The organism is Halorubrum sp. SP9, assembly GCF_005435015.1.
Lineage (GTDB): Archaea > Halobacteriota > Halobacteria > Halobacteriales > Haloferacaceae > Halorubrum > Halorubrum sodomense.
The window spans coordinates 1-53,507 of record NZ_SGXU01000019.1; the positions used below are offsets into that span (position 1 = coordinate 1).

The 53,507-nt window shown below is 68.8% G+C and carries 45 protein-coding genes and 1 pseudogene; 27 read left to right on the forward strand and 19 right to left on the reverse strand.

The annotated features are described in order from the left end of the window. Nucleotides 1–19: 19 nt before the first annotated feature. From EXE45_RS11400 to EXE45_RS11410, 3 genes are all read right to left on the reverse strand, one after another. Entirely contained in the window at nt 20–1,522 is a 1,503-nt protein-coding gene (locus tag EXE45_RS11400) for a GTPase (RefSeq protein ID WP_137694417.1), read from the reverse strand. 254 nt (nt 1,523–1,776) lie between these two features. Further along, complete coding sequence (locus EXE45_RS11405) at nt 1,777–2,520, reverse strand: fumarylacetoacetate hydrolase family protein (protein ID WP_092922262.1); 744 nt, start codon at nt 2,518–2,520, stop codon at nt 1,777–1,779. A gap of 78 nt (nt 2,521–2,598) precedes the next feature. After that, nucleotides 2,599–3,714: a zinc ribbon domain-containing protein gene (locus tag EXE45_RS11410; RefSeq protein ID WP_137694418.1), complete on the reverse strand. Its 1,116-nt coding sequence runs from the start codon at nt 3,712–3,714 to the stop codon at nt 2,599–2,601. A gap of 105 nt (nt 3,715–3,819) precedes the next feature. Between EXE45_RS11410 and EXE45_RS11415 the strand changes: the two genes are divergently transcribed. Together EXE45_RS11415 and EXE45_RS11420 are read left to right on the forward strand one after the other, a co-directional pair. After that, entirely contained in the window at nt 3,820–4,542 is a 723-nt protein-coding gene (locus EXE45_RS11415; RefSeq protein ID WP_092922256.1) for a metal-dependent hydrolase, read from the forward strand. 132 nt (nt 4,543–4,674) lie between these two features. Continuing rightward, the gene (locus EXE45_RS11420) at nt 4,675–5,073 is read left to right on the forward strand and encodes an OsmC family protein (protein ID WP_092922253.1); all 399 of its coding nucleotides are present in this window, start codon (nt 4,675–4,677) and stop codon (nt 5,071–5,073) included. 79 nt (nt 5,074–5,152) lie between these two features. On the opposite strand, the gene EXE45_RS11425 is transcribed toward EXE45_RS11420, so the two are convergent. Continuing rightward, nucleotides 5,153–7,819 (reverse strand): PAS domain S-box protein, encoded by a 2,667-nt coding sequence (locus EXE45_RS11425; RefSeq protein ID WP_137694419.1) that lies wholly within the window; start codon nt 7,817–7,819, stop codon nt 5,153–5,155. A gap of 46 nt (nt 7,820–7,865) precedes the next feature. Beyond that, entirely contained in the window at nt 7,866–8,531 is a 666-nt protein-coding gene (locus EXE45_RS11430; protein WP_137694420.1) for an O-methyltransferase, read from the reverse strand. Between the two features lie 119 nt (nt 8,532–8,650). Here EXE45_RS11430 and EXE45_RS11435 point away from each other — a divergent pair, with 119 nt between their 5' ends. Beyond that, complete coding sequence (locus EXE45_RS11435; protein ID WP_137694421.1) at nt 8,651–10,324, forward strand: methylmalonyl-CoA mutase; 1,674 nt, start codon at nt 8,651–8,653, stop codon at nt 10,322–10,324. Nucleotides 10,325–10,373: 49 nt separating this feature from the next. Here the strand turns inward: EXE45_RS11435 and EXE45_RS11440 are convergent, their stop codons facing one another. Next, complete coding sequence (locus tag EXE45_RS11440; RefSeq protein ID WP_092922241.1) at nt 10,374–11,177, reverse strand: formate/nitrite transporter family protein; 804 nt, start codon at nt 11,175–11,177, stop codon at nt 10,374–10,376. Between the two features lie 118 nt (nt 11,178–11,295). Here EXE45_RS11440 and mce point away from each other — a divergent pair, with 118 nt between their 5' ends. Next, nucleotides 11,296–11,682: a methylmalonyl-CoA epimerase gene (gene mce / locus EXE45_RS11445; protein ID WP_092922238.1), complete on the forward strand. Its 387-nt coding sequence runs from the start codon at nt 11,296–11,298 to the stop codon at nt 11,680–11,682. A 63-nt stretch (nt 11,683–11,745) separates the two neighbouring features. Here the strand turns inward: mce and EXE45_RS11450 are convergent, their stop codons facing one another. Then, nucleotides 11,746–13,881 (reverse strand): S9 family peptidase, encoded by a 2,136-nt coding sequence (locus tag EXE45_RS11450; protein WP_137694422.1) that lies wholly within the window; start codon nt 13,879–13,881, stop codon nt 11,746–11,748. Nucleotides 13,882–14,038: 157 nt separating this feature from the next. Between EXE45_RS11450 and EXE45_RS11455 the strand changes: the two genes are divergently transcribed. The 9 genes from EXE45_RS11455 (at nt 14,039) to EXE45_RS11495 (ending at nt 21,897) form a co-directional block, all read left to right on the forward strand. Continuing rightward, a complete protein-coding gene (locus EXE45_RS11455; protein WP_199233618.1) occupies nt 14,039–14,713 on the forward strand; it encodes a cyclase family protein in 675 nt (224 codons plus the stop codon). A gap of 119 nt (nt 14,714–14,832) precedes the next feature. Continuing rightward, nucleotides 14,833–15,114 (forward strand): 50S ribosomal protein L44e, encoded by a 282-nt coding sequence (locus EXE45_RS11460; RefSeq protein ID WP_092922229.1) that lies wholly within the window; start codon nt 14,833–14,835, stop codon nt 15,112–15,114. 2 nt (nt 15,115–15,116) lie between these two features. After that, the gene (locus EXE45_RS11465; RefSeq protein ID WP_004595868.1) at nt 15,117–15,290 is read left to right on the forward strand and encodes a 30S ribosomal protein S27e; all 174 of its coding nucleotides are present in this window, start codon (nt 15,117–15,119) and stop codon (nt 15,288–15,290) included. 18 nt (nt 15,291–15,308) lie between these two features. Continuing rightward, on the forward strand, nt 15,309–16,109 hold the full coding sequence (locus EXE45_RS11470) for a translation initiation factor IF-2 subunit alpha (protein ID WP_092922226.1): 801 nt from the start codon (nt 15,309–15,311) through the stop codon (nt 16,107–16,109). Between the two features lie 36 nt (nt 16,110–16,145). Continuing rightward, complete coding sequence (locus tag EXE45_RS11475) at nt 16,146–16,328, forward strand: RNA-protein complex protein Nop10 (protein WP_137694424.1); 183 nt, start codon at nt 16,146–16,148, stop codon at nt 16,326–16,328. A 97-nt stretch (nt 16,329–16,425) separates the two neighbouring features. Next, entirely contained in the window at nt 16,426–17,178 is a 753-nt protein-coding gene (locus EXE45_RS11480) for a proteasome assembly chaperone family protein (protein WP_137694425.1), read from the forward strand. A gap of 118 nt (nt 17,179–17,296) precedes the next feature. Further along, entirely contained in the window at nt 17,297–18,463 is a 1,167-nt protein-coding gene (locus tag EXE45_RS11485) for a thiolase domain-containing protein (protein ID WP_092922217.1), read from the forward strand. After that, nucleotides 18,460–18,921, forward strand: a complete 462-nt coding sequence (locus tag EXE45_RS11490; protein ID WP_137694426.1) for a Zn-ribbon domain-containing OB-fold protein — start codon at nt 18,460–18,462, stop codon at nt 18,919–18,921. Before EXE45_RS11485 ends, EXE45_RS11490 begins: the two co-directional genes overlap by 4 nt. Before the next feature lie 129 nt (nt 18,922–19,050). Continuing rightward, nucleotides 19,051–21,897: a PAS domain S-box protein gene (locus tag EXE45_RS11495; RefSeq protein WP_137694427.1), complete on the forward strand. Its 2,847-nt coding sequence runs from the start codon at nt 19,051–19,053 to the stop codon at nt 21,895–21,897. 33 nt (nt 21,898–21,930) lie between these two features. On the opposite strand, the gene EXE45_RS11500 is transcribed toward EXE45_RS11495, so the two are convergent. Beyond that, nucleotides 21,931–22,698 (reverse strand): VOC family protein, encoded by a 768-nt coding sequence (locus tag EXE45_RS11500; protein ID WP_137694428.1) that lies wholly within the window; start codon nt 22,696–22,698, stop codon nt 21,931–21,933. 178 nt (nt 22,699–22,876) lie between these two features. On the opposite strand from EXE45_RS11500, the gene EXE45_RS11505 reads away from it, so the two are divergent. The 4 genes from EXE45_RS11505 (at nt 22,877) to EXE45_RS11520 (ending at nt 27,846) form a co-directional block, all read left to right on the forward strand. Continuing rightward, nucleotides 22,877–23,842: a hypothetical protein gene (locus EXE45_RS11505; protein WP_137694429.1), complete on the forward strand. Its 966-nt coding sequence runs from the start codon at nt 22,877–22,879 to the stop codon at nt 23,840–23,842. Nucleotides 23,843–23,941: 99 nt separating this feature from the next. Further along, nucleotides 23,942–25,732: a histidine kinase N-terminal 7TM domain-containing protein gene (locus tag EXE45_RS11510; RefSeq protein ID WP_137694430.1), complete on the forward strand. Its 1,791-nt coding sequence runs from the start codon at nt 23,942–23,944 to the stop codon at nt 25,730–25,732. Nucleotides 25,733–25,762: 30 nt separating this feature from the next. After that, nucleotides 25,763–26,203, forward strand: a complete 441-nt coding sequence (locus EXE45_RS11515) for an EamA family transporter (RefSeq protein WP_137694431.1) — start codon at nt 25,763–25,765, stop codon at nt 26,201–26,203. Nucleotides 26,204–26,301: 98 nt separating this feature from the next. Then, a complete protein-coding gene (locus EXE45_RS11520; protein WP_137694432.1) occupies nt 26,302–27,846 on the forward strand; it encodes an MATE family efflux transporter in 1,545 nt (514 codons plus the stop codon). Nucleotides 27,847–27,921: 75 nt separating this feature from the next. Here EXE45_RS11520 and EXE45_RS11525 read toward each other — a convergent pair whose 3' ends face one another. Beyond that, entirely contained in the window at nt 27,922–28,563 is a 642-nt protein-coding gene (locus tag EXE45_RS11525; protein WP_092922195.1) for a type 1 glutamine amidotransferase, read from the reverse strand. A gap of 40 nt (nt 28,564–28,603) precedes the next feature. Here EXE45_RS11525 and EXE45_RS11530 point away from each other — a divergent pair, with 40 nt between their 5' ends. After that, nucleotides 28,604–30,214 (forward strand): SufS family cysteine desulfurase, encoded by a 1,611-nt coding sequence (locus EXE45_RS11530; protein ID WP_092922193.1) that lies wholly within the window; start codon nt 28,604–28,606, stop codon nt 30,212–30,214. Between the two features lie 31 nt (nt 30,215–30,245). Here EXE45_RS11530 and arcS read toward each other — a convergent pair whose 3' ends face one another. Further along, the gene (gene arcS, locus EXE45_RS11535; RefSeq protein ID WP_137694433.1) at nt 30,246–32,087 is read right to left on the reverse strand and encodes an archaeosine synthase subunit alpha; all 1,842 of its coding nucleotides are present in this window, start codon (nt 32,085–32,087) and stop codon (nt 30,246–30,248) included. Between the two features lie 116 nt (nt 32,088–32,203). Here arcS and EXE45_RS11540 point away from each other — a divergent pair, with 116 nt between their 5' ends. Next, a complete protein-coding gene (locus tag EXE45_RS11540) occupies nt 32,204–32,728 on the forward strand; it encodes a pyridoxamine 5'-phosphate oxidase (RefSeq protein ID WP_092922189.1) in 525 nt (174 codons plus the stop codon). Nucleotides 32,729–32,910: 182 nt separating this feature from the next. Here EXE45_RS11540 and EXE45_RS11545 read toward each other — a convergent pair. Both EXE45_RS11545 and EXE45_RS11550 read right to left on the reverse strand, forming a co-directional pair. Further along, nucleotides 32,911–33,404: pseudogene (locus tag EXE45_RS11545) on the reverse strand (hypothetical protein); the annotation flags it as partial. A gap of 35 nt (nt 33,405–33,439) precedes the next feature. Then, nucleotides 33,440–34,186 carry a helix-turn-helix domain-containing protein gene (locus tag EXE45_RS11550; RefSeq protein ID WP_137694434.1) on the reverse strand — a complete coding sequence of 249 codons (747 nt, stop codon included), beginning with the start codon at nt 34,184–34,186 and terminating at the stop codon, nt 33,440–33,442. A 334-nt stretch (nt 34,187–34,520) separates the two neighbouring features. On the opposite strand from EXE45_RS11550, the gene EXE45_RS11555 reads away from it, so the two are divergent. The 7 genes from EXE45_RS11555 (at nt 34,521) to EXE45_RS11585 (ending at nt 43,333) form a co-directional block, all read left to right on the forward strand. Beyond that, nucleotides 34,521–36,083, forward strand: a complete 1,563-nt coding sequence (locus EXE45_RS11555; RefSeq protein WP_158293695.1) for an ABC transporter substrate-binding protein — start codon at nt 34,521–34,523, stop codon at nt 36,081–36,083. A 66-nt stretch (nt 36,084–36,149) separates the two neighbouring features. Continuing rightward, the gene (locus EXE45_RS11560; protein WP_092923237.1) at nt 36,150–37,103 is read left to right on the forward strand and encodes an ABC transporter permease; all 954 of its coding nucleotides are present in this window, start codon (nt 36,150–36,152) and stop codon (nt 37,101–37,103) included. Next, complete coding sequence (locus EXE45_RS11565) at nt 37,103–38,023, forward strand: ABC transporter permease (RefSeq protein ID WP_092922183.1); 921 nt, start codon at nt 37,103–37,105, stop codon at nt 38,021–38,023. The genes EXE45_RS11560 and EXE45_RS11565 overlap by 1 nt, the downstream gene beginning before the upstream one ends. Next, the gene (locus EXE45_RS11570; RefSeq protein WP_137694435.1) at nt 38,020–39,231 is read left to right on the forward strand and encodes an ABC transporter ATP-binding protein; all 1,212 of its coding nucleotides are present in this window, start codon (nt 38,020–38,022) and stop codon (nt 39,229–39,231) included. The genes EXE45_RS11565 and EXE45_RS11570 overlap by 4 nt, the downstream gene beginning before the upstream one ends. After that, nucleotides 39,228–40,343, forward strand: a complete 1,116-nt coding sequence (locus EXE45_RS11575; protein WP_092922179.1) for an ABC transporter ATP-binding protein — start codon at nt 39,228–39,230, stop codon at nt 40,341–40,343. Before EXE45_RS11570 ends, EXE45_RS11575 begins: the two co-directional genes overlap by 4 nt. Beyond that, nucleotides 40,330–41,658 (forward strand): OFA family MFS transporter, encoded by a 1,329-nt coding sequence (locus tag EXE45_RS11580; RefSeq protein ID WP_092922177.1) that lies wholly within the window; start codon nt 40,330–40,332, stop codon nt 41,656–41,658. Before EXE45_RS11575 ends, EXE45_RS11580 begins: the two co-directional genes overlap by 14 nt. A gap of 394 nt (nt 41,659–42,052) precedes the next feature. Beyond that, nucleotides 42,053–43,333: an amidohydrolase gene (locus EXE45_RS11585; RefSeq protein ID WP_092922175.1), complete on the forward strand. Its 1,281-nt coding sequence runs from the start codon at nt 42,053–42,055 to the stop codon at nt 43,331–43,333. Between the two features lie 517 nt (nt 43,334–43,850). On the opposite strand, the gene EXE45_RS11595 is transcribed toward EXE45_RS11585, so the two are convergent. Together EXE45_RS11595 and EXE45_RS11600 are read right to left on the reverse strand one after the other, a co-directional pair. Further along, nucleotides 43,851–44,300 (reverse strand): Rieske 2Fe-2S domain-containing protein, encoded by a 450-nt coding sequence (locus EXE45_RS11595; protein WP_092922173.1) that lies wholly within the window; start codon nt 44,298–44,300, stop codon nt 43,851–43,853. Between the two features lie 3 nt (nt 44,301–44,303). Continuing rightward, nucleotides 44,304–45,674, reverse strand: a complete 1,371-nt coding sequence (locus EXE45_RS11600; protein ID WP_092922171.1) for a geranylgeranyl reductase family protein — start codon at nt 45,672–45,674, stop codon at nt 44,304–44,306. Nucleotides 45,675–45,832: 158 nt separating this feature from the next. On the opposite strand from EXE45_RS11600, the gene fer reads away from it, so the two are divergent. Next, entirely contained in the window at nt 45,833–46,633 is an 801-nt protein-coding gene (fer, locus tag EXE45_RS21710) for a ferredoxin Fer (RefSeq protein ID WP_092922169.1), read from the forward strand. Nucleotides 46,634–46,674: 41 nt separating this feature from the next. Here the strand turns inward: fer and EXE45_RS11610 are convergent, their stop codons facing one another. The 5 genes from EXE45_RS11610 to EXE45_RS11630 form a co-directional block, all read right to left on the reverse strand. Beyond that, the gene (locus tag EXE45_RS11610; RefSeq protein ID WP_092922167.1) at nt 46,675–47,727 is read right to left on the reverse strand and encodes an ABC transporter permease; all 1,053 of its coding nucleotides are present in this window, start codon (nt 47,725–47,727) and stop codon (nt 46,675–46,677) included. Next, nucleotides 47,720–49,024 (reverse strand): ABC transporter permease, encoded by a 1,305-nt coding sequence (locus EXE45_RS11615; protein ID WP_092922165.1) that lies wholly within the window; start codon nt 49,022–49,024, stop codon nt 47,720–47,722. The genes EXE45_RS11610 and EXE45_RS11615 overlap by 8 nt, the downstream gene beginning before the upstream one ends. Then, complete coding sequence (locus EXE45_RS11620; RefSeq protein ID WP_092922163.1) at nt 49,021–50,697, reverse strand: ABC transporter ATP-binding protein; 1,677 nt, start codon at nt 50,695–50,697, stop codon at nt 49,021–49,023. Before EXE45_RS11620 ends, EXE45_RS11615 begins: the two co-directional genes overlap by 4 nt. Before the next feature lie 178 nt (nt 50,698–50,875). Beyond that, on the reverse strand, nt 50,876–52,006 hold the full coding sequence (locus tag EXE45_RS11625) for a BMP family protein (protein WP_137694437.1): 1,131 nt from the start codon (nt 52,004–52,006) through the stop codon (nt 50,876–50,878). Nucleotides 52,007–52,217: 211 nt separating this feature from the next. Next, on the reverse strand, nt 52,218–53,507 hold a 1,290-nt coding region (locus EXE45_RS11630), incomplete at its 5' end, for a phosphomannomutase (protein WP_137694438.1).

Genomic DNA, 53,507 nt, shown 5'->3' on the forward strand with positions numbered 1-53,507 from the left:
GATCCCCCGGCGAGCGGTACTACGCCGGCCCGCCCTCGCCGCGGTCCCTCTCGCCCCCCGCTAGCCGCCGCTCCGCCTCGGCGACGACGGCGGGGCGGCCCGCGAGCTCGACGGCGATGGTCTCGCTCCCGTAGCCGACGTCCGCGACGACGCCGCGGTCGTACGCCCACGAGAGCGCGGCCTGCGCGGCGCCGCCGTTCGGGGCCTCGACGGACGCCGTCGCGGTCGGGAGCGCGTCCGCGACCGCGTCGGCGAGGTCGCCGAGCCCCGTCCCGTCGCGGACGCTGACCGGAATCGGCGACCGGAGGGCGTTGACGACGGGGGCGCCCCGCGGGTCCAAGTCGGCGACCGCGCCCTCGTAGGCCGCCACCGCGGCCGCGAGCCCGTCGGGTCCGACCTCGTCGGCCTTCGACAGCACGGGGATCACCGGCCCCTCGGTCGCCTCGATCGCGGACAGCGACGCGCGGAGCTTCCGGCGGAGGTCCGCGGGGTCGTCGCTCGCGTCGGCGACGAGCAGCGCGCAGTCGGCCGCTCGGATCGCGTCGATGGTCGTCCGGAACGAGCGCACCGCCTCGTGGGGGAGCCCGTCGAGGAAGCCGACGGTGTCGGTGACGAGGGCGCGTCGCCCGCCGACCGTCGCCCGCCGCGTCGTCGTGGCGAGCGTCTCGAACGGGCGGTCCGCGACCGCGAGCGCTCCGTCCCCGTCCGCCGGGCCTCCCTCGCTGGCGTCGGTGAGGTCGGCGTCGCGAGGCGCGGCTTCGTCCCCGAACTCGGGGTCGTCCGACTCGTCGGCGAGCCGGCGCGCGAGCGCCGACTTCCCGGCGTTGGTGTACCCCGCCAGCGCGACGAGGTCGAACCCGGCGTCGCGGCGCTCCGCCCGCCGGCCGGCGCGGTCGTCGGCGATCTCGTCGAGCGCGCGCTCGGCGGACTCGATCCGCTTCTCGACGTCAAGGACGCGGCTGTCGCCCTCCGGCCGGAGGCGCACGTCCTCGCCGGAGTCGCGGGCGATCGCCTCCCGGAGCCGGGGCAGCTCGTAGCGCAGGCGCGCCAGCTCCAGCTGGCGGTTGGCCGCCCGGGAGTCGGCGGCGTCGGCGAACAGCTCCAAGACGAGCCGAGGGCGGTCGATCACCGCGGTCCCGGTCGGGAGCAGGTCGCCGAGCGAGAACGTCTGTCCCGGCGAGAGGCTCCCGTCGTAGACCACGGCCTCGGCGTCGGTCTCGGCCGCGAGCCGCATCAGATCCTCTGCCTTCCCGCGGCCGAGGTCGTAGGTCGGGTCCTCGCGGCGCCGCTGGGTCACTTCGCCGACCACCGCGTAGCCGGCCGCGGCGGCGAGGTCCCGGATCTCGGCCGTGTCCGGGAGGTCGTCGTCGGCCCGCGCCGCGACGACGGCGGGGGACGCGTCCGGAGCGGCGGACTCGAGGACGGAGGAGCCGGAGTCGTCTGTGTGCGCGTCGTCGTCCGCGTGAGCGTCGGTTTCGATCGATTCGGCGGTCTCGTTCGTCGTAGCGTCGTCTCGTGACATTCGGTCGGGCGCTCGCGTCGGCCCGGAGAGGGGAGCGTCTCGCGCTCCGGTCGCGGCTCTGCGGCGCGGGCGACGGGCTCCGCCTCGCGAAGCGGGGCGGCCGCGTCGCGCCGCGGCGGTACCGTCACGAACCGGCGACGAACGAACAGGTCTCCATACCTCCGACTCTGGGGGCTGCCACATAAGCGTTCACCGGAAACGAGGTGTGGTACCGAGCCGCAACAACTGGGAGTCCTCCGAACGGCGAGCGGTGCTCAGGGGATCCGAACGTCGTGTTCGAGGGTGCCGACGCCCTCGATTTCGACCTCGACGGTGTCGCCGTCGGAGAGCGCGCCGACCCCCTCGGGCGTCCCCGTCGCGATGACGTCGCCCGGCTCGAGCGTGAGGTACGTCGTGATCTCCTCGATCAGCGTCGGCACGTCGAAGATCATGTGCTCGCGGTCGCTCGACTGCTTCGTCTCGCCGTTGACGCGGAGCTCGACGCCCGCGTCGTCCGGCACCTCGTCCGGCGTGGCGAGGACGGGGCCCAGCGGCGCGGCGCCGTCGAACGCCTTCCCGCGCACCCAGTTCTGCTCGCGGTTCTGGTCGTCGCGGTTCGACACGTCGTTCATACAGGTGAACCCGGCGACGACGTCCATCGCGTCGGCGGCGTCGACCGCCTTACACTGCTCGCCGATCACGACCGCGAACTCCGCCTCCCAGTCGATCCGCTCTTTGCCGGCGGGGACGGTCACGGTGTCGCCGTGGCTCGCCACCGCGTTCGGCGGCTTCAGGAAGAGCAGCGGGCGGTCCGGCACGTCGTTGCCGAGTTCGGCGGCGTGGTCGGCGTAGTTGCGCCCGATACAGACGATCTTGGAGGGGTCGGTCGGGGCGAGCACGTCGACGTCGGGGTCGGAAAACGCGTACTCGTCGCCGCCGAAGGCGACGGTGTCCGTCGCCGGGTCGTACTCTCCCTCGCGGATCGATCCGGCCGGGTCGCGGAACCGTGCGCGGTACATACGCGAGCGAACGGGCGGCCGCCCGAAAAGCGTTCCCGGAGAGGCAAGCGACGACCGCGACGGGTGGATCCCGCCGAGTCACTCCGCCGAGTCGCTCGTCTCCGCGGCTTTCTCGTCGTCCGGGGTGTCGCCCTCCACGACGTCGTCGTCCGGGGTGTCGCCCTCCGCGACATCGAAGTCGCTTAGGCGTCCGTCACCGATCGCGAGGTCGTCGAGCGGCGGTGCCCCGCCGTCCCCGCCGAACACCTCCGACCGCGCGCAGTCGACGCAGTAGTGGTTGTGGCGGATCGAGTGGGTGCGAACCGGAACGCCCGCGGCGACCGTCTCGTCGCGGCGCCGCCTGACGAGGCCGCGCTCGAACGCCTCGCCGCAGACGACGCAGGGCTCGTCGACGGACTCGGGCGGCCGGACGATCCGGTGGTCGACCGTCTTCTGCCGGCCGAACGCCGTGATTCCGTGGCGACGGTCGAGGCGCCGGCGGACCGGCGGGGCGACGCCGAGGCCGAGACCGGCGAACGCGAGTCCGACCAGCGCGGCGGGCGGGGAACCGCTCGTCGCGGCGAAGTAGCCGATCAGGCCGCCGATAAGCAACAGCAGCCCGGTCAGGACGTAGGCGGTAGCCGCCTCCGTCCGCCCCGCGTCCTCGACGCTCGACGGGGCGAGCGCCGGCGCCTCGTCGCCGCGGACGAGCCGGCGCCGCTCCGCCAGCTTCGAGTAGTGCCACCAGCCGTACAGCACGTTCCCGATACCGCTAGTGAAGATGAACAGCAGGACATGGACGCCGACGGAGCCGATACCGCGGTCGACGAGGACGACGCGGTCGCCGTCGTCCCGCTCGATCTCCCACCCGGCGTCGAGGTGGTCCTGAACCCGACGGCGGAAGGCGCGCTCGCTCTCGACCGGGGTCGACGCCGAGCGCGACGTGGACGAGTTCGGCCCGTCCGACTCCTCGGGCGTGCGGCCCGTCGGCTCGGACGCGAGGCGTTCACCGCCGGACCGCGACGCGCCGCAGTTCGAACAGAACCGGTCGCCGTCGTCGAACGCCTCGCCGCACGCGGAACAGTACGCGGGGTCGTCCGGGTCGCCGAGGTCGGCACCGCAGTCGGGGCAGAAACTCGCCCCGGCCGGCACCGCCTCGCCGCAGGCGGGGCAGGCGGCCGGCGGGTCGCCTGGGTCGCTGGTCTCGGAGGGCATCTGATCGGCGTTCGCGTTCGTCCCTGTTAATTGCTTTCGCCGGCGGGCGACGAGTTCCGCGGCGTCGAATTTTATTACGCCGCGCCGAGATGTACCGAACGTACCATGGAACTCACCTGGCACGGCCACTCCACGTGGCACGTCGTCGTCGAGGACACGGAGCTGCTCATCGACCCGTTCTTCGACAACCCGAAGACCGACGTCGACCCCGCGGACATCGACCCCGATTACCTCCTCCTGACTCACGGGCACGCGGACCATATCTCGGACGCGGCCGAGTTCGAGGACGCCACCGTGGTCGCGACCCCGGAGCTGACCGCGTACGTCCAGGAGAACTTCGGCCTCGAACACGCCCTCCCGGCCGGCGGGATGAACATCGGCGGCACCGTCGAGTGCGGCGACGCGTGGGTGACGATGGTCCGCGCGGACCACTCGAACGGGATCGAGAACGACCCCGACTACTCGGCCGGCATGCCGACCGGGTTCGTGATCGGCGACAAGAAGCCGACCCAGGAGTCCGACCCGGACTGTACCACGTTCTATCACGCCGGCGACACCGGACTCATGTCCGAGATGGTCGACGTGATCGCGCCGTACCTCGAACCGGACGCGGCCGCTCTGCCCGCCGGCGACCACTTCACGATGGGGCCCGCGGGCGCCGGCATCGCTGCCGACTGGGTAGGCGCCGACGTCGTCTTCCCGATGCACTACGACTCGTTCGGGCCGATCGAGATCGAGACCCGCGAGTTCGTCAACGAGGTGAAGGCCGCGGGCGCCGCCGCCGAACCCGTCGTGCTCGACGGCGACGAGACGTACACGCTGGACTGACGGGCCCGGCGTCGACGGTCCGACTCGGCGGTTCTCCGACTTTCGTCCGACGATGTCGACCGCTCTCCTCGCCGGCAGCGACGCCCCGTGTCGGCAGCCTTTAGCGGCGGGGGGACTAATCGACACTCGACTATGGCAGACATCGAGACGTCCACGGTTTCCGAAGCGGGGTACGCCAGTACCAGTCAGGTCGGCGAGTTCGACCTCCGGATCGACGCGACGGACGAGACGGGGCCGAACCCGAACGCGGCGCTCGTCGCGACGTACGCTTCCTGTTATCTCCCCGCGCTCCGCGTCGGCGGAAGCCAGCGCGGCGAGGAGGAACTCGGGAAGGTCCAGATCGACGCGAGCGCCGAACTCGACGAGGACGACGACCTCGAATCGATCGCGTTCGACGTCCACGTCGAGGCCGACCTCGACGACGAGACCGCCGCCGACATCGCCGAGCGCGCCGAGGGCATCTGTCACGTCCACAGCGCGCTCCGCGAGGGGCTCCACGCCGACGTGAGCGTCTACCCCGGCGCGTTCTGAGTCGGTCCTCACCCTCTCCGGTACTTCGCTTTTCGCGCTCGTTCGTCGCCGCACACGGTCGTATCCGCGCTCCGGCCGGTCAGTCCTGCGACCCCGCCTCCTCCGCGGACCGGCCGGACGCGTCGGCCGGCGGCTCCGTCTCCTCGGCGCCCGGCGGCTCCGTCTCCTCGGCGCTCGATTCAGGCCGGTCGACTCCGGTGAATTCGAACCGGGCGCCGCCGCGTTCGCCCGCCGTGACCTCGACCGCCCAGCCGTGCGCCTCGACGATGCGCTGGACGATGGCGAGCCCGAAGCCGGTGCCCGTCTCGGAGGTGGTGTAGCCGCTCTCGAACACCGTGTCCCGTTCGTCCGGGTCGATCCCGGGCCCGTCGTCCGCGACGTAGAAGCCGTCGGAGAGGTCGCCGACGACGACGCGCTCGCCGCCGTGTTCGGCGGCGTTCCGGAACAAGTTCCCGAAGAGCTGCCGGACCCGGCCGGGGTCGGCGCAGATCTCGCCGTCGGCCTCCACCGCGACCTCGATCGGCGCGGTCTCCGCTCCGCCGCCGCCCGCGTCGCCGCCGAACGGGTCCTCGCCGTCGGTCGATCCGAACGCGTCGTCGCCGTAGCGGGCGGCCAGTTCGCCGAGGTGGACGCGCTCGAACGAGCCGACCGCTTCGCCCTGCCTGGCGAGCGCGAGCACGTCCTCGATGAGCCCCTCCATCTCGTCGAGCGCGCGCTCGCAGCGGTCGAAGTAGGAGTCGGTCCCCGTCTCACGGGCGAGCCGGAGGTACCCAGAGAGGACGTTGAGGGGGTTCCGGAGGTCGTGGGAGACGATCGAGGCGAACTCGTCGAGCCGCTCGTTCTCCCGCTCGATGCGGCGCTCGTACGCCCTGCGCTCGGAGATGTCGCGGCTGCTCGCCAGGAACCGGTCCTCGCCCTGGACGTCGATGCGCCGCACGTGGACCTCGGCCGGGAACGTCGAGCCGTCGGCGCGGGCGAACGTCGTCTCCAGCCGGACCGTCTCGTCCATTTCCAGGTCCTCCCAGAGCCGCACGCCCTCCTCCGGCTCGAGCTCGGCGTCGACCTCCCAGACGTCCATCCCGACGAGCTCCTCGCGGTCGTAGCTGAGCGCCTCCGTCATCGCCCGGTTGGCGTCGACGATCTCCCCGGACTCGTCGTGGATGTCGACCATGTCCGGCGAGCGCTCGAACAGCGCCTCCAGCCGCGCCGAGGTGCGTTCGAGCCGCCGCTGCCGCCGACGCTCCTCCGTCACGTCGCGAGAGATGCCGAGCACGCCGTCGAACTCCCCGTCGATGACGAGCCGGGTCAGCCCGTAGTCGACGATCGCCCCGGACTGCCTCGGCAGGTCGACCTCGACCGTCCCGGTCATCGACTTGCGGTCGCCGTCGACGAGCGCGTCGTACCGGTCGCCGTCGCCCGCGGCTCGAATGCGGTCGACGAGCCGGCTCTCGCGGCCGACGAGCGCCTCCGGATCGGCCTCGAGCACGTCGCCGGTGTGGTCGTTCGCGAGCGCGATGCGGCCGTCGGCGTCGTAGATACACACGGACTCCGGCAGTTCGTCGACGATGCGACGGTACCGCTCGAGGTCGCGCTGGCGGGCCTTCTCCTCGGTGACGTCGATGTGGATGCCGACGGCCCGGAGCGGCTCGCCGTCGTCCGTCCGCTCGACGACCCGACCCCGGTCCCGGATCCACTTCCAGTCGCCCGACTTCGTCCGCATCCGGAAGTCGCACTGATAGAGGTCCGTCTCGCCGACGAAGTGGGCCTCGATGGCGTCCCAGGCGTCGCCGATGTCGTCGGGGTGGACGCGGTCCTCCCACGTCGACAGGTCGAAGTCGATCTCGTCGGTGTCGTGGCCGAGCATCGCGGCCCACCGGTCGTCGAACCGCACCTCGTCGGTCCGTACGTTCCAGTCCCAGACGCCGAGGTCGGCCCCCTCGACGGCCAGCTGAAGCCGCTCGGAGAGCTCCCGGAGCTCCCGTTCGCGCTCCCGGCGCTCCGTCACGTCCCGGAAGTACAGCGCCAGGCCGTCGGCGGTCGGGTACGCGTTCACGACGAGGTCGGCGCCGAGGCGGTCGACGTGGTGTTCCAGCCGGTTCGCCTCACCGGTCTCGGCGACCTCGCGGAGCGCCGCCTCGGCCTCGGTGCCGACGACCTCCGGGAACAGCTCCCAGATCCGCTCGCCGAGCACCGTCTCCGCGTCGCGCTCCAGGAACCTCGCCGCCCGCTCGTTGAGGTAGGTCAGCCGCCACTCCGAGTCGACCTGACAGAACGCGTCGGTGGTGCGCTCCAGGTGCGCGGCCAGGCGGCGGTCGCCGCGCGCCTGCGAGACCACGCCCTCGACCGCGCTCGCGAGCTGCGCGTACGGGTCGGCCGGCTCCGCTCGGCGGACGTACTCATCGACGCCGGCGGAGATCGCCTCGCTGGCGACCGCCTCCGACCCAGACCCGGTGAACAGCACGAACGGCACGTCGCCGTGTCGGTCGCGGACGGTCTCCAGCAGCCCGACGCCGTCGGCCTCGGCCAGTTCGTAGCCGGACACCACGCAGTCGAACGAGGCCGACGACAGCGCGTCCAGCGCCGCCTCGGCGCCCTCGACCGCCACCACCTCGGTCCGGTCGTCGCGCGCCTCGAGGCGCGAGGCCGCCGCGTCGGCGAACCCCGACTCGTCGTTGACGGCGAGGACGCGCACGATCGACGCCGCTCGCGGTCCCTCGCCGTCGTCGGTTCCGTCCAATCCTTCCATCCGAGTTGATGTTTTCAATTCGACATGATAACCGTTTCGTTCGGTTTCACCGGACGACCGTCGAAACGGCGATGCCGGAGCCGACCGGGAGGACCGCGGTCTCCACCGCGTCGTCCGAGCGGACGGTGCCGAGGTACTCGCCGATGCCGCGGGTCTCGGCGTCCACGGCCGCGTCCGGGAGCGGCTCGCCCGCCTCGAAGTGCGCGACGAGGGCCTCGAAGTCGATGGGGCCGCGGGTGACGTTGTCGGCGACGATCACGCCCCCGGTCCGGACCTTCGGGAGGACCGCCCGGTAGGCGTCGGCGTACCGCCCCTTCTGGTGGTCGATCAGGACCACGTCGAAGGGGCCCTCGTAGCGGTCTATCGTCTCCATCGCGTCGCCGACCTCGAAGGTGACGCGGTCCGCGTAGCCGTAATCGGCGGCGAACGCCACGCCCCGCTCGGCCTCGTCGGCGTCGAACTCGGCACAGATCACGCGCTCGGCGCCGCCGCGGAGGAACCACGTGGCGGAGTAGCCGAACCCGGACCCGAACTCGAAGACGCGTTCCGCGTCCGTCAGCCGCGCGAGCAGGCGGAGGACCGCCCCCGCCTCGGGGCCGATGATCGGGAATCCCCACTCGGCGGCGAGGTCGGCCATCTCCGACTGGATCCGGGTGTGCTCCGGCGCCGTCGCGGTCAGAAACCGGCGCGCGGGATCTGTGAGCACGTCCATGCCCGCGCCTCGGACGCGCGACACTTAAATCGGGTCGGCGGGGAAGCGGCGCGGTGACCCGCGGTCGACCGGGTCCGCCCTGAAAAGCGTTAAGTCCCGTTCGGTCGACCGATTCAGTAATGTACGACCCTGAGGAACTCGCCGCGATCCGGGAGGCCAAGGAGTCGTGGGAGGACGGAACCTACGGCGAGACGGTCGACCGGTTCGGGGAGCGCGAGGAGACGTTCACCACCGACACCGGCGGGCAGGAGGTCGACCCCCTCTACACCCCCGCCGACGTGGAGACCGACTACCGCGAGGACCTCGGCTACCCCGGCGAGGAGCCGTACACCCGCGGCGTCTACTCGACGATGCACCGCGGGCGCCTGTGGACGATGCGCCAGTACGCCGGAATGGGCACCGCCGCGGAGACCAACGAGCGCTTCCAGTACCTCATCGACGAGGGCTCGTCGGGCCTCTCGATGGCGTTCGACCTCCCGACGCAGATGGGATACGACTCCGACGCCGCGATGGCCGAGGGCGAGGTCGGCCGCTCGGGCGTCGCCATCGACACGCTCGACGACTTCGAGACCGTCTTCGACGGCATCCCGCTCGACGAGGTGTCCACGTCGATGACGATCAACGCGCCCGCCGCCGTCCTCCTCGCGATGTACGTCGCGATGGGCGACGAGCAGGGGGTCCCGCGGGAGCAGCTCCGCGGGACGATCCAGAACGACATCATGAAGGAGTACATCGCGCGGAACCTCTACATCTATCCGCCGAAGCAGTCGATGCGGCTGATCACGGACATCTTCGAGTTCTGCGCGGCCGAGACGCCGAACTTCAACACCATCTCCATCTCGGGGTACCACATCCGCGAGGCGGGCTCGACCGCGGCCCAGGAGATCGCCTTCACCCTCGGTGACGGCATCGAGTACGTCGAGGCGGCCCTCGACGCCGGGCTCGACGTCGACGAGTTCGCCCCCCAGCTCTCCTTCTTCTTCAACGCCCACAACAACATCTTCGAGGAGGCCGCGAAGTTCCGCGCCGCCCGCCGGATGTGGGCCCAGATCATGGAGGAGCGGTTCGGCGCCGAGAACCCCAAGTCGAAACAGCTCAAGTTCCACACCCAGACCGGCGGCTCGACGCTCACCGCCCAGCAGATCGAGAACAACGTCGTCCGCGTCTCCTATCAGGCGCTCGCGGCCGTCCTCGGCGGCACCCAGAGCCTCCACACGAACGGGAAAGACGAGGCGCTCGCGCTCCCGACCGAGAAGTCCGTCCGCACCGCGCTCCGCACCCAGCAGATCCTCGCTCACGAGTCGGGCGCGGCCGACACGATCGACCCGCTCGCGGGGTCGTACTACGTCGAGAGCCTCACCGACGGGATCGAGGAGGACGCCTTCGAGATCATCGAGGAGGTGGACCGCCGCGGCGGGATGCTGGAGGCCGTCGAGAGCGGCTGGGTCCAGCGGCAGATCCAGGACGTCGCCTTCGAGCGCCAGCGGGAGATCGAGGCGGGCGAGCGGATCATCGTCGGCGTCAACGAGTTCGAGGTGGACGAGGAGCCGGAGATGGACCTCGAAGAGGTCGACCCCGACCAGGAGCAGAACCAGCGCGACCGGCTGAACGAGGTAAAAGCCGACCGCGACGGCGACGCGGTCGACGACGCGCTCGCCGGCCTCCGCGAGGCGGCGCAGGGGACCGAGAACGTGATGCCACACGTCGTCGACGCGGTGAAGTCGTACGCGACGGTTCAGGAGATCTCCGACGTGCTCCGCGACGAGTTCGGGGAGTACAAGCCGGGGCGGTGAATCCGGGAGGGGATCGGCTCGCGGGGCGAACTCGTCCCGCGGAGCGCGCTCACTCCGCGCCGCGGACGACGTGGCCGTACTTCAGCAGCGCGACGAACACCGCGCCGCCGAAGGCGTTACCGATCGTCGACAACACGAGGAACCCGACGTAGTCGACGACCGTGATCGCGGGCGAGGAGAACAGCCCGAACAGCACCTCGACGTTGCCCGCGATCGAGTGCGGGAGGTGGAGGAGCCCGATCGTTCCGGTGACGATCAACACGAGGAGGATCCGGGATGTCGTGTCCTTCGCCGCGGTCACGAGCCACGCCAGCAGCCCCATCAGCCACCCGGCGAACACGCCGCCGACGAACAGCCACGGGAGGCTGTGGTCGACGAGCTTCAGGGCGATCGTCTCGAACGACTGAGGGTCGACGACGCTGAGCTCCGGCAGCAACAGCGTCACGAGCAGCGTGAACAGGAGGCCGCCGACCAGGTTCCCGACGTACACCAGGCCCCAGAGCCGGCCCAACTGTCGGGCCGAGGCCTGCCGGTCGAGCACCGGTATCACGGCCAGCGTCGTGTGCTCCGTGAACAGCTCCGAGCGGCCCAAGATAACGAACATGAAGCCGATGGAGTAGACGCTCGCCAGCAGCAGTTCGGTCGTGAGGTCGCCGAACGTCCCCGGCGAGAGGGTCAACACGACCGCCATCATCAGCGGGCCGAAGCCGATGTCGAGCCCCGCCGACACCCCCGAGAGGAGGAGTCCGGACCGCTCTCGGTTCATCTCGTGGAGGCCGCTATCGAGCAGCGATCCGAGGATGTTCCGCGACGTCATCTGCTCCGTCGAAGCGTCGGACTGTGAGTCGCTCACTAATGGGGGCCTACGATCGGTACTCCCGGATCGCACCCAAGCCTTTGGATCCCGGCGAGGCGAGTGGTGTTCCACTTCGCTCGCTCATTATAAGTCGCGGGCGCCCGATCCGGTTCGTATGCGCTTCGATCACGTCGGCGTCGCGACCCGCGACGCCACCGCCCTCGCCGACCTGTTCGGCGGCCTGCTCGACGCTCCGGTCGCCCACGAGGAGACGTTCGACGGGATGCGGATCGTCTTCCTCGAACTCGACGGCGGCGGCTACTTCGAACTGCTCGAACCGGACGCCGGCGGGACGATCGCGGACTACCTCGACCGGGAGGGCCCCGGCGTCCACCACGTCGCGCTCGCGGTCGACGACCTCCCGGCCGCGCTCGACGAGGCGCGCGACCTCGGCATCGACCTCGTCGACGAGGAGCCGCGCCCCGGCGCGTGGGGCCACGAGGTCGCGTTCTGCCATCCGCGCTCGACGGGCGGCGTGCTCGTGGAGTTCGTCGAGCGCTGAGGCGGGGTCGCGCCGACCGCGACCGTCACCGTCCGACCGCGACCGTCACCGACCGGTCGTGGCTCAGTCCGCGGACTCGGCCTCGACCGCCGGGTCGTGCGTCTCGTACCAGTCGAGGATCTTCGCTAACCGGTGGATCGCTCGGTCGGGGTCGCCGATGTTGTGGTGCTCGTCCGGGTAGACGACCAGCTCGGCGTCGATTCCCCGCTTCCGGGCGGCGACGTACAGCTGCTCCGACTGCGAGGAGGGGCACCGCCAGTCCTCGCCGCCGGCCATCACCAGCAGCGGGGTCTCGATGTTCCCGGCGTCCAGCACCGCCGTCGACGCGTCGTACGCCTCGGGGTTCTCCCACGGGAGCCCGAACTCGGCCTCCAGCCAGACGTGGGTGTCGTCCGTGCCGAACGCCGAGCGGAGGTCGTAGATGCCGTGCTCGGGCGCCGCCGCGGTGAACAGGTCCGGCTCCTGCGTGACGAGGAATCCCTGCGCGATCCCCCCGTACGAGAACCCGTGGCCGAACACGCGGTCGGGGTCGACCCAGCCGCGGTCCGCGAGCGACCCGACGCCGGCCGCGATGTCGTCGACCTCGGCGGTCCCCCACTTCCCGGTCAGCTCGGCGGCGAACTCGCGGCCGCGGGAGGTACCGCCCCGGTAGTTCGGGCGGAAGACGAGGTACCCCCGGCTCGTCAGCGCGGCGTGACCGAAGCTGAACACCGGCTCGTCGTACGACATCGGGCCGCCGTGGATCGCCACCACGAGCGGGTGGTCGCCGTCCTCTGGGTCGACGTCGGGGTCGTGGTAGAGCACGCCGTCGAGCGTCCAGCCGTCGGACTCCCACTCGACGCGGCGGGCCTCCGGCATCGCGAACTCGTCGACGAGCGACTCGTTGACCTCGGTGAGCCGCCGGAACGACTCCGGTCCGCCGGCGGCGTCGAGGTCGTCGACGTCGACCGCGTACAGGTCGGTTCCGGCCTCCGGCTCCGAGAGGACCGTCACGGCCGTCGACCCGTCGTCGGCGACGTCGAACCCGGCCAACGCCCGGTCGCGGCCCTGCGCCTCGAAGACGCGCTCCGCGGTGCCGTCGGTCTCGACGCGGACCAGCCGCGTGTGACTCTCGTCGGCGATCCGGGTGTAGATCGCGCCGTCGACCCACTCGATCCCGCCGCCGCGGGCGACCGTCCGGTCGAGGCCGCCGGTGAGCGAAACCGGGTCGTTGCGGGCGTCCGCGTCCGTCGCGGCGTCGACGAGGTACACCTCCGCCGGCGCCGGCGGGTCGTCGGGGTCGCTTGCGACCGTCGCGATCCCGTCGCCGTCCGGACGCCACGCCGGCGCGCCGTGGGTGAGGTCCCCGCCCGTGAGCCGCTCCGCGTCGCCGCCCTCGGGCGACACCGCGTAGAGGTCGCGGACGGTGGTGTCGTCGGGGCGGTCCAGTCGACAGGACGTGAACGCGATTCGCCCGTCCGGACCCCACGCGGGGTCCATGCCGGCGAGGTCCTCGAAGGCCCCGCCGCCGTACGCGTCGTCGAGCCGACGGGGGTCGCTCTCGGGGTCGTCGGGGTCGACGACGAACAGGTACCGCGTCACGTCGTCGGTCCAGCCGGCGCCGTTCACCTTGTGTTGGAGCCGGGTCGTCTCGATCGGGCCCCCCTCCTCGCGCACCTGATCGAGGTACTCCGACTCCTCGTCCGTCGGGTCGCGCGACTCGATCACCAAGCGGTCGCCCTCGGGCGACCAGTCGAAGCCGGCGACGCCCTCGTCGCGCTCCGTGACCTGACTGGCGTCGCCCCCGAGCGCGAGGTCGAAGATCCACACCTGCGGCTTCGGCTCCTCGTCGCCGTTTTCGAGGGGCTCGTCGTCGGCCGATTCGTCCGCCTCGTCGTCGTCGGCCTCCGCTTCCTCTCCCTCGTCCTCGTCCCGGTCCCGCCAGCCCACCCGTTTCTCCGCGTCGCGCTCGCGGGCGGCCAGGAACGCGAGCCGGTCGCCGTCCGGCCCCCACGCCGGCGCGGAGGCGCCCGACGCGCTCGTCAGCCGGTGCGGCTCTCGCGAGCCGTCGGTCGGGGCGACGAACAGCGACGAGACCGCCTCGTCGGCGGCCTGATCGTACTCGGTCGCGGTGAAGGCGACGCGGTCGCCGGTCGGTGAGACGGCGACCTCGCCGACTTGCGTCAGATCGTAATACGCGTCCAGCGGCAGTTCCGACATGGACCGAAGCAGCGGCGGGCGGAGGAAATACGTTCGGGCCGCGGAACCTCGCGGGGCGGTGGGGGACGGTCCGGCGCGGACCGATTCGGTTCGCGGCCGCGGGCCGACACGGAGCGCCGGCGACCGACTTAACCCCGCCGCGGTTCGACCGCCGGCCGTGTTCCGCGACTGCTCGCGACCGATCGAGACGGGTATGCCGACGTACCCGGGCGACCCCGACGTGTCGCTCGCGCCGGACGCGACCCACGAGGCCGATGGCTACGCCACGAGCGAACTCCGCACCGGAACCCACGCGGGAACGCATGTCGACGCGCCGCGGCACACGCTCCCCGAGGGGGAGGCGATCGACGAGCGCGGCGTCGGGAAGTTCGCGTTCGACGCGCGTCTCGTCGACTCCCGGCCGTTGACGCCGCGGGAGCCGATCGGGGCCGAGGCGTTGCCCGACCCCGACGCCATCGACCCCGACGTCGACCTCTTGGTCGTCCGGACCGGCTGGGCGGCGCACTGGGGGACCGACAGGTACCGCGACCACCCGTACCTGACCGCTGCGGCCACCGAGCGCTGTCGGGCCGCGGGCGTCGGCGTCGGGCTCGACACGTTCGGGCCGGATCCGACGCCCGCCGCGGGTGGAGCGAATCCGGACCCGGATACTCCCGACGAGCCCGACGGCACCCCCGCCCACGACGCCCTCTTACGCGGCTCGCTCCCGATCGTCGAGAACCTGTGCGGACTCGACGGGCTCCCCGCGCGGTTCCGGCTGTACGCCTTCCCGCTCCGGCTCCGCGACGGGGACGGGTCGCCGGTCCGCGCGGTCGCGGAGTGGGAGGACTGACCTCGGGACTGCGGCCGGACATCCTCCGCGAGGGAGCAAGTCACGGGCCGGATCGCGGGCGCCCGAGACCAAACCCGTTTTAAGCGTCGGAGACGAACCGCGACTCAAGGTCGATATCCATGGAAATGCCACGCCGCTTCAACACGTACTGTCCCCACTGTGACTCCCACCACGAGCACGAGGTGGAGAAGGTCCGATCGGGTCGCGCGACCGGAATGAAGCGCGACGCGCGGCAGCAGCGCCGCGCGCTCGCGACGATCGGCAACGCCGGCGGGTACTCGAAGGTCCCCGGTGGCGACAAGCCGACGAAGAAGACCCACCTGAAGTACCGCTGCGGCGACTGCGGAAAGGCCCACATGCGAGAGGGATGGCGCGCCGGCCGTCTCACGTTCCAGGAGTAAGCATGGCGGGAGACTTCCACCGCGTCGCCTGCGGCGACTGCGAGAACGAACAGGTCGTCTTCGGCAAGGCCTCCTCGACGGTGTCGTGTGCGGTCTGCGGCACGACCCTCGCGACCCCGACCGGCGGGGAGGCGGAGCTTCACGGCGAAATCGTCGAAACCGTTGAGGCGCGGTAACCGCCTCGCTTCCCCGATATGAAGTACAGCGGCTGGCCCGAACCCGGCGAGCTAGTGGTCGGCGAGGTGGACGAGATCGCCGACTTCGGCGTGTTCGTCGACTTAGAGGAGTACGAGGACAAGCGCGGCCTCTGTCACATCAGCGAGGTCGCGTCCGGCTGGATCAAAAACGTCCGCGACCACGTCCGCGAGGGGCAGACGGTCGTGGCGAAGGTGCTGGAGATCGACGAGTCGTCGAACCAGATCGACCTCTCGATCAAAGACGTCAACGAACACCAGCGCAAGGAGACGATTCAGGACTGGAAGAACGCCCAGAAGGCCGATAACTGGATGCTCATCGCGCTCGGCGAGGACGTCGACGACGACCGCTACGCGACGGTCGCGAACGCGCTCCTCGCGGAGTACGAGAGCCTCTACGACGCCTTCGAGGCGGCCGCGATCAGCGGGAACGAGGCGCTCGACGACGTCGACGTCGACGAGGAGGCCGCCGCGGCCATCGTCCAGGCGGCCCGGAACAACGTCTCCGTCCCGTACGTCGACGTGACCGGATACGTCGACCTCGAATCGGCCGCCCCCGACGGCGTCGACGACGTGCGCGACGCGCTCGCCGCCGCCGAGGGGAACGGCGAGATTCCGGACGGCGTCGAGCTCGACGTCGGCTACGTGGGCTCGCCGGAGTACCGGATCAAGGTCCGGGCACCCGACTACAAGCTGGCGGAGGCCCAGCTCGAGTCCGCCGCCGAGCGCGCCCGCGAATCCATCGAGGCCGCCGGCGGCGTGGGCGAGTTCCACCGCGAGCGGCGCGAAGACGACGAGTAACCCAGAGCGACCCGACGCCACGACGCCTTTTCACCCGTGAAATCAGATATCCGCGTCTGCGCGAACTGGGAGACCGCTCACGACCGCCCGGTGTACGCGCTCGGCGAGCGCTGTCCCGAATGTGACGGCCCGACCGAGAACAGCGCGCCGGCCCCGTTCGGCCCGGAGGACCCGTACGGCGAGTACCGCCGGCGCGCGCGGCGACGCGGCTCCGAGTAGTCGCCGGTGGACGCGGCGACGCGGGTCGGCGTCCCGACGCGACCGCGAGCCATCGGAATAGCCACGCTCTTGTGACCGCCGCTCGGACGGATACGGTATGGACGACATCGAGATAGACGCGGTCGCGACGCCGGAACTGGACGACCCGGTGTTGATCGAGGGGCTACCGGGCGTCGGCCACGTGGGGAAGCTGGCGGCCGAACACCTGTTGGAGGAGTTCGACGGGGAGCTGGTCCGCCGGGTGTACGCCACGGAGTTCCCGCCGCAGGTGAGCGTCGACGACGGGGGCGTCGCGGCGCTGACCTGCGCCGAGTTCCACGCCATCGAGACCGACGGCGCCGACCTACTCGTGTTGACCGGCGACCACCAGGCCGGCTCGAACGCGGGTCACTACCGGCTCACCTCGACGTTCCTCGACATCGCCGAGGAGTTCGGCGCCGAGCGGGCGTTCGCGCTCGGGGGCGTCCCCACCGGCGAGCTCGTCGAGGAGTACACCGTCCTCGGCGCGGTCTCCGACGCCGATCTCGTCGACGACCTCGAAGACGCCGGCGTGGAGTTCCGCGCTGACGAGCCGGCCGGCGGCATCGTCGGCGTCTCCGGGCTCGTGCTCGGGCTCGGCGGCCGCCGCGGGGTCGAGGCCGCCTGCCTGATGGGCGAGACGAGCGGCTACCTCGTCGACCCGAAGAGCGCGCGCGCCGTGCTGGAGGTCTTAGAGACCGTCCTCGACATGTCCGTCGACTACGAGAGCCTGGAGGACCGCGCCGAGGAGATGGAGGAGGTCGTCGGCAAGATCCGCGAGATGCAGGAGGGGCCGGCGGTGCCGGACGACGACCTGCGGTACATCGGCTGAGTCGGGGCGCGTTCGAGCCGGCGGCCGCTTTTCCGTCCGGCGAACCGCGCTCGAAGGTCGCGCCTCGGAACCCCCGGTTCCGGCAGAGCTAAACCGCATCCCCGATCACCGTCCGTGTATGACAGACGTACGCGTCGCCGGGGTCGGGCTCACGCGCTTCGGGAGCCACCCGGAACGGACCGGCCGGGACCTGTTCGGCGAGGCCGCGCTCCGGGCGTTCGAGGACGCCGACGTCGACAGGGCCGACGTCGAGGAGCTGAACTACGGGAACTTCATGGGCGCGCTCGCCGAACACCAGGGCCATCAGGCGCCGCTGATGGCCGAGGCCGCGGGGGTCCGCTGCCCGGCGACGCGCTACGAGTCGGCGTGCGCGTCGGCCGGGGTGGCGGTCCGCGAGGCGGTCCGAACGGTCGCGGCGGGCGACGCCGACGTCGTCCTCGCGGGCGGGATGGAGCGCATGACGAACCTCCCGACCGACGAGGTGACGGAGGGGCTCGCCATCGCGGCCGACGACCTCTTCGAGGTGCGCTCGGGCGTCACGTTCCCCGGCGCCTACGCGCTGATGGCGAACGCTTACTTCGACGCGTACGGCGGGAGCCGCGAGGACCTCGCGCACGTCGCGTCGAAGAACCACGCCAACGCCGTCCCCAACGAGTACGCCCAGTACCGGAAGGAGGTGTCCGTCGCGGAGGCGATGGACGCCCCGCCGGTCGCGGAGCCGCTCCACCTCTACGACGCCTGCCCGATCACCGACGGCGCGAGCGCGATCGTGTTGGTCTCCGCGGAGTACGCGGAGCGTCACGACCTCGACGCGCCGGTCGCGGTGACGGGGACCGGGCAGGGGACCGACCGGATGGCGCTCGGCGACCGGGAGCGCCTCGCGCGGACGCCCGCGGCCGACGACGCGGCCGACGCGGCCTACGCCGACGCCGGCGTCGAGGCGACCGACGTCGACGTGGCGGAGGTCCACGACTGCTTCACCATCGCGGAGGTGCTGGCGCTGGAGTCGCTGGGGCTGTTCGAGCCGGGCGAGGGGATTTCGGCGGCCCGCGAGGGGATCACGACCGCCGACGGCGACCTCCCGGTGAACCTCTCCGGCGGCCTGAAGGCGAAGGGGCACCCGGTCGGCGCGACCGGCGGCTCGCAGATCGCGGAGCTGACCCGACTCCTCCGGGGGGACCACCCCAACAGCGAGCACGTTCCGAACGCCGAGGTCGGCGTTGCGCACAACGCCGGCGGCACGGTCGCCAGCGCGGTCGTCCACGTGCTGGAGGTGGCGGAATGAGCGACGGGGACGGGGCGGCCGGCGGCTCGCCGCCGACCGGCCGCGACCACGCCGAGTGGCTCGACGCGCTGGCCGACGGCGACGGGTTCGCCCTGGTCTGCCCGAACGGGCACGGCTCGCTCCCCCCGCGACGGGTGTGTCCGGAGTGCGGGTCGACCGAACTCTCGCGGGAACCCCTCGCGGAGACGGGGACGGTGGCGACGTACAGCGTCGTCCACGTCCCCTCGCCGCGCTTCGCGGACGACGCGCCGTACGCGACCGCGGTGGCCGACTTCGGCCCGACGCGCCTGACGGGGATCGTCCGGGGCGAGGGCGACGGGGGCGGCGCGACCGACGGCGAGGACGCGGACGACGCCCCGCCCGAGGCGGCGATCGGGGACGCGGTGACGGTCGGCGTCGGCGAGCGCGTCACCGACGGCGAACGGCTCGTCGTCTTCCGCCCTGCGACCGACGAGTGAGACGGGGAGTCGACGGGCCGCGTCGACGAGGCGAAACGCGACGGAATCGGTCCCCCTCCCGGCGAAGTTCGGAGACAGAGCCTGTCAACGCCAAAACCGTTATATCCGGGTGTTCGGTATTCGGGACGTATGTCCGACCGCATTCCGGTCCTCCTCGTCGACGACGACCCGGACCTGCGCGCGGTCACCGCCTCCTTCCTCGAACGCGAGGAGGACCGGCTGGCGGTCGAGACCGCGGCCGACGCCGCAGCCGGGCTCGACGTCCTCGCGGACCGGGAGGTCGAGTGTATCGTGTCAGACTACGAGATGCCCGGGAAGGACGGCCTCGCGTTCCTCGAGTCGGTCCGCGAGCGCGACCCCGACCTCCCCTTCGTCCTCTTCACCGGACGCGGGAGCGAGGAGGTCGCGAGCGAGGCCATCTCCGCCGGCGTCACCGACTACCTCCAGAAGAGCGGCGGCACGGAGCGGTACGAGCGGCTGGCGAACCGGATCGTCGAGGCCGTCGAGAAGCGGCGTGCCGAGCGGGACGCCGAGCAGGCGGTCGAGCAGTTCCGCGCGGTCGCGGAGGGCGCGTCCGACGCGATCGTCACGATCGACACCGACGGCGTGATCCGGTTCGCGAACCCGGCCGTCGAGTCCGTGCTCGGGTACGAACCGTCGGAGTTGGAAGGGAAACCGCTGACGACGCTGATGCCCGAGCGACACCGCGACGACCACCGCGAGGCGATGGAGCGGTACCTCGACACCGGCGAGCGGGGCGTCGACTGGTCGAACGTTCGGTTCAACGCGCTCCGCCGCGACGGCGACGAGGTCCCCGTCTCCCTGTCGTACGGCGAGTTCGCCGTCGACGGGGAGCGGCAGTTCGTCGGGGTGATCCGCGACGAGACCGAGCGCGACCGACACCGGGCGTTCATCGAGCACGCCAGCGACGTGGTCGCGGTGCTGTCGAGGGACTGGCGGTTCCGGTACCTGAGCCCCTCCTGCGAGCGCGTGACCGGCCACGCCCCGTCGGAACTGCTCGGCGAACGGTCGCTCGACTACGTCCATCCCGATGACCGCGAGGCCGTCGAGTCGGCCTTCGCCAGCGTCGACCCCGGCGGAACGCCCCCGAGCGCCGAGTACCGGTTCGAGACGGCCGAGGGCGAGTATCGCTGGCTCGAGTCCGTCGGGAGCGACCGGATCGAGACCGACGGCGTCGAGGGGTACGTCGTCACCACGCGCGACGTCTCCGAGCGGAAGGAGCGCGAGCGGACCCTCTCCCGGCTCCGGGAGTGGACGCGGGAGCTCAACTACACCCGGACCACGGAGGAGGCGGCCGAACTGGCGGTCGAGGCGGTCGACGACCTGATCGACGCGGGGCTCAGCGGGATCCACCTGCGAACGGCGGACGGGGATAGCCTCGAACCGGCCGCGCTCGGCCAGTCGGTCCCCGCGCTGTTCGAGACGCAGCCGTCCTACGACCGGGACGCGCCGGAGGGGAGCCGGGCGGCGCTGGCGTGGGAGGCCTTTCACGGCGAGGAGTCGGTCGTCGTCGACGAGCTCTCGACGTACGAGCCGCTCGACGAGTCCTCGCCGGCGGAGAGTCTCGTGTTGCGCCCGATCGGCGACCACGGGCTGTTCGTCGTCTCCTCGCCGGAGCCGCGCGAGTTCACCGACACCGACGTCCTCGTGGCCGAGATCCTCTCCGGCCACCTCGAGGCGGCGCTCGACCGCATCGAACGGGAGCGCCGCGTCGAGCGGCTCCACGGGGCCACGCGGACGCTCGTCGGGGCGGAGTCCCGGGAGGAGATCGCCCGGCGGGCGGTCGAGGCGGCCACCGACGTGCTGGGGTTCTCGATCGTCACCGTCCGGATCCACGACGAGGCGGCCGGCGGGTTGGTTCCGATGGCCGTCTCGTCGGAGGCGGCGGATCTGCTGCCGGACCGCGAGACATACTCGCCCGACGACGGGAGCCTCAACTGGGAGACGTTCGAGGCGGGCGAGCCGCGGATGTACGACGACATCCGGACGACGGACGCGCTCGACGCCGGCACGGCGCTCCGCAGCCTGTTGATCGTCCCGATAGGCGAGTACGGGACGATCGCGATCGGCGAGACGGAGCCGGGGGTGTTCGGCGGCGTCGACGAGTACCTCGCCGGGATCTTAGCGACCGCGGCCGAAACGGCGTTTCAGGCCGAGGCGCGCACCCGCCGGCTCGCCGAGCGGACCGCGGAGTTGGAGCGCCAGAACGACCGGTTAGAGGAGTTCGCCGGCGTGGTGTCACACGACCTTCGGAATCCCCTCGAAGTCGCGCGCGGCCGCACCGAACTCGCCCGCGGGGAGTGCGACAGCGAGCACCTGGCGGCGGTCGAGCGCGCGCACGACCGGATGACCGCGCTGATCGACGACCTGCTCGCGCTCGCCCGGCAGGGCGACCCCGTGACCGACGCGGAGCCGGTCGATCTGGGGCGGGTCGTCGACTCCTGCTGGCGGACCGTCGACACGAAGGCGGCGACGCTGCGCGCCGAGGCCGAGGGGACGGTCGTCGCGGACGAAGGGCGACTCAAACAGCTGTTGGAGAACCTGATCCGGAACAGCGTCGAGCACGGCTCGACTGGCAGCCGGACGGAGTCCGGCGACAGCGTGGAACACGGTTCCACGAGCAGCGAGGGACGGAGTCCCTCGGGCAACCGGGCTCCGCCCGGTGACAGTCGGGCGGAGCCCGACGACAGCGTCGAGCACGGCGGCGGGGACGTGACGGTCGCGGTCGGGACGCTCCCCGACGGCTTCTACGTCGAGGACGACGGGCCGGGGATCGACCCGGACCGCCGCGAGGCGGTGTTCGACGCCGGCCACTCGACGTCGCAGTCGGGGACCGGGTTCGGGCTACGGATCGTCGAGCAGGTGGCCGACGCGCACGACTGGTCGGTGCGCGCGGTCGAGAGCGAGGCGGGCGGGGCGCGATTCGAGATCACCGGGGTCGACTTCGCGGAGTGACCCCGCGCGACGGGTCGCCGGTTCGAGCGGCGATCAGTCGCGGGTGACCAGTTCGACCTCGTGGCCGTCCTGGTCCTTCGTGAACGCGTAGTTGTGGTCGCAGGAGGCGGGGTCGCGGTAGTCGGGCGCCTCGCGGGTCAGCAGGTCGTCCCACGCGTCGTCGAGGTCGTCGACGCGGACCGCGACGTGGCCCCAGGCGTCGCCCATCGTGTACTCGCGGCCGTCGTAGTTGTAGGTGAGCTCGATCTTCATCGCCTCCTCCGGGGCGTCCTCTGGGGCCACGAAGTAGTTCGAGAAGGTGTCGGCCTCCCAGCGGCCGGGCACCTCGGTGTACTCGAACTTGCGGGTCCAGTAGCCGAGCGCCTCGTCGGCGTCCTCGACGCGGATCATCGTGTGGTCGATGCTCCACTTCGCGCCGTGGTCGCGCTTGACGATCTCGATCTCGTGGCCGTCGGGGTCCTTCACGAACGCGTAGCGGTTCCCGCAGGACTCGGGGTCGCGGTAGTCGTCGACGCCCTCGTCCATCAGCCGGTCGTACGACTCCTGAAGCGCGTCTTCAGGGACGCGGACCGCGATGTGCCCCCAGGCGTCGCCGATCTCGTAGCTGCGGCCGTCGTGGTTGTACGTGAGCTCCAAGAGGGCGCCGTCCTCGTGGACGTCCTCGGGGCCGAGGAAGACGTTGGTGAACGTGTCCGCCTCCCAGCGGCCCTTCTCCTCGTAGTTCAGGTGCGTCTGGTACCAGTCGAGGCTCTCCTCTAAGTCCTCGACGCGGATCATCACGTGGTCGAGCGTTCCGTCCATACGCGAGCGATCGGCCGCTCGGGTCAAAAGCGTACTGAAGCCCGAAGCCGGCCCGCGACGCCTCCGGGAGAAACTGATACCGCGACGATTCGAGTTTTATTAACACCTTACGGAGTGGATAGATACGTCTCGATCCCCCATACCTGACGTTCGCCGCCCACCGGCGGCGGACGTCTCCATGGCGAACGAACCGACGAAGCCGTCCGCGCCGGACGGCACGACGGCGCAGTATCGCTCGCAATCGACTCCCCCCGACTCGGGGGCCGTACGGCGGGTCGCCGCGTTCGCCGCGGGCGCCCCGTTCACCGCGCTCGTCGCGGCTGTCGAGGTGGCGGTCGTGACGGTTGCGCTCGGCGTCCCGCGGTCGGCCGCGTCGGTCGCGGTGGGACTGATCGCGTTCGCGGTGTACGCCGCGGACCACGTCGCCGACGCCGAGGGCGACGTGAGTTCGACCCCGTCTCGGGCGCGGATCGCGTTACGTTACGGCGATCAGCTGATGACCGCCGCCGCGGTGAGCTACGGGCTGGCGGTCGCGTTGGCGGTCGGCGCCGGTCCCGCGGCGCTCGCGCTCGCCCTCGTCCCCGGGGCGGTGTGGGTCGGGTACGCCACCGGCTGGCCGGCGGCCGCCGGCGACCTCGCCGCACCGCTCGGGACCGTCTCCGTGCCGCGGCTGAAGGACGTCTTCCTCCTCAACTCCGCCGCGGTCGCGATCGCGTGGGCGGTCGCCGTCGTCGCCGCGCCGCTCGCGTTCACCGGGGTCACGCTCGAGGCGGTCGGTGCGCCGACGGTCGCGCTGCTTTTCGCGTACGTCGCCGTGCGATCGTTCGTCGACGTCGAGGTCCCGAACGTCAGGGACGTCGCGGCCGACGCGGCGCGGGGCACGGCGACGCTCCCGGTCGTGTACGGGACCGCCGGGACCCGCCGGATCCTGCTCGGCGTCGACGCGGTCGCCGCCGGACTGCTGGGGGCCGTGGCCGCGGTCGACGCCGTCCCGCGTCCGGTCCTCGCCGCGCTCGCCGCGGGGCTGGCGGTCTCCGTGGCCGTCACCGCGCTGGCCGACCGGCTCGGCGGGGCGGCGCTCGGCGTCGCGCCCGACTGTAGCTACCTCGTCGCCGGCGCCGTCCTGCTCGCGATCGGCGGGTGAGGCGGCGAGGAACCCGACTCCGAGCGGCGCAGCGACCGATTTTTTCAATGAGATAACTCGACCCAATGAGTTATAAATCCAATCTGCGTAAAAAACTCCATGGCAGCGCTGAGTCCGCTGTCCGTCGCCCTCCTCGTCGCCGTGACGGTCGGACTGGCGGCGGCGATTCTCGCGTGGCGGGAGCGCCCGGAGCCGGGCGCGACGTGGCTCGCCGTGCTCCTCGCCGGGCAGGTCTGGTGGGCGACGTTCCTCGTCTTCGAACTGGAGGCGACGACGCTGCCGGCGAAGGCGCTGTGGTACGACGTCCAGTGGGTCGGGGTCGTGGTCATCCCGGTCGGCTGGCTCTTCTTCGCGCTCGCGTACACCGGTTACGACCGCTACGTGACTCCCTTCTCCGTCGCGCTGGTGTCGGTCGTGCCCGCCGCGACCGTCGCGGTCGCCGCCGCCGGCGACCCGGGGAACCTCCTCGCGGTCGACCGGGTGGTGCGCGAGACCGCCGTCGGGACGTTCCTCGGCGTGGTTCCGGGGCCGCTGTACTACGTCATCGCGGGGTACACCTACCTCCTCGGTGCGGCCGGGTCGGTCCCGCTCGTCCAGCTGATCCGCGACGACGCGCGCCCGTTCCGGGGACAGAGCGCGGCGCTGCTCGTCGGGACCGCGGCGCCGTGGGCCGGGAACCTCGCGCACCTCTCCGGCGCGGTGCCGATCCCCGGGCTCGATCCCACTCCGCTCGTGTTCGGGGTCTCGGGGGTCGCGTACCTGCTCGCGCTCTCGCGGTTCCGGCTGCTGACGCTCGCGCCGGCCCCGCGCCGCCGTGCGCGCCAGCTCGTCTTCGAGCAGCTCCACGACCCGGTCTTCGTCGTCGGAGCCGAGGGGCTCCTCGTCGACCTCAACGAGTGCGCGGCCGAGACGTTCGGGATCGACCGGCGCGACGCGATCGGCGAGCCCGCGGCGACCGTCGTGCCGAAGTACGACGCGATCCGCGAGCTCGACGGCGCCGACGCCGACAAACCGCGGCCGATACCGATCGTCGGCCGCGACGGCCAACGGCCGTACGAGGCGACGGTCAGGGACGTGATCGACGACCACGACCGCACCACGGCCCGAGTCGTCACGCTCCACGACGTCGGGGCGTACCTCGGCCAACAGCAGCGGCTCAACGTCTTGAACCGCGTGTTCCGTCACGACGTTCGGACGGAGACCAACCTCATCCAGGGGTACGCCGAACAGCTCCGCTCGGACCCGACCGACGAGCGCGCCCTGTCGGTCATCGAGGAGAGCGCCGAGCGGATGCTCGAACTCAGCGAGCGCACCCGGACCGCCGGCGAGCTGTTCGACCCGACGGAGGAGTCGCGGTCGGTGCCGCTCCCGGACGTCGTCGACGAGGCCGTCGGGGAGGCGCGGGCGGTCGCCCCCGAGGCCCGGATCGAGGTCGGGCAGGTGGCACCGGTCCCGGTCCCGGACGTGCTGGCGGTCGTCCTCGGGAACCTCTGTACGAACGCGGTCGGGCACAACGACGCGGCGACGCCGTGGATGCGGATCGACGCCGCGGTCGCGGACGGCTGGGTCGAGGTCACCGTCGCTGACGACGGCCCGGGGATCGACCCCGCCGAGTACGACGTGTTGGACCGCGGCACGGAGACCCCCCTGCGCCACGGCAGCGGGATCGGCCTGTGGATCGTCAAGTGGGGCGTCGACCACCTCGGCGGGCGGATCTCGTTCGACGAGCGCGAGCCGACCGGGACGGTCGTGACGGTCTGCGTCCCGGTCGACCGCTCGGAGACGCCGGGCGCCGGCCCGGACGGTGAGCCCCCGGATCCGCACCTCGATGACCCGGCGCCGAGCGACGAGTCGGGCTCGCTCGGGCCGCCGCCGGACGCGGGTCGATAGGCACTTGACGCCGGGCGGCGACCCCGAGGTATGGACGCTACGGCCACGACCTATCTCCCCTACGCGCTGCTCGCGATGGGCGCGTACGCGCTCGTCTCGCCGCTGATGCGCGTCGCAACGACCGGTCCGAACGCGATCCCGAGCGACGTCGCCGTCGTCGTCTCGAACACCCTGCTCGTCGCCATGGCGGTCGGCGTGATCGCGTACACCGGGCAGGGGTTCGCGACCCACCTCGCGTCGCCGAAGCTGGCCCACGTGCTCGCGGCGGGCGTGTTCCTCGGGATCGGCATCCTCGCATTGTACCGATCGCTCTCGCTCGGCCCGGTGAGCGTCGTGACCCCCATCTTCGCGATGTTCCTCGTCTTCTCGTCGGTGATCGGCTTCCTGTTCCTCGGCGAGTCGTTCACGGCCCGGAAGGGGCTCGGAATCGTCTTCGCGGCCGCCGCGGTGTACCTCGTCTCCGGCGCCTGACCGGTGGGTCGATCCCGGCCCGCCGACCCCGCGATCCGGAACGGCCTGCCGCGTGACGAAACCCCTTTAGCCGCCAGCGGGAAAGGAGCGCACCCGCCGTGTCTCGCCTTCCGAGTTCCCTCCGCGCGCTGATCTCGTACGTCGCCGACCTCCCGAACCCGTTCCGCGCGCTCATCCTCTACATCGGCTTCGCACTCGCGAGGATCGGGCTGATCGACCGCCACCGCGTGGTCCGGACCTCCGACCTCGCGTGGCCGCGGATCGTGACCGGGATCGCCCGGATGTCGAAGAACGCGGTCGACGTCGCGATGGTCGGCGTCGCGGTCGGCACCAGCGCCGTCGCCGGCGTCGGCTTCGCCGGCCCCTACTGGGGGCTCGCGTTCGCGCTCGGCGGCGGCGTCGCCGGCGGCACCATCGCCTTAGTCTCCCAGCGGTACAGCGCCGAGGCGTTCGTCGAACTCGGGGACGCGGTCCGGTCGAGCGTCCTCCTCGTGATCGCGATCAGCGTCCCCGTCAGCGGCGCCTTCTGGCTGTACGCGCCGGCGTTCATCGACGCGCTGAGCAGCAACGAGGCGGCGATCGCCTACGGCGCCGACTACCTCCGCGTGGTCGGCCTCGGCGTCCCCTTCGCCGCGCTCAACCTCGTCGGCAGCCGCGTGCTGGTCGGCTGCGACGACGCGTACACCGCGATGCGGGTCCGGGCGGGCGGCGCGGTCGCGAACATCGTCCTCAGCGCGCTGTTCATCTTCGGCCTCGGCTGGGGCGTCGAGGGCGCCGCGGTCGGCACCGTCCTCTCGAACGTCCTCGCGGTCGCCGGGTTCACCGTCGGACTCGTCCGCGGGAGCGCCCCGCTGGTCGGGGAGTTCCCGGTCGCGATCGACCCGGCCGGCTCGTATCTCAATCCCGAAATGCTACGCGACCTCGTCGAGATCGGGGTTCCCGTCGGCGCGCGCAACCTCGTGTGGACGGCCGCCGAGTTCCCCATGCTCGCCATCCTCGACGTGTTCGGCGAGAACACGGTGGCCGCGTTCGTCATCGCGCGTCGCATCTGGGGGATCATGAACACCCCCGGCTGGGGGTTCGGCCTCGCCTCCTCCAGTCTGGTCGGCCAGGAACTCGGCGTGGAGCGGCCCGACGAGGCGGAGGCGTACGCCCGCGACATCATCCGGTTCTCGGTGGCGACGTACGCCGTCTCCGCGGTGCTGATCGCCGTCTTCGCGACCGACATCGTCTCGCTGTTCGCCCAGTCGCCCGACAGCCCCGAGATACCGATCGCCGTGAACCTCGTGTACGCGGCCTGCGCGGCGGTGATCTTCCAAGGGATCTCCGGCGGGGCCGCCGGCCCCCTCGACGCCGCCGGCGACACGAAGATCCCCTTCGCGAGCCAGTTCCTCGGGATGTTCTGCGTGTCGATTCCCCTCGCGTACGTCGGCGCCCACAGCTCGACCCCGGCTATCGACCTCCCGCTCGTCGGCGTCACGGTCCCGGAGGTCGCGCTCCCCGCGATCGGCCTGTGGGGACTCTACCTCGCGTTCATGGCGGAGACGACGATCCCCGCCGCGATCAACTACCTCCGGTTCCGCTCGGGCAAGTGGAAGAAGATAAGCGAGGCGTACCGCCCCGGGGCGACCGCGGACGACTGAGCCGCTGACCCGTCGTCCGGCGGCTTTTCGACGCGAGTCGTCTGCGGTTGCCGTCCCGGAGAAGTGGAGTGGACGCTACGATTCGCTCTCGGACGACTCGACGAGGTCCGCGAAGTTGGCGAGCGTCCGGGTGGCGGTGGAGTCCTCGAAAGAGCCGTCGGCCGCCTCCCAGTCGTCGTACTCGTCTGTGATCCGAGGCGTGAATTCGGGGTGATACTGGACCGACCAGACGGGCCGGTCGCGGTGGCGCGTGGCGAAGTACTCGTAGTAGTCCGCGCGCCCGATGACCTCCATCCCGTCGCCGAGCTCCGTCACGACGTCGGAGTGAAGGACGGGCACGCTCGGTTCGACGCCGTCGAACAGCGGCTCGTCGGCGTCGAGTTCGGCGTCGTGGAGCCGGAGGCGGGAGGTCCCGCTGTCGACGACCTCGCCGCCGAGGGCGGCGTTCAGAATCTGATGGCCGAAGCAGATGCCGAGGGTCGGGACGTCCTCCTCGACGAGCCGGCGCGCGAACCGCTTCTGGGCCGCGATCCACGGCTGGTCGGGCTCGTCGTACACGCCGACCTCGCTGCCGCCGATGACGACGCCGTCCACGTTATCGAGGGCCGGGTCGCCGTCCTCGTTCGGGTAGTTGTACACGCGGGCGTCGGGCAGGAAGTGGACGATCTCGTCGGCCATGTAGCCGCCGTCGACCGCGTTATCGAGTACCAATATCATTTGGGAGTTATTTAAATAGAACTGATCTCTTGGTAGTTACATGAGTTTCGATGCCGAAGCGGTTCGTTCGGACTTCCCCGTGCTCGACCGACGCGTGAACGGGCATCCGCTCACCTACCTCGACAACGCCGCGACCACGCACACACCCCAGCAGGTGTACGACGTCTTCGAGGAGTTCTACGCGGGGTACAACGCGAACGTCCACCGCGGGATCCACGAGCTCAGTCACGAGGCCTCGCTCGCCTACGAAGAGGCGCACGACCGCGTCGCCGACTTCCTCGGCGCGGACGGCCGCGAGGAGATCGTCTTCACCAAGAACACCACCGAGAGCATCAACCTCGTCGCGTACGGTCTCAGCCGGCGTCTCAGCGAGGGCGACGAGATCGTCGCGACGGAGATGGACCACCACGCCTCGCTGGTCACCTGGCAGCAGATCGCCGAGCGCACGGGTGCGACCGTCCGCCACATTCCCGTCACGGCCGACGGCCACCTCGACATGGACGCCGCCCGCGACCTCGTCACCGACGACACCGCGGTCGTCTCTGTCCCCCACGTCTCGAACGTGCTCGGGACGGTCAATCCCGTTGCCGACCTCGCGGTCCTCGCACACGACCACGACGCGTACGCGGTCGTCGACGGCGCCCAGTCCGCCCCGACGCGGCCCGTCGACGTGGGGGCGATGGACGCGGACTTCTTCGCGTTCAGCGGCCACAAGCTCGCCGGGCCCACTGGAGTCGGGGGACTGTACGGGAAACGCGAGATCTTGGCGGAGCTCGACCCGTTCCTGTTCGGCGGAGAGATGATCCGGAACGTCACGCTCACCGACTCGACGTGGAACGAGCTTCCCTGGAAGTTCGAGGCGGGTACGCCGCCGATCGCGGAGGGTATCGCGCTCGGCGCGGCCGTCGACTATCTCGAGAAACTGGGAATGGACGCCGTCCGCGACCACGAGAACGAACTCGCGCAGTACCTCCTCAGAGAACTCGCCGACCGAGAGTTCGTCCGGACGTATGGTCCCGGCGTCGGCGAGGAGCGCACCGGCCTCGTCTCGTTCAACGTCGAGGGCGTCCACGGGCACGACCTCTCCAGCCTCCTCAACGATCGAGGCATCGCCATCCGCGCCGGCGACCACTGTACGCAGCCGCTCCACGACCGGCTCGACATCCCCGGCTCCGCGCGGGCGTCGTTCTACGTCTACAACACCCGCGCGGACATCGACCGCCTCCTCGACGTCGTCGACACCGCCCGAGACGACCTGGACGCGTACCTCGCCTCCGATCGCTACCACGATCTCGTCAGCGAACACTACCACCGCCCCCGTAACCCGGGCGCACTCACCGATCCGACGTTCGTGAAGTCCTCCGAGGAGACGACCTGCGGCGACGACGGCGAGTTCCACGTCGCGATCGCCGACGGCCGTATCGAGGAGATCGCCTTCGAGAGCCGGAGCTGTGCGGTCAGCCGCGCCGTCGCCAGCCTCCTCTCGGAGCACCTCGCCGGGATGTCGGTCGAGGCGGTCGCCGACCTCGACGGGTACGTCGCCCGCGAGCTCGACGGACAGTACCCCGACCTCCGACGCGAGTGCGTCGAAGGCCCGGAGGACGTCATCCGAGAGGCGGCTCGGGAGTACGTCGAGGAGAACAGCGCGTAGGACCGCTACCGCGTCGTCTTTCGGGGCTCGGTCACTTCTCGTCGGCGTGTCGAACCTCGACCGCGACCCCCCGCGTCGCCCCCGCCATCTCCGGGCCGGAGATCGCCGCGCGGCCGACCGCGAACGCCTTCGGGCCCTCGACCACGACCTCGTCGCCGACCCGAATCCCGTCGTCGGCGTCGACGACGCCGGGCGCGAGGACGGAGCCGTGCGGGACGAACGCGTCGATCTCGACCCGCTTCGTCGGCGCGTCGCTCGCGACCCAGCGGTGCGCGCCGGCGAGGGTGAACGAGAGGGTGCCGTACTGGGGAACCATCGTCGCCAGCTGCTCGCCCGGCTCGCCCTCGCGGCCGGCGTCGGCGTCGTCGCCCCACACCTGGAGCTTCGGGTAGCGACCGGTGGTGCGCACGTCGGCCTCCCCGCCGTACGCCTCGTCGCCGTCGCCGGCCTCACCGCCGCCCGCGCCGAGCCCGCCGAAGAGGTCGTCGCCCGCGCCGTCTCCGAGGAGGTAGTCCGCGATGGCGCGGACGGTGTTGTGCTCGCGCTCGCGTTTGCTGTACGCGGGCTCGCCTTCGAGCGCCGCGTTCAGTTCGCCGAGCGACTCGTCGGTCGTCGGGTGGTCGACGCAGGTGTACTCGAACTCGACGTCGACGGCGCCCTCGACGCGCTCGCAGATCTCGCGGTAGCCGTCCTCGGGGACGTGCGCGACGACGCGGGAGTAGTCGTTGCGGTCGAGGTACCGTCGCAGCACCTCCGCGACGAACGAAATCTCGTCCTCGCTCCAGTCGCCGGTGACGACCGAGTCGTAGTGTTGGGCGGGGTAGGTCGTCTCCAGCTCCTGCGGGACCACGCCGATGGGCGAGGTCATCGACACGGTGTGGCCGCGCCACTGGATCGCGTCGTGGAACTGCCGGTGGCTCTGGGAGTCGCTGTACGGCTTGGTGGCCGAGCAGGGGACCAACACGAGCGGCTGGTCGGTGAATCGGTTGCGGTAGCGGCTCGTGACGCGGTCCGCGAACCGCCGAATCTCGACGCGGTCGAGCGTCTCCGCCGACGCCGCCGTCAGCTCCGCGTCGCGCATGAGCGGCGTCCGTTCTTCGAGGTACCCCCACTGGTCGTCGAACTCGCGGAACGCGGCCGTGAGCCACCCCTCGTGGCGGGCCTGCCCCTCGACGTAGTCGCGCAGGCGGCCGCTCCGGATCCGCTCGCGGACCCGGCGGAGTTCGGCGCGGAGGGCGTTGGCGTTGTGGTCGGCGCAGTCGGCGCGCGTGAACTCGCTCCGGGCCTTCGCGCAGGCGGGGCAGGCGCACGGCAGTTCGTCGAGGTCCTCGAGGAAGTGTTCGGCGTCGGCGGTGAGGTACATCCCCTGCGTCCCCTTCGTCCGCGCGAGCGTCGCGTCGACGAGGTCGACGCCGGCGTACGCGAGGAGCGCGACGTTCCGGGGCGTGGCGACGCCGGAGAGGCCGAGCGCGGCGTCCGGGGGCAGGCCCTCCTTCGCACGAACGATCGCGTCGCGGAACGCCTCGCCGTGGCCGACGAACCCCTGCGCGTCCGAGAGGAGGTAGGCGTCGGCGCCGAGGTCGCGGGCGCTCCGGCTGTCGACGACCGCCGCCGAGGGGAACTCGACATCGGGGTGGTCGACCGCGAACGACTCGCGGACCTCCTCGCGGGTGCCGGCCGGGAACGACCGGTGGGGGAGCACCGTCAGCGCGGACTCGTCGCCGTCCGGCACCTCGCGGTCGCCGGCCCAGAGGCTCCCGGCGTCGTCGAGGAACGGGTCCGCGAGCGCCGGGGTCGTCACGGGGTCGGCGAGGCGGACCGCCCCGAGGCGGGCCGCGCCGTCGCGCTCGTGGACCTCGAAGTAGTCGGTCATACCGCCACTCGCGCGGGGACGGTCAATTCTCTTGTGTTCCGCGGACGCGCCGCGGACCGAGGACCGGCGACGCGCCCCGGCGCAACTGTTAGGCGGGACGCGGCCGATGGATCGGTATGGATCCGACCGGCCCGTGGGACCGCGAGCGCGTGGACGAGTTCCTCGGCAGCGCGCGAGTCCCGGTCCGACTCGGCTGCCGCACGCCGAGCGACCGCCCGTGGATCGTCTCGCTGTGGTTCGCGTGGGAACCGGAGGCGGGGAGCGGCGAAGGCGCCGAGGGCGGCTCCGGCGAGCCGACCGGCGCCATCCGCTGTGCGACGAGCGCGAGCGCCGACCTCGTCGAGTTCGTCGAACACGACGATCACGTCTCCTTCGACGTGTCGACGAACGACCCCCCGTACAAGGGCGTCCGCGGCCGCGGTCACGCGACGGTGGCGCCGGACGACGACAAGCGACTCCTTCGAACGCTCCTGCGCAGATATCTGGGCGGGGTCGACAACGCGACCGCCGACCGACTGCTGCGGCCCGAGCGCGAGGAAGTCGAGATCCGGATCGAACCGGAGCGGCTCCACGCGTGGGACTACTCGGAGCGCATGAAATCGACCGACCGGTCGGGGCGCACGGGACCGGCGGACGAGTGAGCCGATCGCGGTCGGTCGAGTTTCGACGGGTTTCCATGGTTCTCCGAAAGGGTGTCAAGGTTAGAGGATGGCATTGTGGAGAGTTGCGAAGGCTTTGAGATACGCTTCCTGCGGGGACTCCGAGTTTGCCATCAGCACATCCGGCGTGCGAATCTCTCGATATACTTTCTGCCGATATCGGCCTACCATCCGAGCAACCGGGACAGGAATCTACTGGATCCGTCTTCTGCTTCGGTGGGCTCCCCGTGTTTAGACTCGGAAGTATTTCGGTCTATCGCGACCGCTGTCTCGTTGGTCAGCAGTTCACCCACCGAGAATCCGACCCACTCCGCGAACTCTTCGGGGGCTCCAATATAGACGCTCGTCGCTGACTTCTCCGACATGGACCGTTTTACAAGTCGTTTTTCGCAATCGTACACCTCGTACCCTTCCCGATCGAAATTCGCTGTGAGGGCCCCGGTTCAGATTCGAATGTGACGCGACCACCCTGGATATCCCGCTGCGGCATCAACTGACTCGTGTTGTACTCTTTTTCGGTTGACTCATCTGCCGGGAAGTAGTCCGGTTCGTCTCGGCTGGCCTTCTCGTAGAAGCCACGCATTGTCTGGCGGACGTCCTCAGTCGTCCCACCCCCGTCGGTGTAGGGCTTTTCGGTCATCGTCCGCCGGACCACGTACCAAACTGCGGAAGTAAACACCACCAGTGTAGCGATTAACACTCGGAGAGGTCACTCCGTAATGTCTCAGGCTGCGTGTTTTGGTTGACCACGTCAGGGAACAGATGTCTTCCAACTTCCGAGAGAAGCGTGTTTTCTACGCGTTTAATGTGTTCCCCTGCCGTTGAGTGGTGAACATCAAGAAACGCAGCGATGTCGCTAATCGTGGCCTGATTATTCTCAGCGTAATACCCCAATTCGAGCGCTGCCTCAAAGGCGGCTAATTGTTGTTTCGTCAGCTCAGATCGGAGCGCGTGATAATGAATGGCCTCCTCGTCGCTGATGGGACCGACATCGACGTTCCGGGCCAGTCGAACGTTGTTGCTCCGCTCCTCGATGGCGTCCACAAGTCTCCGGAGTGCGTCCTTATGTCGAGTGTAGACAACCCAGTGTTCGATCCCGTGTTCGACTACAACTGTCGAGTACTGGAAGCAGCCGGCGTCGTCGATGAGCTTGAGGATGGAGGGATTATTGGCTGGGTAATTGACCTCACTAATGAAGTACGCTCGATTCGCGTCACCAGCTGAGACGCGCTCGAACTCGACCGTAGCGTCGTGATCCCGATAGTTCTCTGCGAATGCCGCTACTTTACTCTCCGCACCGTCGACCGCAAGCAATCGCTTCGCTTCACCGCCAGTGAGCCTGACACGAGAGACATTCTCGATTCTGACCGACGAGTGGGAGGAGGACACGTCTGAAACGGGGCAGCCGTAGTGTCTTACGGCCAGTTCTGCTTCCCACATGGTTGGGTGCCGTCGGTCCGTGTATTTATATGTTTGTGATCAGTTACCATATAACAGGATTAACCGAACGGATCAATAATGTCTACGCTGAGAAATGAAGCCAGATATATCTGGCCGAATATTTAGGTCAGTTTATCTACTGTCACCTCCCGTCATGCGAGGCGTTGACAAGGATCAACTAGAAGGTCCGAGTATTGACCGTCGTACAACGATGAAACTGTTGAGCGCAGCGGGCTTGGCCGGTGTGGCCGGCTGTACTGGTGATGGTAGTCAGCCAGGGTCTGACGGCAGTAACGGTGGGGACGGTGGTGATGGTAGCGATAGTGATTCCAATATGGGCGGCTCTATTGAGGCCGGCTGGGCATTCAACGCGGTGGAGGTGCTTGATCCCCACTACGTTGATCTCTACCAGCAGATCACGATTTTCTCAAACATCTTTTCGGGTATCGTCAAACTGGACCGCAACGGTGAGATCGTGGGCGATGCGGCAAGCGATTGGACGCTGCCTGACAACACGACCTACGAGTTCACCATTCGCGAGGGAATGACGTTCCACAACGGAGACACACTCGACGCCTCCGCGATCAAGTGGTCCATTGAGCGATTGATGGGGCTCGATGACTCGCCTCATATCGGGAAGGTAGCTGATATCGAAAGTGTGGAGGCGCCGGATGCGACGACGCTCCGAATTAATCTCTCGAGGCCCGTTGCTCCGTTTATCACATTCCTCACGCGCGGTCCGGGACGGGCTGGAACCATCGTCAATAAAACGGCAGTCGAGGAGGACCCCCAACGCTACCGGCGTTACCCCGTCGGGTCGGGCCCATTCGAACTCACGGAACGGTCCACGGGAGAGTCGCTCACCCTGACGGCGTTCGACGATTACTGGGAGACCGACTCAGAGGGCAATAGTCTCCCGTACCTTGACGAGGTTGTCATCAACCTCATTCCTGAACCCTCCACAATGTGGAGCGCAATTACGACCGACGGGATCCAGTATGCCGACGAACTCCCACCTCAGAACGCGCGGCAGGTACAGGGCGGGGGTGGAAGTGTCGATGTTGCGGGGGTCAGCTCTGGCGAGTGGTCGTGTTTGGCGATGCTGTGTAATGATCCGGCCTCCGATGAGTGGGCTGAACGGCAGTCGTACGCGAGCGGTAACGACCAGCCGACCGATGCGTGGGAGGGAACGGATATCCCCACGACGGATCGGCGAGTCCGGCAGGCGGTAGCGATGGCCATCGACCGAGAGGAGCTGGTCAGCACCGCGTACTTTGGCTTCGCTGAGCCCGCACACAGCCTGATCAACCCTGCTATTGCCTGGGCATATCAAGAACAGCCGGAAAACGCTCAAATGTATAATCCCGAGCGAGCTCGAGAACTATTAGACGAAGCCGGGTACACCGGCGAACCACGGTTCTCCGGAAGCATTCTTGGCACTCCGACCGACGAACGGGTGATGACCGTGTTACAACAGCAGCTATCGAACGTCGGTATCGATGCCACACTCGACGTCCAGCAGGAGTCGTCCTACTGGGATAATATCTACCGATACAATCACATGTTCATGATGTACGGCGGTGGCGGCGACATCGACCCGTGGATGTCGTGGTGGAAACAGCTCCGCACGCCGATGGAGGAGGGATCCTCGGGTGCGTGGCAAAAGAACCTCTACTCCAACGAGAATTTCGACGAAGCGCTTTCAAAATCATTCAACACACCGAACCAGGACGAACGGATCGAATACGTCCGAGAGGCCGAGCAAATCTTCCTCGAAGACGCGCCGTTCGCGATGACGACGTTCCCCCTCACTCCGAAAGGGAGCGTGACACAGCTCAAAAATGTAGGCAACCAGATTGGCTTGAGCAACTTCCATCGCGCCTACCTCGAGGAGTAACATGCTGTTCACACTGACAGCTCGGGCGATGTCAACCTGGCTCGTTAGGGGTGATCCGTAATGGGGATGCGTCGCTATATCGCCAAGCGAGTCGCTCACGCGCTGGTGGTAATCTACATTGTTGCAACAATCGTGTTCTTTGCCGTCAGAGCCATCCCTGGCGACCCAGCACGAGTCCTGCTCGGCGGCGACGCCAGCGCCGAAGCCATTGCGGCACTCCGGGAGGAGATGGGCCTCACGGAACCGCTGTACGTTCAGTATATCCGGTGGATGGGCCGGATCTTACAAGGAGATCTCGGCACCTCGGTGTTTAGCGACCAGAGTGTCCTCCAGATGCTCATTGGTGTGGCTGAACCGACGCTGAGTATTGCTGGGCTCGGGATGCTAATTGCGCTGTTGATAGCTATTCCCGCTGGCATCACCAGCGCCGTCAAACAGTACCAGTGGGAAGACTACGTCGCGACGACGGTCTCGTTCATCGGTATCAGCATGCCTGGGTTCTGGATCGGTATTGTCTTGTTGATCATTTTCGCTGACCGGCTCGGCTGGGTGCCGGCGTTCGGCTACGTGTCGTTCCGGCAGGGGATCATCCCCTGGCTAAAACACATCATTCTGCCGGCCTTGGCGGTCGGGCTCCCCTACGGCGGGATCTTGATGCGGATGACTCGGTCGTCAATGATGGAAGTGCTGAACGAAGACTACATGCGAACGGCGCGAGCCAAGGGGTTAGACGGCCGGCTGATCGTTTTTAAACACGGGTTACAGAACGCTCTCATCCCGATCGTTACCGTCGCGGGTATCCTGCTGGGCGTGCTGCTCGGCGGCGTCGTCGCTGTTGAAATCGTGTTCGGGATCCAGGGGCTCGGCCGGCTGCTGATTGCGTCGATCCAACGCCGGGATTTCCCAGCTATCCAGGGAGCGGTGATCCTCATCTCGTTCGTGTTCGTGTTCATGAACCTGCTCGTGGACGTGTTATACACGTCGATCAACCCGCAGATCAAGTACGGAGGTAGTGAGTGATGTCGGTCTCTGATCTCGTCGAAAGTGCGTTCAGCGGCTCGAGTGAGAGCGGGAAGACCTTTGGAATCCGGTCTGACCTGCTTGAGCGGTTCATCAAAACGATTCGGCGTGACCTCAGAGCGAAGATCGGGTTCCTCGTTGTCGCGCTGTTCGGGCTGTCGGCTATCTTTGCGCCGATGCTGGCGCCGTACGACCCGATGTCCCAACAGTTCCCGATACTGATGCCACCGGACCCGTTGAGTGCCAACCCACTCGGCACGGACTCATTCGGCCGGGACCTCCTGTCACGGCTGATGTACGGCGCCCGGATTTCGCTGGCCGTTGGCCTCGGGGCGGTTACATTTGGAGCGGTCCTCGGAATCCTGATCGGCTTGTTCGCAGGCTACTACGGTGGGTACATCGACGACCTGCTGATGCGGGCCGTCGACGTCATGTGGGCGTTCCCGTGGCTACTCATCGCCATTATGCTAGTCGCGATCTTCGGCCAGGGGTTCTGGAATGTCATGGTCGCTATCGGGTTCGCCTATATCGATGATTTCGCACGGTTGGCCCGTGGCGAGGTCCTGGCGATCCGTGAAGAGGAGTATACCATGGCGGCGAAGAGCGTCGGGCTCGAAGACTATGAGATCATCTTCGAAGAAGTGTTCCCGAACACGGTTGCGCCGCTTATTGTCCAATTCACAATCTTCACGGCGCGAGCGATCCTCGCTGAGAGCACCCTGTCGTTCCTCGGACTGGGCGTTAAACCGACGACACCGACGTGGGGAGCCCTCCTGGGACAGGGTCGCGGATTCATCACGCAGGCGTGGTGGATCTCCATCATTCCGGGGATCGCCATCATGGTGACTGTGCTTGGAATCAACCTCTTCGGCGACGCACTACGTGATGCCTTCGACGTGAAAGAGACTGGTCAAACATGAGCTCGCAACCACGTCCTACACAGCGGGCTGGTCCGTCCGTATCGACTACTGTCACCGAGGAACCGCCGCTGCTGGCTGTTGATAATCTCCACACGACGTTCACCACAGAACGTGGAGATGTCCCGGCCGTTGACGGGGTTTCCTTCGCGATTAACGAGGGGGAGGTATTCGGCATCGTCGGTGAGTCAGGTTCCGGAAAATCCGTCACCGCTCTCTCGTTGTTGGGTCTCGCTGACGGCGCGACCGTTACCGCCGATCGGCTGTGCTTCCGGGATGAAGACCTCCTCACCAAAGATGAGGCAGCCCTCCGCGAGATCCGTGGCAACGACATCTCGATGATCTTCCAAGATCCGATGTCGTCGCTCAACCCGGTGATGACCGTTGGCGAGCAAATCGCTGAGGTCGTTCGCCACCACGGTGATGTCGGTGAATCGCAGTCGCTGTTCGCAGAACTCCGGCGGAAGTACGTCACCGGCACCAGCGAGTCAAGCGCCTCGTGGCAACGAGCGGTCGAGTTGCTGGACACCGTCGGCATTCCAGACCCGGCCGACAGGGCGAACGAGTACCCGCACCAGTTGTCCGGCGGGATGAAACAACGGGTGATGATCGCGCAAGCGCTCGCCGGCGATCCTGACCTGATTATCGCTGATGAGCCGACTACCGCTCTCGACGTGACGATCGAAGCCCAGATCCTCAACGAACTGCTCGATCTGCGCGATGAGTTCGGCGTCTCTATCATGCTCATCACGCACGACTTAGCAGTCGTCCGCGAAACGTGCGACCGCGTGGCCGTGATGTACGCGGGCGAAATGATGGAGACGGCTGATACCAGGACGCTCTTCGAAGATCCTCGCCACCCGTACACGCGAGGGTTGATAGATTCCATCCCCCGGACGGACGACGACCGTGAGTGGCTCGATGCTATCGAAGGCAACGTTCCCGACCCGACGGCCAAACCGCAGGGCTGTCCGTTTCGAACCCGGTGTGACGCCGCATTCTCTCTCTGTGAGGAGCCGCTTGTCGCCTACTCAGCGGAGGAGCCCGGCCATCGAACGTGGTGTCACCTCTATAACGATGCGGTTGCCAACGACGGGGACGAGGTCCAGCGTGTCGACGACGCGGAGGCGAAACAACTCATCCAAGAACACGAGGCCAGCGACGATCTGGTCACCCCGCAGCGGCCCAACTTCGGAGGGGAGTACAGATGAGTAGCCAATTCGAATCATCAGTCACCGATACCACAGGTGGTCAGTCAGCCGAGTCGGGCGGTGAACCGCTGCTGAGTGCGAAGGGCCTGAAAAAGCACTTTCCAGTTGAACAGAGCTTCCTCGACCGCCTGTTCGGTGATGACGAGTGGGTTCACGCCGTCGACGGGGTAGACCTGACGCTCGCCGAGCGGGAAACCCTCGGTGTGGTCGGTGAGTCCGGGTGTGGGAAGTCCACCCTCGGGCGCACACTGTCTCGACTCTACGAACCGACTGCTGGGACCATCCATTTCGACGGTGAAGAGATCTCTGACGCCGAAGGGGACCGGCTGAAAGCGCTCCGAAAAGATGTTCAGGTCATCTTTCAGGATCCGCTTTCATCGCTGAACCCACGAAAAACAGTCGGGGAGATTGTCGGCAAGCCGCTGGCGGTCCACGACATCGCGACTGGTGAGGCCAAAGACGAACGTGTCGCCGAGTTGTTCGAGGAGGTTGGCCTCTCACCCGACTTGCGCGACCGCTATCCACACGAGTTTTCCGGCGGCCAGCGCCAGCGTGTCGGTATCGCGCGTGCCCTTGCCGTGGAACCGAAACTCATCATTGCCGACGAGCCGGTTAGCGCACTCGACGTGAGCGTCCAGGCACAGATCATCAACTTAATGAAACGCCTCCAACAGGAGTACGGCCTCTCGTACGTTTTTATCGCACACGACCTATCGGTGGTGCGGCACGTCAGTGATCGTATCGCAGTCATGTATTTGGGAAAGATCGTAGAGGAGGGGCCGACACACGATATCTTTGAGGCACCGGCTCATCCCTACACGAAGTCACTGCTGGCAGCAATCCCGAGTATCACCGGCGAAATGGGGCGGCGAACCGTCCATCTCGATGGGAATCCACCAAGTCCTATCGACCCACCATCGGGATGTCCGTTCCATACCCGTTGTCCGGAGTACATCGACGAGGAGTGCGAAGCCGATGAGCCAGCGCTCCAACCGGTCGAGCAGAGCGCCGAGTCCGACCCCGAGCGGCACCGGTCGGCGTGTCACTGGAACGACCGTGACGAGGCTGACCGCGCAGCACAGAGTCCGTACGGAAACGATGTCGGGGGATGATTCCCACGCGTCTGCTGCGTCTACGACCGACGATCCGGGCACAGCAGCTCATGACCACTTGGGTTTCTCGCGGTGGTGGTTAATCGTCGCTGCTGCGGGCTCGATGGGCGTGGTGAGTCCCTACCAATACGTCTGGTCGTCGATCGAAGGACCGCTGGCGCGAGATCTCGGGATCGCATTGCCCGCACTGGGGCTCGTGTTCACGCTGTTCGTGATATTTCAGGCTGGCTCACAGTTTCCTGTTGGCTGGTGGCGTGACCGACACGGGCCGCGAAACCTGACCGCCATCGCAGCAGTGCTCGCCGGTGGTGGATACATCGGTATCACGTACGCAACGACAGTGTGGCACCTCTACGTACTGTACTCGCTGGGGGCGATCGGCGTTGGCATCGTGTACACCGTCGCGGTGAACACAGCCCTGAAATGGTTCCCCGACCGCCGCGGGCTGACCACTGGTGTCGGGACAATGGCTTTCGCCGGTGGCGCAGCACTGTTTGTCCCGTTCGTTCGTGCCAACGCTGCTGTTGACGCGTACAGCAGAGTATTGCGACTGATGGGTGTCCTCATCTTTGTCGTTGTCCTCCTGACGGCAGTGCTGCTACGGGATCCGCCGCCAAACTGGTTCAGGGACAGTAAAGAATCGAACGAGGCTCCGGCCGATCAGGCCTCAGCGGCGAATTTTCAGTATACATGGCGCGAAACAGCTCGAACCTGGCAGTTTTGGCTTATGTACGCAATGTTCGTTGCGGTGAGCGGAGCTGGTCTCATGGTGACTGCGAAGGTGATCTCATTTGCGCAGGCGATGTCGTTAACCGAGAATACGGCCACGCTCTCGGCGACAATGTTGCCCGTTGCGGCCGGGATCGGTCGCCTAGTCATGGGCGACCTCTCCGACCGGTTTGACCGACGATACATCATGGCGGTCTCATTTGCCTTGTGTGGAATCGGCGTTGGCAGCCTGGTTTTCGCCGCTCAAGCGGGGTCAACGGTCTTGTTCGTGGGGAGTGTCGTGTTAGCAACGTTCTTCTGGAGTCCGCAGTACACGCTGTTTCCAAGCTTGGTCGGTGAGTATTATGGAGAGGCTCACTCCTCGTCGAACTATGCGCTACTCTACTCTGGGAAAATGTGGGGTGGTATCTTCGGTGGCGCGGTCGCCGGCTGGCTGGTAACCGTTACTTCGTGGACGTTTACCTTTGGTATCGGAGCTGTCCTCGCTATCGGTGCTGGGGTGAGTGCATTAGCACTCCAAAGGCCTACCAAACACCCTGTGAGACCAGCTGGTAGCGCTGTGAACCCTGGCGAAAAGCAGGACTGAACGTAGCTGTTGGCTCGCCCGCCCGATTACGATTTGAACAGGGCCCTTCATACGAGGAGGGGGTCAAGGCTAGGGGATGGCATTGTGGAGAGCTGCGAAGGATTTGACCCAGCGGTCTCCTGATACCACCGGCGCAGGGCCTCGTATGAGCGCCAGACTACCCGCTCAACGCGCCGATACGGGAGATCGGCTAATACAAAAACGCTGCTTCGACACGCTGTTCGGTCGGGGTATCTTCACGGGAAAATACTTTCTGATCGCGTGTTTTCGCGACCACGCGGTCGAGCATCTTCGAGTCACCAACTCACCCTTGCTCGGCCGCACTCTTCACGCTAAGGTTACCCCTTTTCTCCGACAGGCGATCGTTTAAGCGGTCGCCGGGCCACCCGGACGTATGAGCGCTCTCGACAGCGGCGAGTACCGAAGCTTCCGACGCGACCTTCACCGCCACCCCGAGCCCGCGTGGCGCGAGTTCTACACCACCGCGCGCATCGTCGAGGCCCTCCGCGAGCGGGACCTGACGGGTCTCCACGTCGGGCCCGACGCCTTGGCAGCCGACGAGCGCCTGAACGTCCCCGACGACGAGGAGCTGGCGGAGTGGGAACAGCGGGCCCGCGAGGCGGGCGCCGATCCCGAAGTCCTCGAACAGCTCTCGGGCGGCTACACCGGCTGCGTCGCGGTCGTCGAGCGCGGCGACGGCCCGGTGGTCGGTCTGCGGGTCGACATCGACGGGCTCCCGATCACGGAGTCGGAGTCGGGCGACCACGTCCCGGCCGGTGAGGGGTTCCGCTCCGAACACGAGGGGTTCATGCACGCCTGCGGCCACGACGCCCACGCGACGATGGGGCTCGGCGCGCTCGACGTGATCCTCGACTCCGACTTCTCGGGCACGCTGAAGGTGTTCTTCCAGCCGGGCGAAGAGCAGATCGTCGGCGGCAAGCCGATGGCCGAGTCGGGCCACCTCGACGATGTCGACTACCTGTACGCGGTCCACGTCGGCCTCGACCACCCCTCCGGCGAGGTCGTCTGCGGCATCGAGGGGTTCCTCGCGGTGCGGCACTTCCTCGCCGAGTTCACGGGCGAACCCGCGCACGCCGGCGCGCGCCCCGAGCAGGGCCGGAACACGGTTCAGGCGATGGCGGCCGCGATCCAGAACCTCTACGCCATCCCGCGGCACGCGGACGGCCCGACGCGGGTGAACGCCGGACTCGTCGGCGGCGGCACCGCGACGAACATCATCCCCGAGGAGTCGTACATCGAGGGCGAAGTGCGCGGGCAGACGACCGACCTCGCCGAGTACATGTCCGACCACGCCGACCGGGTCCTCGACTCGGCCGCGGAGATGCACGACTGCGAGGTCGACGTCTCCACGCTCGGCGAAGCGCCCAGCGCGACGAGCGACGACGCGCTCGCGGGGCTCGTGCGGGAGTCTGCGGGCGACGTCTCGGGCGTCACGAACATCGTCGACAGCGACGAGCTCGGCGGCTCCGAGGACGCGACGTACCTGATGAACTACGTCCAGGAGCAGGGCGGGCTCGCCTGCTACCTCGGCGTCGGTACCGACCACCCCGGCGGCCACCACACGAGCGACTTCGACGTCGTCGAGGACGACATCGGGATCGGCATCGACGTGATCGCCGGCGCGATCCGGCGGGTCGCCGAGACGCGGCCGTAAGACCCTGGCGCGCTTCTCTGCCGATATTTAAAAGCATCCGCGACGGCTTTTATAAACAACTGCGGTAGCGCGCGCCTCCGAGCGGCCGGCCTAGGCGGCTGCGAGGAGCGCGTGCGAGGGACGCCGTGAGCGACGGGCGACCGTAGGGAGCCCGGAGCGAGCGGCGAGGCTGGGGAGGTGTGAGGTGCGGTGCCGGGCGGGACTCGAAGGGGCAGCCGTGAGGGCGAAGGCGCGCGACGAAAGCACCGCAGGAGCGAGTGAAACGAGCGACGAGGAGCGCAGCGAGCGCACCGAGCCCTCACGGCTGGGGCTTCGGCGGTGTCGGTATCGATCTGTCATCTATAAACGGCCGCGTACAGCCGAGCGGTTGAGACTTCGGTGGTGTCGGTGTTGGTGTCGAACGATCACTTATATACAAAACCGTACAGCCGAGTGGCTGGGGCTTCGATGAACGTCACCGCACAGTCGCCTATTTAAAAGGAGCCGACCACGAGTCTGCCTCTCGGATCTTCGCAACTCAGAACGTCAGGTGCGAGCTCGACGCCGGCCCCTCGTCGTCGCCGTCGTCGTCCGGTAACCCCTCGTAGAGGTAGGTGAGGTCGTCGTCCGTGAGGAACACAGCGCCGTCGCGCACATCGACGTCGATCGAGCGGAGCGTCGTCCCGGCGGCCTCGCCGTTGTCGCAGGAGCCCTCACAGGAATCGAACGCCGAGCCGTGCTTCGGGCAGACGACGGAGCCGCCCCGCGTCACGGCTCCTATCCCTTCGCGGTGGAGGCGCTGGTCCTCGTGGGTACAGCGGTTGATCCACGCGCGGACGGGCGGATCGACGGAATCGTCGGCCTCACCCGGCTCGTCCGCGCACGGCACGAGGAACACCTCGCGGTCCTCGTCGCCCTCGCGGGCGGTGAACGCCCACGAGCCCTCCTCGCGCACCGTCTCGACGGTCGTGAGTCGGTAGCCGCTCACGCTTCAGTACTTCGCGTCGGCGCCGGTCGTCTCGTACACGCGGTCCATGATGGCGTCGCGCTCGCGGGTCCAGTTGGCCATCGCGGCGGGGCTCGTCGGGTACTCGTCGTAGTGGGCGAGCAGCTCGTCGGCCAGCGACTTCGTCTGGTAGAAGTTTCGGATCGTCCCCCAGTAGCCGAAGCTCTTGATCGCGGCCTTCACCTTCAGCCCGAAGGACATCGAGGTCGACCCCTCGTACAGCGCCTCCGCGAGCTTCTCGCCCGGCAGCGACGCGAGCAGCCCCATCAGGTCGTCGACGTCGACCGCGGTCGAGAGGACGTTGTACACGTCGAGACCGGCGTAGCGCCCGCCGAAGTGGTCCATCACGCGGGTGTTGTACCGCCAGAGGTTCTCCTCGGTCACGTCGCCGTCGGAGACCGCCTTCACCGCCTGTTCGCCGGCGTACTTGCCCGCGTATGCGGCCCCCGCAATCCCGCCGCCCGTCGTCGGGTTCACGTGGCCGGCGGCGTCGCCGACCGCCATGTACCCCGGCGCGACCGCCGAGTCGTAGGGGCGACGCGTGGGGAGGGCGGCGCCGAGCTTGTCCGTGACCTCCGCGCCCTCGAACTCGGGCCGGTCCCGGAGGTCCTCCTTCAGCGACTCGACGAGCTGCATCGGCTCCTCGGTCATCTGGAAGCCGAGCCCGGCGTTGATCTCGGTGCTGGTCCGCGGGAAGTACCAGAGGTAGCCCGCGGCGCGGTCGGTCGCCTTGAACACCAAGGCGTCGTCCCACTCGACCGGCTCCGGCACCTCGACGATCTCGCGGTACGCCGAGCAGAACTGCGAGTACCGGACGTTCGTGTCGAAGGTGGTCCCCTCGAAGTCGGCCTTGTCCTGGAGCAGCGAGAGCGACCCGGCGCCGTCGATCACGACGTCCGCGGCGTAGGTCCGGGGGTCGCCCTTCCGCACCGCGTGAAGCCCCGTGACGCGGCCCGTCTCGTCTTGCGCCACGTCGTTGATGACGGTGTCGTAGTGGAAGTCGACGCCCGCGTCTTCGGCGCCGGCGATGATCTGTCGGCCGTACTCCCAGCGGTCGATGACGGCGAGTTCCCCGGGCACCGGGATCTCCAAGACCGTGTCCTCTTGGGGGATCTCGAACCGACCGTGGTCGACGCCGGTGTTCGTGAACGCGGGTTCGAGCCGGTCTTTCGGGATCGCCTCGGGGAAGGCGTCGGCCCCCTTCAGCGCGTCGCCGCAGGCGATGTGGCCGGCCTCCTGTTCGTCCTTCCGCTCGACGATGACGACGTCGAGCCCCTCGTTCGCGATCGTCGCGGCGGCGTAACAGCCGGCGGTCCCGGCGCCCGCCACGACGACGTCGTACTCGTCGATATCCATTACCGGACCGTGTCGTGCGCCCGGCAAAACTCTTTGCTCCCGTTTCGGTCGCGTCGGAGGCGACGGATTCCGGGGCGGACCGCGGTCCGACGGACGCGCCCGCGAGGCCTAACTGTTCAGGCTCACCGTTTAACGCCCCGGAGCCGCGTGGTACGGGTATGGGCCAACTCGATCAGACGGACGCCGATCGGATCCGGGCGTGGCTCCCGGAGGTCAGGTCGTCGGAGGCGACCGCGGCGCTGATGACCGCCGTCGCGTACGACCGGGGGATCGGCACGGCGGAACTCGCCTCGTGGTACGGTCGCTCCGAGGAGTGGGTCGAGGAGACGATAGCGACGCTCGACTCGTCGGGGTTCGTCTCGACCGTCGCCCGGCTCGAAGGGGTCGACATCGAGGCGGTCGCCGCCGAGTCGAACCTCGCGCCCGCGACGGTCCGTGACTGGTTCGACGGCCTCGCCGACGAACCGGTCCCGGAAGCGGCGGACGTGGTCCGGCGGTACGCCGAGGGGTCGGTCGAGCCGGTGCGTACCGGCACGCCGTCGACCGTCTACCACCTCGACCGCGACGTGATGGCCGAGCGCGGCTGGGCGGTCGACGACGACGACCTCTTCGAGAAGGCGGCCGAGGCCGACCTCGACCTGCCGGCGTACGGTCGGTTCCTCGTCGAGCCCGGCGAGTCGATCCTCGAGGCCGCGGAACGCGGCGGGCGCTCGTGGCCGTACGCCTGTCGCGGCGGCGCCTGCTCGAACTGCGCCGTGATCGTCGTCGAGGGCGACGTGGCGATGCCGGGCCAGTCGGTCCTCTCCGACGAGCAGATCCGCGAGGAGAACGCGCGCCTCTCCTGCGTCGGCGTCCCGATCACGGACGAGGTCAAGATCGTCACCGGCGTCGGCGACGCCGACGACTTCGCCGACCTGCGGCTGCCGTCGCCGGCCGACGACCCGAGCGCGTCGGACTGACCGCGGGGCGGCGTTCGCGGCGGCCGTTCCCCTCGCCGTCTCTACTCCTCGGTCTCGTAGTGTTCGCCCGCGGCCTCGGGGATCTGGGTCCGGCCGACCAGCGCGAGCACGACGATCACCATGACGTACGGGATGGTCTGGACCAGCGTGTCCGGAATCGCGTAGCCGAGCTGCTGGAGGCGGATCTGGGTCGCGTCGAGGCCGGCGAACAGCACGCCGGCGCCGAGCGTCCCGAGCGGGTTGTAGTTGCCGAACAGGTACGCGACGATGGCGATGAACCCCTTCCCCTGAACCATCGTCTCGCCGGAGCCGACGAACTGCCCGATCGACAGCGCCAGCGCCGAGCCGCCGACCCCGGAGAGGACGCCCGAAAGCAGGACGCCGGCGTACCGCACCTTCGAGACCGAGACGCCGACCGTGTCGAGCGCCTTCGGGTTCTCGCCGGCCGCCCGGAGGTGTTTCCCGAAGCCGGTCTGGTTCAACAGCCACCACGAGCCGACGGTCGCGACGATCACCATCGCGGTCGAGTACCGCCATCCGACGTTCGCGCCGAGGTTCGGCGTGTTGACGCCGCCGAAGAACACGGTCGACATGAACGGCGCGAGCCCTAACGCGATGAGCCAGACGGCCAGCCCGGCGATGATCTGGTCGGCCTTGAACTCGATGCAGACGACCGCGAACAGCGCCGACAGGAGCGTCGACGCGGCGATGCCGGCGAGGAACCCGACCGCGAGCGCCGGGACGCCGAGGACGGCGTTCCCGATGCCGACGACCGACGCGGCGTACACCGACACGAACGCCGAGATGATGAGCAGTCCCTCCAGCCCGATGTTGATGACGCCCGACTTTTCGGCGAAGATGCCGCCCAGCCCGGCGAGCACGATGGGCGCCGCGAGCCGCGCCGTCGACGTCGCGGTGCTCGTCGAGAAGACGATACCGGCGAGGTCGCCCGCGACCGAACCCGGGAACGCGAGCCCGAACGCGCCGAGCAGCGCGAGCAGCCCGGCGGTGCCGACGACCAGCGAGCGCACGTAGTCCGACTCGATCAGGTCGTCGAGGATCGGGATCGACGCGGCCGCGAGCGGGTTACGCATCGGTCTCACCCCGGTCACCGCCGGCGGTCTCGTCCGGCTCGGTCGTCCCCGGGACGCCGCCTGGGGGCCCGCCGACGCCGGTGTATCGCCCGATCATCCGGAAGAATTCCGGCATCGCGACGAACAGGATAATGAGCCCGCGCAACACCGCGACGAGCTCCGTGGGGACGTCCGTCCGGAAGCCGATCTCCAGGGCGCCGCCCTTCAGGACCCCGAAGAGGAACGCCGCCGGCAACACGCCGATCGGGTTGTTTCCGGCCAGGATCGAGACGGTGATGCCGTCGAAGCCGAGGTCGGGGACCGAGGCCATCCACCGCCCCTCGGACATCAGCACCCACACCGAGCCGCCGAGGCCGCCGAGGGCGCCGGACAGCGTCATCGCCCGCACGGTCGTCTGCTTCGCGTTCACGCCGCCGTACTCGGCGGCCGCCGCCTGGACGCCGCTCGTCCGGAGGTCGTACCCGAGCGACGTGTGCTCGACGAAGTAGTAGAGCGCCCCGATGAAGACGACACCGACGAGGAGCGCGATCAGCGCGAAGTCGCTGGACTGCGGGAACAGCCACGGGAGGAACTGGGCGTATTCGGGGACGTACCTGGTGGCGACCACTGAGGAGCCCTCGGCGCGGAACACCTCCAACACGAGCACGTACGCGACGTTCGCGGCGACGAAGTTGAGCATGATCGTCGTTATCACCTCGTTGGCGTCGGCGTACGCCTTGAGCGCCCCGGGTATCGCCCCCCAGAACCCGCCGGCTACGGCGCCGGCGGCGGCTCCGATGACGACCAGCACGACCCCGGCGATCCGACCGGCGGGGAGCAGGGGCGCGACCGCGAGGACCGAGAGCGCGGTCGCGAGCGCGCCGACGACGAGCTGCCCCTGCGTTCCGATGTTGAACAGGCCGGCGCGGAAGGCGACGGCGACCGACAGCCCCGTGAAGATCAGCAGCGTCGTCTCCGAAAGCGTCAGGCCGAACGAGAGGTTGAACGGAGTCCATTCGGGATTCAACAGGCCGGGGTCACCGACGGCGAACGGGTAGCCGAGCGCGCCGTTGAACAGCACGACGTACACCTCGACCGGGTCGTAACAGAACCCCAGTCCCGTGAGCGGCATCGTCCAGGCCGCGGTCGTACACTCGGCGATCCGGCCCGAGACGAGCACGATCGCGAAGCCGATGACGATCGAAAGCAGGATCGCGGCGACGCTTATCACGAGCCGCTCCGCGACGCTCCGGTCGACGAACGGCGCGACGAGGCGGGCGACGACGGACGGGCGCCCGTCCGCGTCCGATTCGCTCACGCGTCCACCCCCTCGTCGCCGGCGGTCGTGTCGTCGATCCCCTCGCCCGCCTTCTCGCCCTCGACCTCCTCGGTTGCCGCCCCCTCGCTTGCCGTCTCCTCGCCCCCCACCTCCTCGCTTGCCGCCTCGTGAAGCGCCGCCCCCTCGACGGAGTCGTCGTCGAGCGACTCGCCGGCCATCAGCAGACCGATCTCCTCCTCGGTCACGGTCGCGGGGTCGACGACCCCGGTGAACTCGCCCTCGTGCATCACCGCGAGCCGGTCGGAGAGCCCCTGTACCTCGTCGAGCTTCGATGACACCAGAAGCACGGCCTTCCCCTGCGAACGAAGGTCGAGCAGCCGATCGTGGAGGAACTCCGTCGATCCGATGTCGACGCCGCGGGTCGGGTGCGTCGCGACGACGAGGTCGGGGTCGCGCTCGAACTCGCGGCCGACGATGAACTTCTGCTGGTTACCGCCCGACAGCGACTCTGCCTCGGCGTCGGCGTCGGGCGGTCGCACGTCGTACTGCTCGATGACGGACTCGGCGTGGTCTCGGGACGCCCGCCAGTCGATCCGACCCCTCTCGGCGAACGGGGGGTCGTGTTGGCTTCCGAGAATGGCGTTTTCGGTGAGATCGTAGGACATCACGAGGCCCCGCTCCTGCCGGTCCTCGGGAATGAACGCCATCCCGCGGTCGATCCGGTCGCGGCGGGTCTTCCCCGCCATCGGCTCGCCGCGGTAGCGGACGTCTCCGGACGACGGTCTGCGGAGGCCCGTGATCGCCTCCACGAGCTGTAGCTGACCGTTTCCGTCGACGCCCGCGACGCCCATGATCTCGCCGGCGCGGAGCTCGAAGGAGAGGTCGGAGACCGCCTCCACGCCCCGGTCGTCGTCGACGCTGAGGTCGGTGACCTCCAACACCCGGTCGCCCGCCTCCTGGGGCGTCGTCGCGGGGTCCATCAGCACCTCCCGGCCGACCATCATCTTCGCGAGCTCCTCCCGCGTCACGTCCGACGTAGCGACGGTCCCGACGTTGACGCCGTCGCGCAGGACGCTTATCTCGTCGGCCGCGGAGAGCGCCTCGCCGAGCTTGTGCGAGATGAAGATGATCGTCTTGCCCTGGTCGGTGAGCTCCTCGAAGACGCCGTACAGCTCCTCGACCTCCTGCGGAGTCAACACCGCGGTCGGCTCGTCCATGATGAGCACGTCGGCGCCGCGGTACAGGGCCTTCAGGATCTCGACGCGCTGCTGTTCCCCGACCGAGATGTCCGCGATCGTTGCGTCCGGGTCGACATCGAAGCCGTAGCGCTCGCTCAGTTCGACGACGGCCTCGCGAGCCGCCTCCCTGTCGACGCGCAGTCCGCCCCAGGTCGTCGGCTCGTTGCCCAAGACGACGTTCTCCCACACCGTCATCGGGTCGACGAGCATGAAGTGCTGGTGGATCATGCCGACGCCGGCGTCGATCGCGTCCCGCGGCGAGTCGAACGACTGCGGTTCGCCGTCGAGGCGGACGGTCCCGTCGGTCGGCCGGTAGAGGCCGTACAGCACGTTCATCAGCGTGGTCTTGCCGGCCCCGTTCTCCCCGAGCAGGGCGTGGACGCTCCCCCGCTCCACCGCGAGATCAACGTCGTCGTTCGCGACGACCCCGGGGAATCGCTTCGTGATACCGTCCAAGTGGACCGCCGGGTTCATTCACCCGTAACTCCGCGCCGGAGCCTAAAAACGCGCGGATTCCGAGCTGACGCACCCCGAGCGGTCGAGAACGTCGCGTCCGCCGGGTCGGTCCGGACTCCGAGACCGGGGCAAGTCAGTCCGGACTCCGAGACCGGAAGCCGCCTCGGAGCGCGCTCGGGAGCCGGCGTTCCCGGGCTCAGTTGCTCGTCGTCTCCGGCACGTCGATGTTGCCGGCGATGATCTCGTCGCGCGCGTCCGCCACCGCGGTCTTGATGTCTTCCGGTACCTGACCGCCGATCTCCTGGCCGTAGACGCACTCGACGCCGTTCGATTCCAGGCCGAGCGCGATCGTGTTTCCGCCCTGATGGCTGCCGTCGATCACGTTCGAGATCGACTCGTACACCGCGGTGTCGACGCGCTTCACCATCGACGCGACGATCACGTCGGCGAACGACGGCTCAGAGACCGACTGGTCCTGGTCGACGCCGAACGCGAACCGACCCTCGGACTGGGCGGCCTGGAACACGCCGACGCCAGTCGCGCCCGCGGCGTGGTAGACGATGTCCGCGCCGCTCTGATACATCGACAGCGCCTGCTCCCGGCCGCCGGAGGGGTCGGCGTAGCTGCCGACGTAGCTCGTGATGACGTCGACGTCGTCGGACGCGTAGTCGACGCCCGCCTCGAAGCCGGCCTGGAACCGGCGGATGACGGGGCTGTCGACGCCGCCGACGAATCCGACGTTCGTCGAGTCGGGCGCCGTCGCCCCCGCGCCGGCGGAGAAGTCGGTCTCGGTCAGCCGGCCGGCGAGGACGCCCATCAGGAACGAGCCCTCGTGCTCGCGGAACAGGTAGTTCGCGACGTTCGGCTCGTCGACCGTCGTGTCGACGATCATGAAGTCCTGATCGGGGAACTGCGGCGCGGTCTCGGAGAGCGCGTCGCCCTGGTTGAACCCGATACAGGAGACGAGGTCGTAGTCCGGATCCGTCGAGCTCGCGTACAGCTGCTGGAACTGGCCGAACTCGCCGGCCCCGTCCGGCTCGGACTCGTCGTACGCGATGCCGAACTCCTCTTCGGCCTGGAGAATTCCCTGCTGTGCGGCGTCGTTGAACGAGTTGTCGCCGAGGCCGCCGTCGGAGTACACGATGCCGACCGTCGCCGGGGGCTCGTCCGACCCCTCGCCGCCGTCCGAACCCGAAGAGCCGTCGGACGCGTTCCCGCCGCCCGACCCGTCGCTCCCGCTCGGGCCGCCGCTACACCCGGCGAGACCGATGAGGCCCGCTGCGCTTGCCGCCTTGATGAACCGCCGCCGCTCGAAGTCGGATGCCATCTCGTCTGTATCCCCGTCGGAACGCGGCATAAATTCGTCGTTCCCTCGGCACTGAGGAGACACGTTCGTGGAAAGAAGCGGCCGAATACCTGGGGAATCACCGGCGAATGTCGCGATTTTGATCCACAAATCCGGATTGATACCGGTCGTAAACGGAGCGGAGAACGACACGGATCAACACCGGGTCTCGCCGCTCGAACCGCCTGCCGCTCTACGCCGCCGCGACCGCGTCCTCGACGATCTCCTCGACCTCGGCCACGAGCGCGTCGACGTCGTCGCTCTCCGCGTACACGCGGACGTACGGCTCCGTGCCGGAGGGACGCACCAGCGCCCACGAGGCGTCGTCGAACTCCAGCCGGACGCCGTGGTCCGTGTCGACCGCCGCGTCGGGGAACGCCTCGGGGAGGGCCGTCTCCAGTCGGTCCATCGCCGTCGCCTTCGCGTCGTCGGGGCAGGCGACGCTCACCTTCCGGTACGGGCGTTCGGTGACCGGTTCTCGGAGCGCGTCCAGCCCCTCGTCAGCGACGAGACGGGCGATCACCGCCGCGGAGGTGACGCCGTCGATCCACCCGCCGAAGCCGACGTGGATGTGCTTCCACGGCTCGGCGGCGAAGACGACGCGGGTATCGTCGCCGGGGGCGCTCTCTCCGCGAACCGCGGCGATCCCCTCGTGAAGCGCGCCGAGTCGCACGCGCTCGACGCGGCCGCCGGCCTCGCGGACGCGCTCGTCGATGCGTCCGGAGGCGTTCGGCGTCGTCACGACGACCGGGTCCGCCGCGCCGCTCGTACGGGTGTATCGCTCCGCGAGCACCGCGAGCACCGTGTCCTCGTGGACGACCTCCCCGTCCGCGTCGACGATCACGATCCGGTCGGCGTCGCCGTCGTGGCCGATGGCGAACGCGAATCCCTCCGCGTCGCCGTCGCCTTCGGCGTCCGGCCTCGGGCGGCCGGGGTCGTCCACGCCCTCGTTGGCGTCGGCGACGAACGCGCGCAGGTCGGCCAGCGTCTCCGGGGTCGGCTTGCTCCCCCGGCCGGGGAAGTGGCCGTCGACGTTCCCGTTGAGCGTGACCACGCTGGCGCCGAGTTCGCGGAGGACGGTCGGCGTCGCGGGCGCGCTCATCCCGTTGCCGCAGTCGACCGCGACCCGGAGGCCGTCGAGGTCGGCGCCGAACCCCGCGGCGTACTCGCACACGTCGTCCAGGTAACCCTCCAGCGGGTCGGTCCGGGCGGCCCGGGTCCACTCGTCCCACGGGGCGACCGACTCCTCGGCGGCGACGCGCGATTCGACGGCGCGCTCCAGGTCGCGGTCGAACTCGGCGCCGTCCCGGAACAGCTTGATCCCGTTGTCCGTGGGGGGGTTGTGCGAGGCGGTGAGCATCACGCCGTAGCGGCCGCGCGAGGCGTGCGCGAGCGCCGGCGTCGGGAGTCGGCCGGCGCGGCGAACGGCGACGCCGCCGCGGATCCCGGCGGTTCCGAACAGGTCCATGTCGCCCACCTCGGC

What these genes read in the sequence shown, in the direction of transcription:
- EXE45_RS11565 (WP_092922183.1), top strand. Translation starts at nt 37,103, where the DNA reads ATGTCGGTCTCTGATCTCGTCGAAAGTGCGTTCAGCGGCTCGAGTGAG.
- arcS (WP_137694433.1), bottom strand. Translation starts at nt 32,087, where the DNA reads ATGACCGACTACTTCGAGGTCCACGAGCGCGACGGCGCGGCCCGCCTC.
- fer (WP_092922169.1), top strand. Translation starts at nt 45,833, where the DNA reads ATGGGCCAACTCGATCAGACGGACGCCGATCGGATCCGGGCGTGGCTC.
- EXE45_RS11480 (WP_137694425.1), top strand. Translation starts at nt 16,426, where the DNA reads ATGGACGACATCGAGATAGACGCGGTCGCGACGCCGGAACTGGACGAC.
- EXE45_RS11470 (WP_092922226.1), top strand. Translation starts at nt 15,309, where the DNA reads ATGAAGTACAGCGGCTGGCCCGAACCCGGCGAGCTAGTGGTCGGCGAG.
- EXE45_RS11495 (WP_137694427.1), top strand. Translation starts at nt 19,051, where the DNA reads ATGTCCGACCGCATTCCGGTCCTCCTCGTCGACGACGACCCGGACCTG.
- EXE45_RS11550 (WP_137694434.1), bottom strand. Translation starts at nt 34,186, where the DNA reads ATGTGGGAAGCAGAACTGGCCGTAAGACACTACGGCTGCCCCGTTTCA.
- EXE45_RS11500 (WP_137694428.1), bottom strand. Translation starts at nt 22,698, where the DNA reads ATGGACGGAACGCTCGACCACGTGATGATCCGCGTCGAGGACTTAGAG.
- mce (WP_092922238.1), top strand. Translation starts at nt 11,296, where the DNA reads ATGCGCTTCGATCACGTCGGCGTCGCGACCCGCGACGCCACCGCCCTC.
- EXE45_RS11575 (WP_092922179.1), top strand. Translation starts at nt 39,228, where the DNA reads ATGAGTAGCCAATTCGAATCATCAGTCACCGATACCACAGGTGGTCAG.
- EXE45_RS11420 (WP_092922253.1), top strand. Translation starts at nt 4,675, where the DNA reads ATGGCAGACATCGAGACGTCCACGGTTTCCGAAGCGGGGTACGCCAGT.
- EXE45_RS11415 (WP_092922256.1), top strand. Translation starts at nt 3,820, where the DNA reads ATGGAACTCACCTGGCACGGCCACTCCACGTGGCACGTCGTCGTCGAG.
- EXE45_RS11530 (WP_092922193.1), top strand. Translation starts at nt 28,604, where the DNA reads ATGAGTTTCGATGCCGAAGCGGTTCGTTCGGACTTCCCCGTGCTCGAC.
- EXE45_RS11490 (WP_137694426.1), top strand. Translation starts at nt 18,460, where the DNA reads ATGAGCGACGGGGACGGGGCGGCCGGCGGCTCGCCGCCGACCGGCCGC.
- EXE45_RS11555 (WP_158293695.1), top strand. Translation starts at nt 34,521, where the DNA reads ATGGGCGGCTCTATTGAGGCCGGCTGGGCATTCAACGCGGTGGAGGTG.
- EXE45_RS11450 (WP_137694422.1), bottom strand. Translation starts at nt 13,881, where the DNA reads ATGTCGGAACTGCCGCTGGACGCGTATTACGATCTGACGCAAGTCGGC.
- EXE45_RS11585 (WP_092922175.1), top strand. Translation starts at nt 42,053, where the DNA reads ATGAGCGCTCTCGACAGCGGCGAGTACCGAAGCTTCCGACGCGACCTT.
- EXE45_RS11505 (WP_137694429.1), top strand. Translation starts at nt 22,877, where the DNA reads ATGGCGAACGAACCGACGAAGCCGTCCGCGCCGGACGGCACGACGGCG.
- EXE45_RS11400 (WP_137694417.1), bottom strand. Translation starts at nt 1,522, where the DNA reads ATGTCACGAGACGACGCTACGACGAACGAGACCGCCGAATCGATCGAA.
- EXE45_RS11540 (WP_092922189.1), top strand. Translation starts at nt 32,204, where the DNA reads ATGGATCCGACCGGCCCGTGGGACCGCGAGCGCGTGGACGAGTTCCTC.
- EXE45_RS11485 (WP_092922217.1), top strand. Translation starts at nt 17,297, where the DNA reads ATGACAGACGTACGCGTCGCCGGGGTCGGGCTCACGCGCTTCGGGAGC.
- EXE45_RS11405 (WP_092922262.1), bottom strand. Translation starts at nt 2,520, where the DNA reads ATGTACCGCGCACGGTTCCGCGACCCGGCCGGATCGATCCGCGAGGGA.
- EXE45_RS11625 (WP_137694437.1), bottom strand. Translation starts at nt 52,006, where the DNA reads ATGGCATCCGACTTCGAGCGGCGGCGGTTCATCAAGGCGGCAAGCGCA.
- EXE45_RS11580 (WP_092922177.1), top strand. Translation starts at nt 40,330, where the DNA reads ATGTCGGGGGATGATTCCCACGCGTCTGCTGCGTCTACGACCGACGAT.
- EXE45_RS11510 (WP_137694430.1), top strand. Translation starts at nt 23,942, where the DNA reads ATGGCAGCGCTGAGTCCGCTGTCCGTCGCCCTCCTCGTCGCCGTGACG.
- EXE45_RS11460 (WP_092922229.1), top strand. Translation starts at nt 14,833, where the DNA reads ATGGAAATGCCACGCCGCTTCAACACGTACTGTCCCCACTGTGACTCC.
- EXE45_RS11410 (WP_137694418.1), bottom strand. Translation starts at nt 3,714, where the DNA reads ATGCCCTCCGAGACCAGCGACCCAGGCGACCCGCCGGCCGCCTGCCCC.
- EXE45_RS11620 (WP_092922163.1), bottom strand. Translation starts at nt 50,697, where the DNA reads ATGAACCCGGCGGTCCACTTGGACGGTATCACGAAGCGATTCCCCGGG.
- EXE45_RS11525 (WP_092922195.1), bottom strand. Translation starts at nt 28,563, where the DNA reads ATGATATTGGTACTCGATAACGCGGTCGACGGCGGCTACATGGCCGAC.
- EXE45_RS11515 (WP_137694431.1), top strand. Translation starts at nt 25,763, where the DNA reads ATGGACGCTACGGCCACGACCTATCTCCCCTACGCGCTGCTCGCGATG.
- EXE45_RS11570 (WP_137694435.1), top strand. Translation starts at nt 38,020, where the DNA reads ATGAGCTCGCAACCACGTCCTACACAGCGGGCTGGTCCGTCCGTATCG.
- EXE45_RS11560 (WP_092923237.1), top strand. Translation starts at nt 36,150, where the DNA reads ATGCGTCGCTATATCGCCAAGCGAGTCGCTCACGCGCTGGTGGTAATC.
- EXE45_RS11425 (WP_137694419.1), bottom strand. Translation starts at nt 7,819, where the DNA reads ATGGAAGGATTGGACGGAACCGACGACGGCGAGGGACCGCGAGCGGCG.
- EXE45_RS11610 (WP_092922167.1), bottom strand. Translation starts at nt 47,727, where the DNA reads ATGCGTAACCCGCTCGCGGCCGCGTCGATCCCGATCCTCGACGACCTG.
- EXE45_RS11430 (WP_137694420.1), bottom strand. Translation starts at nt 8,531, where the DNA reads ATGGACGTGCTCACAGATCCCGCGCGCCGGTTTCTGACCGCGACGGCG.
- EXE45_RS11435 (WP_137694421.1), top strand. Translation starts at nt 8,651, where the DNA reads ATGTACGACCCTGAGGAACTCGCCGCGATCCGGGAGGCCAAGGAGTCG.
- EXE45_RS11465 (WP_004595868.1), top strand. Translation starts at nt 15,117, where the DNA reads ATGGCGGGAGACTTCCACCGCGTCGCCTGCGGCGACTGCGAGAACGAA.
- EXE45_RS11600 (WP_092922171.1), bottom strand. Translation starts at nt 45,674, where the DNA reads ATGGATATCGACGAGTACGACGTCGTCGTGGCGGGCGCCGGGACCGCC.